At 71.2% G+C, this 55181-nt stretch carries 58 protein-coding genes (1 of these 58 running past the window's edge); 32 read left to right on the top strand and 26 right to left on the bottom strand.

Features of this window, described 5'->3' with window-relative positions:
* Positions 1–1337: the 3' portion of an FtsX-like permease family protein gene (locus D0D15_RS11795; RefSeq protein WP_094003235.1), read on the top strand. 880 nt of this gene lie to the left of the window's left edge; 1337 of the gene's 2217 nt are visible here — the last part of the coding sequence; its start codon lies off the left edge, out of view; its stop codon occupies positions 1335–1337.
* Between the two features lie 40 nt (positions 1338–1377).
* Here the strand turns inward: D0D15_RS11795 and trmB are convergent, their stop codons facing one another.
* From trmB to D0D15_RS11775, 4 genes are all read right to left on the bottom strand, one after another.
* Positions 1378–2076: a tRNA (guanosine(46)-N7)-methyltransferase TrmB gene (gene trmB / locus D0D15_RS11790; RefSeq protein WP_094003234.1), complete on the bottom strand. Its 699-nt coding sequence runs from the start codon at positions 2074–2076 to the stop codon at positions 1378–1380.
* A 105-nt stretch (positions 2077–2181) separates the two neighbouring features.
* On the bottom strand, positions 2182–2745 hold the full coding sequence (locus D0D15_RS11785) for a hypothetical protein (RefSeq protein ID WP_094003233.1): 564 nt from the start codon (positions 2743–2745) through the stop codon (positions 2182–2184).
* A 271-nt stretch (positions 2746–3016) separates the two neighbouring features.
* Entirely contained in the window at positions 3017–3790 is a 774-nt protein-coding gene (locus D0D15_RS11780) for an ABC transporter permease (RefSeq protein WP_094003232.1), read from the bottom strand.
* A 16-nt stretch (positions 3791–3806) separates the two neighbouring features.
* A complete protein-coding gene (locus D0D15_RS11775; RefSeq protein WP_094003231.1) occupies positions 3807–4739 on the bottom strand; it encodes an ABC transporter ATP-binding protein in 933 nt (310 codons plus the stop codon).
* Between the two features lie 215 nt (positions 4740–4954).
* Between D0D15_RS11775 and D0D15_RS11770 the strand changes: the two genes are divergently transcribed.
* A complete protein-coding gene (locus tag D0D15_RS11770; protein ID WP_115944428.1) occupies positions 4955–5863 on the top strand; it encodes an SDR family NAD(P)-dependent oxidoreductase in 909 nt (302 codons plus the stop codon).
* A 139-nt stretch (positions 5864–6002) separates the two neighbouring features.
* Here D0D15_RS11770 and D0D15_RS11765 read toward each other — a convergent pair whose 3' ends face one another.
* Both D0D15_RS11765 and D0D15_RS11760 read right to left on the bottom strand, forming a co-directional pair.
* A complete protein-coding gene (locus tag D0D15_RS11765; RefSeq protein ID WP_094003229.1) occupies positions 6003–6656 on the bottom strand; it encodes a response regulator in 654 nt (217 codons plus the stop codon).
* Positions 6653–7810 carry a sensor histidine kinase gene (locus tag D0D15_RS11760; protein WP_425266783.1) on the bottom strand — a complete coding sequence of 386 codons (1158 nt, stop codon included), beginning with the start codon at positions 7808–7810 and terminating at the stop codon, positions 6653–6655. The genes D0D15_RS11765 and D0D15_RS11760 overlap by 4 nt, the downstream gene beginning before the upstream one ends.
* Positions 7811–7957: 147 nt before the next feature.
* Here D0D15_RS11760 and D0D15_RS11755 point away from each other — a divergent pair, with 147 nt between their 5' ends.
* From D0D15_RS11755 to D0D15_RS11730, 6 genes are all read left to right on the top strand, one after another.
* On the top strand, positions 7958–9505 hold the full coding sequence (locus D0D15_RS11755) for a dynamin family protein (protein WP_115944427.1): 1548 nt from the start codon (positions 7958–7960) through the stop codon (positions 9503–9505).
* A gap of 7 nt (positions 9506–9512) precedes the next feature.
* Positions 9513–9989 carry a nucleotide exchange factor GrpE gene (grpE, locus tag D0D15_RS11750; protein ID WP_094003227.1) on the top strand — a complete coding sequence of 159 codons (477 nt, stop codon included), beginning with the start codon at positions 9513–9515 and terminating at the stop codon, positions 9987–9989.
* A 9-nt stretch (positions 9990–9998) separates the two neighbouring features.
* Positions 9999–11834, top strand: a complete 1836-nt coding sequence (locus D0D15_RS11745) for a dynamin family protein (protein WP_115944426.1) — start codon at positions 9999–10001, stop codon at positions 11832–11834.
* An 85-nt stretch (positions 11835–11919) separates the two neighbouring features.
* Complete coding sequence (locus tag D0D15_RS11740) at positions 11920–12612, top strand: DUF6802 family protein (protein ID WP_094003225.1); 693 nt, start codon at positions 11920–11922, stop codon at positions 12610–12612.
* A gap of 359 nt (positions 12613–12971) precedes the next feature.
* Positions 12972–14798, top strand: coding sequence for a phosphoenolpyruvate carboxykinase (GTP) (locus tag D0D15_RS11735; RefSeq protein ID WP_094003224.1), 1827 nt, complete (start codon positions 12972–12974; stop codon positions 14796–14798).
* A gap of 77 nt (positions 14799–14875) precedes the next feature.
* Positions 14876–15739: a TIGR03621 family F420-dependent LLM class oxidoreductase gene (locus tag D0D15_RS11730; RefSeq protein WP_115944425.1), complete on the top strand. Its 864-nt coding sequence runs from the start codon at positions 14876–14878 to the stop codon at positions 15737–15739.
* Positions 15740–16003: 264 nt separating this feature from the next.
* On the opposite strand, the gene D0D15_RS11720 is transcribed toward D0D15_RS11730, so the two are convergent.
* The gene (locus D0D15_RS11720; protein WP_094003222.1) at positions 16004–16258 is read right to left on the bottom strand and encodes a helix-turn-helix domain-containing protein; all 255 of its coding nucleotides are present in this window, start codon (positions 16256–16258) and stop codon (positions 16004–16006) included.
* A 155-nt stretch (positions 16259–16413) separates the two neighbouring features.
* Between D0D15_RS11720 and D0D15_RS36300 the strand changes: the two genes are divergently transcribed.
* Complete coding sequence (locus tag D0D15_RS36300; protein WP_167481496.1) at positions 16414–16560, top strand: hypothetical protein; 147 nt, start codon at positions 16414–16416, stop codon at positions 16558–16560.
* Here D0D15_RS36300 and D0D15_RS11715 read toward each other — a convergent pair.
* Positions 16557–18149, bottom strand: coding sequence for an alpha/beta hydrolase (locus D0D15_RS11715; protein ID WP_115944424.1), 1593 nt, complete (start codon positions 18147–18149; stop codon positions 16557–16559). The two genes, D0D15_RS36300 and D0D15_RS11715, sit on opposite strands and share 4 nt — an antisense overlap.
* 191 nt (positions 18150–18340) lie before the next feature.
* Here D0D15_RS11715 and D0D15_RS11710 point away from each other — a divergent pair, with 191 nt between their 5' ends.
* From D0D15_RS11710 to D0D15_RS11700, 3 genes are read left to right on the top strand one after another with little or no spacing between them, the layout of a single operon-like run.
* Complete coding sequence (locus D0D15_RS11710) at positions 18341–18616, top strand: DUF3311 domain-containing protein (RefSeq protein WP_094003220.1); 276 nt, start codon at positions 18341–18343, stop codon at positions 18614–18616.
* On the top strand, positions 18616–20295 hold the full coding sequence (gene mctP / locus D0D15_RS11705; RefSeq protein ID WP_115944423.1) for a monocarboxylate uptake permease MctP: 1680 nt from the start codon (positions 18616–18618) through the stop codon (positions 20293–20295). Before D0D15_RS11710 ends, mctP begins: the two co-directional genes overlap by 1 nt.
* A gap of 9 nt (positions 20296–20304) precedes the next feature.
* Positions 20305–20874, top strand: coding sequence for a peroxidase-related enzyme (locus D0D15_RS11700; protein ID WP_094003218.1), 570 nt, complete (start codon positions 20305–20307; stop codon positions 20872–20874).
* On the opposite strand, the gene D0D15_RS11695 is transcribed toward D0D15_RS11700, so the two are convergent.
* From D0D15_RS11695 to D0D15_RS11680, 5 genes are all read right to left on the bottom strand, one after another.
* Positions 20862–21170 carry a hypothetical protein gene (locus tag D0D15_RS11695; RefSeq protein WP_094003217.1) on the bottom strand — a complete coding sequence of 103 codons (309 nt, stop codon included), beginning with the start codon at positions 21168–21170 and terminating at the stop codon, positions 20862–20864. The two genes, D0D15_RS11700 and D0D15_RS11695, sit on opposite strands and share 13 nt — an antisense overlap.
* 4 nt (positions 21171–21174) lie before the next feature.
* Entirely contained in the window at positions 21175–22104 is a 930-nt protein-coding gene (locus D0D15_RS11690; protein WP_094003216.1) for a bifunctional helix-turn-helix transcriptional regulator/GNAT family N-acetyltransferase, read from the bottom strand.
* 290 nt (positions 22105–22394) lie between these two features.
* Positions 22395–22544: a hypothetical protein gene (locus D0D15_RS36295; RefSeq protein WP_017985832.1), complete on the bottom strand. Its 150-nt coding sequence runs from the start codon at positions 22542–22544 to the stop codon at positions 22395–22397.
* Positions 22545–22643: 99 nt separating this feature from the next.
* A complete protein-coding gene (locus D0D15_RS11685) occupies positions 22644–23186 on the bottom strand; it encodes a pyridoxamine 5'-phosphate oxidase family protein (RefSeq protein ID WP_094003215.1) in 543 nt (180 codons plus the stop codon).
* Positions 23183–24556 carry an MFS transporter gene (locus D0D15_RS11680; protein WP_233157020.1) on the bottom strand — a complete coding sequence of 458 codons (1374 nt, stop codon included), beginning with the start codon at positions 24554–24556 and terminating at the stop codon, positions 23183–23185. The genes D0D15_RS11685 and D0D15_RS11680 overlap by 4 nt, the downstream gene beginning before the upstream one ends.
* A gap of 60 nt (positions 24557–24616) precedes the next feature.
* On the opposite strand from D0D15_RS11680, the gene D0D15_RS11675 reads away from it, so the two are divergent.
* The gene (locus D0D15_RS11675; RefSeq protein WP_094003213.1) at positions 24617–25069 is read left to right on the top strand and encodes a winged helix-turn-helix transcriptional regulator; all 453 of its coding nucleotides are present in this window, start codon (positions 24617–24619) and stop codon (positions 25067–25069) included.
* On the opposite strand, the gene D0D15_RS11670 is transcribed toward D0D15_RS11675, so the two are convergent.
* Positions 25050–26246 (bottom strand): ATP-binding protein, encoded by a 1197-nt coding sequence (locus D0D15_RS11670; protein ID WP_094003212.1) that lies wholly within the window; start codon positions 26244–26246, stop codon positions 25050–25052. The two genes, D0D15_RS11675 and D0D15_RS11670, sit on opposite strands and share 20 nt — an antisense overlap.
* 180 nt (positions 26247–26426) lie before the next feature.
* Here D0D15_RS11670 and D0D15_RS11665 point away from each other — a divergent pair, with 180 nt between their 5' ends.
* The gene (locus tag D0D15_RS11665; RefSeq protein ID WP_233157019.1) at positions 26427–26984 is read left to right on the top strand and encodes a DoxX family protein; all 558 of its coding nucleotides are present in this window, start codon (positions 26427–26429) and stop codon (positions 26982–26984) included.
* Between the two features lie 39 nt (positions 26985–27023).
* Here D0D15_RS11665 and D0D15_RS11660 read toward each other — a convergent pair whose 3' ends face one another.
* Positions 27024–28295, bottom strand: coding sequence for an acetyl-CoA C-acetyltransferase (locus D0D15_RS11660; protein ID WP_094003210.1), 1272 nt, complete (start codon positions 28293–28295; stop codon positions 27024–27026).
* An 82-nt stretch (positions 28296–28377) separates the two neighbouring features.
* Between D0D15_RS11660 and D0D15_RS11655 the strand changes: the two genes are divergently transcribed.
* Both D0D15_RS11655 and D0D15_RS11650 read left to right on the top strand, forming a co-directional pair.
* Positions 28378–29724, top strand: coding sequence for a 3-oxoacyl-ACP reductase (locus D0D15_RS11655; RefSeq protein WP_094003209.1), 1347 nt, complete (start codon positions 28378–28380; stop codon positions 29722–29724).
* Positions 29724–30587, top strand: a complete 864-nt coding sequence (locus tag D0D15_RS11650; RefSeq protein ID WP_094003292.1) for a MaoC family dehydratase — start codon at positions 29724–29726, stop codon at positions 30585–30587. The genes D0D15_RS11655 and D0D15_RS11650 overlap by 1 nt, the downstream gene beginning before the upstream one ends.
* Here D0D15_RS11650 and D0D15_RS11645 read toward each other — a convergent pair.
* Positions 30553–31203 (bottom strand): TetR/AcrR family transcriptional regulator, encoded by a 651-nt coding sequence (locus D0D15_RS11645; RefSeq protein ID WP_094003208.1) that lies wholly within the window; start codon positions 31201–31203, stop codon positions 30553–30555. The two genes, D0D15_RS11650 and D0D15_RS11645, sit on opposite strands and share 35 nt — an antisense overlap.
* A gap of 46 nt (positions 31204–31249) precedes the next feature.
* On the opposite strand from D0D15_RS11645, the gene D0D15_RS11640 reads away from it, so the two are divergent.
* Positions 31250–31810: an SCP2 sterol-binding domain-containing protein gene (locus tag D0D15_RS11640; protein ID WP_094003207.1), complete on the top strand. Its 561-nt coding sequence runs from the start codon at positions 31250–31252 to the stop codon at positions 31808–31810.
* Between the two features lie 54 nt (positions 31811–31864).
* Here the strand turns inward: D0D15_RS11640 and D0D15_RS11635 are convergent, their stop codons facing one another.
* The 3 genes from D0D15_RS11635 to D0D15_RS11625 form a co-directional block, all read right to left on the bottom strand.
* Positions 31865–32287: an FxsA family protein gene (locus D0D15_RS11635; protein WP_094003206.1), complete on the bottom strand. Its 423-nt coding sequence runs from the start codon at positions 32285–32287 to the stop codon at positions 31865–31867.
* A 6-nt stretch (positions 32288–32293) separates the two neighbouring features.
* On the bottom strand, positions 32294–32785 hold the full coding sequence (locus D0D15_RS11630; RefSeq protein WP_198958106.1) for a P-loop NTPase family protein: 492 nt from the start codon (positions 32783–32785) through the stop codon (positions 32294–32296).
* Positions 32786–32860: 75 nt separating this feature from the next.
* Complete coding sequence (locus D0D15_RS11625; protein ID WP_094003205.1) at positions 32861–33694, bottom strand: SAM-dependent methyltransferase; 834 nt, start codon at positions 33692–33694, stop codon at positions 32861–32863.
* Between the two features lie 66 nt (positions 33695–33760).
* Here D0D15_RS11625 and D0D15_RS11620 point away from each other — a divergent pair, with 66 nt between their 5' ends.
* The 3 genes from D0D15_RS11620 (at position 33761) to D0D15_RS11610 (ending at position 36618) form a co-directional block, all read left to right on the top strand.
* Positions 33761–34405, top strand: coding sequence for an alpha/beta hydrolase (locus D0D15_RS11620; RefSeq protein ID WP_094003204.1), 645 nt, complete (start codon positions 33761–33763; stop codon positions 34403–34405).
* A gap of 43 nt (positions 34406–34448) precedes the next feature.
* The gene (locus D0D15_RS11615; RefSeq protein ID WP_094003203.1) at positions 34449–34739 is read left to right on the top strand and encodes a YiaA/YiaB family inner membrane protein; all 291 of its coding nucleotides are present in this window, start codon (positions 34449–34451) and stop codon (positions 34737–34739) included.
* 85 nt (positions 34740–34824) lie between these two features.
* The gene (locus tag D0D15_RS11610; protein ID WP_115944422.1) at positions 34825–36618 is read left to right on the top strand and encodes an NHL domain-containing thioredoxin family protein; all 1794 of its coding nucleotides are present in this window, start codon (positions 34825–34827) and stop codon (positions 36616–36618) included.
* Here D0D15_RS11610 and D0D15_RS11605 read toward each other — a convergent pair.
* A complete protein-coding gene (locus D0D15_RS11605; protein WP_094003201.1) occupies positions 36569–37192 on the bottom strand; it encodes a TetR/AcrR family transcriptional regulator in 624 nt (207 codons plus the stop codon). The two genes, D0D15_RS11610 and D0D15_RS11605, sit on opposite strands and share 50 nt — an antisense overlap.
* 55 nt (positions 37193–37247) lie before the next feature.
* Between D0D15_RS11605 and D0D15_RS11600 the strand changes: the two genes are divergently transcribed.
* The 4 genes from D0D15_RS11600 to D0D15_RS11585 all read left to right on the top strand — a co-directional run bounded on the left by D0D15_RS11600 (position 37248) and on the right by D0D15_RS11585 (position 41753).
* On the top strand, positions 37248–38594 hold the full coding sequence (locus tag D0D15_RS11600; protein ID WP_094003200.1) for a carboxypeptidase regulatory-like domain-containing protein: 1347 nt from the start codon (positions 37248–37250) through the stop codon (positions 38592–38594).
* Between the two features lie 71 nt (positions 38595–38665).
* Positions 38666–38959 carry a GroES family chaperonin gene (locus D0D15_RS11595; protein WP_094003291.1) on the top strand — a complete coding sequence of 98 codons (294 nt, stop codon included), beginning with the start codon at positions 38666–38668 and terminating at the stop codon, positions 38957–38959.
* A 17-nt stretch (positions 38960–38976) separates the two neighbouring features.
* Positions 38977–40899 (top strand): VanW family protein, encoded by a 1923-nt coding sequence (locus D0D15_RS11590; protein WP_115944421.1) that lies wholly within the window; start codon positions 38977–38979, stop codon positions 40897–40899.
* A 35-nt stretch (positions 40900–40934) separates the two neighbouring features.
* On the top strand, positions 40935–41753 hold the full coding sequence (locus D0D15_RS11585) for a maleylpyruvate isomerase family mycothiol-dependent enzyme (RefSeq protein WP_094003198.1): 819 nt from the start codon (positions 40935–40937) through the stop codon (positions 41751–41753).
* Position 41754: 1 nt separating this feature from the next.
* On the opposite strand, the gene D0D15_RS11580 is transcribed toward D0D15_RS11585, so the two are convergent.
* Entirely contained in the window at positions 41755–42444 is a 690-nt protein-coding gene (locus D0D15_RS11580) for a leucine-rich repeat domain-containing protein (RefSeq protein ID WP_094003197.1), read from the bottom strand.
* 79 nt (positions 42445–42523) lie between these two features.
* Between D0D15_RS11580 and D0D15_RS11575 the strand changes: the two genes are divergently transcribed.
* Complete coding sequence (locus D0D15_RS11575) at positions 42524–42889, top strand: hypothetical protein (protein WP_094003196.1); 366 nt, start codon at positions 42524–42526, stop codon at positions 42887–42889.
* A 53-nt stretch (positions 42890–42942) separates the two neighbouring features.
* On the opposite strand, the gene D0D15_RS11570 is transcribed toward D0D15_RS11575, so the two are convergent.
* Positions 42943–43218, bottom strand: a complete 276-nt coding sequence (locus D0D15_RS11570) for a GlsB/YeaQ/YmgE family stress response membrane protein (RefSeq protein ID WP_094003195.1) — start codon at positions 43216–43218, stop codon at positions 42943–42945.
* Positions 43219–43322: 104 nt separating this feature from the next.
* Here D0D15_RS11570 and D0D15_RS37790 point away from each other — a divergent pair, with 104 nt between their 5' ends.
* Positions 43323–43712: an ArsR/SmtB family transcription factor gene (locus D0D15_RS37790; protein ID WP_369806730.1), complete on the top strand. Its 390-nt coding sequence runs from the start codon at positions 43323–43325 to the stop codon at positions 43710–43712.
* 172 nt (positions 43713–43884) lie between these two features.
* Here the strand turns inward: D0D15_RS37790 and D0D15_RS11560 are convergent, their stop codons facing one another.
* The 3 genes from D0D15_RS11560 to mug form a co-directional block, all read right to left on the bottom strand.
* Positions 43885–45726 carry an acyl-CoA dehydrogenase gene (locus tag D0D15_RS11560; protein WP_094003194.1) on the bottom strand — a complete coding sequence of 614 codons (1842 nt, stop codon included), beginning with the start codon at positions 45724–45726 and terminating at the stop codon, positions 43885–43887.
* A 130-nt stretch (positions 45727–45856) separates the two neighbouring features.
* Positions 45857–46630, bottom strand: coding sequence for a response regulator transcription factor (locus D0D15_RS11555; protein ID WP_094003193.1), 774 nt, complete (start codon positions 46628–46630; stop codon positions 45857–45859).
* A gap of 198 nt (positions 46631–46828) precedes the next feature.
* Entirely contained in the window at positions 46829–47383 is a 555-nt protein-coding gene (mug, locus tag D0D15_RS11550; RefSeq protein ID WP_094003192.1) for a G/U mismatch-specific DNA glycosylase, read from the bottom strand.
* Here mug and D0D15_RS11545 point away from each other — a divergent pair.
* The 5 genes from D0D15_RS11545 (at position 47382) to D0D15_RS11520 (ending at position 51813) form a co-directional block, all read left to right on the top strand.
* The gene (locus D0D15_RS11545; protein WP_094003191.1) at positions 47382–47750 is read left to right on the top strand and encodes a VOC family protein; all 369 of its coding nucleotides are present in this window, start codon (positions 47382–47384) and stop codon (positions 47748–47750) included. The genes mug and D0D15_RS11545 overlap by 2 nt on opposite strands.
* Before the next feature lie 135 nt (positions 47751–47885).
* Positions 47886–48875: a methyltransferase gene (locus D0D15_RS11540; protein ID WP_115944420.1), complete on the top strand. Its 990-nt coding sequence runs from the start codon at positions 47886–47888 to the stop codon at positions 48873–48875.
* Positions 48876–48893: 18 nt separating this feature from the next.
* Complete coding sequence (locus D0D15_RS11535; protein WP_094003189.1) at positions 48894–49565, top strand: class I SAM-dependent methyltransferase; 672 nt, start codon at positions 48894–48896, stop codon at positions 49563–49565.
* Between the two features lie 34 nt (positions 49566–49599).
* The gene (locus D0D15_RS11530) at positions 49600–49782 is read left to right on the top strand and encodes a hypothetical protein (protein WP_020422222.1); all 183 of its coding nucleotides are present in this window, start codon (positions 49600–49602) and stop codon (positions 49780–49782) included.
* 330 nt (positions 49783–50112) lie between these two features.
* Positions 50113–51813 (top strand): bifunctional metallophosphatase/5'-nucleotidase, encoded by a 1701-nt coding sequence (locus D0D15_RS11520; RefSeq protein WP_094003188.1) that lies wholly within the window; start codon positions 50113–50115, stop codon positions 51811–51813.
* A gap of 40 nt (positions 51814–51853) precedes the next feature.
* Here D0D15_RS11520 and D0D15_RS11515 read toward each other — a convergent pair whose 3' ends face one another.
* Positions 51854–52531 carry a flavin reductase family protein gene (locus D0D15_RS11515; protein ID WP_233157018.1) on the bottom strand — a complete coding sequence of 226 codons (678 nt, stop codon included), beginning with the start codon at positions 52529–52531 and terminating at the stop codon, positions 51854–51856.
* A 176-nt stretch (positions 52532–52707) separates the two neighbouring features.
* Here D0D15_RS11515 and D0D15_RS11510 point away from each other — a divergent pair, with 176 nt between their 5' ends.
* Entirely contained in the window at positions 52708–53448 is a 741-nt protein-coding gene (locus tag D0D15_RS11510) for a GGDEF domain-containing protein (RefSeq protein ID WP_094003186.1), read from the top strand.
* The last annotated feature ends 1733 nt before the right edge of the window (positions 53449–55181 follow it).

Raw genomic sequence — 55181 nt, 5'->3', positions numbered from 1 at the left:
TGCTGGCCGCCGTGTTCGGGCTGCGGCGCGTGGTGAGCAACCCGGTGGGGGCGGTCGTGCAGCACACGCCGAAACCGCTGCGGTGGTGGCGCCTGCTCTCGCTGCCCGCGACGGCGTTGTTCTTCTTCTTCGCCATCGAGAAGGGCGACGACGTCAACCTGGTCCTGCTCGGGCTCGGGCTGATGATCGCCTCGGCGATGCTGGTCGGGCCGTACGTCACCGCGGTGATCGGCGGGTTCTTCGTGAGCCGGTGGCGCAGGCCGTCCGCGCTGCTGGCCGGGCGGCGGCTGCGCAACGACCCGCGCGGCGCCTACCGCGCCTCGGCCGGGGTCGTGCTCGCCGTGTTCACCGGGTCGATGGCGCTGACGCTGATGCCCAGCTTCGACGCGATGACCGGCGGCGGCGGGACGTTCCGGGACTCGGTGCTGTCGATGGACGCCTACGGTGAGCGGTCCGCCGCGATCACCGGCCAGGCCAACGCCACGCTCGCGCGCTACAACCTGCCGGCCCGCGCGGTGTCGATGCCCCAGGTGACGCTGAAGTCGGTGAACGGGTCCAGCTACTCGGGCGTGGTCGTGTCCTGCGCCGACGGCATCAAGCTCTACCGCCTCTCGGCCACCTGCACCGGGCCGGGGATCTACAGCACCCACGAGCTGGACCTGGGCGGCTTCCAGGTGTCCGGCACCTACGAAGCCCCTGGCGTGCCGTTCGCGCCGGGCACCACGGTCAAGCCGATGGTGCAGACCGACGACGACGGGTACGCGCCGGTGCTGATCGACCCGGCGGTGATGCCGGCCGGGATCGTGTCGGAGTACGCGCGGATCGCCGTCGACACCACCCCAGCCGACCGGGAGATGGTGCGGACCGCGCTGGTCGGCGCGGCCGGTGGGGAGAGCGTGTACAGCCGGGAGCTGTACCTGGACGAGCAGCGCAGCCAGCTGGACGACCTGCGCCGCGTCACGGTCATCGGGGTGACGGTCGCGGCGATCCTGGCCGGGTGCAGCGCGGCGATCGCGACCGCCGGGTCGGTGATGGACCGCCGCCGCACGTTCGGGGCGCTGATGGCGGCCGGCACGCCGACCCGGCTGCTGGCCAGGGCGCTGCGGATGGAGGCCGCACTGCCCGCGCTCGTCGCCACGATCGGATCCGGGGTGCTGGGAATGATCGCCGGGCTCGGGTTGTTCTCGATCATTCAGGAATCCCGGGCCGCCTCGGCGGTGATCAGCCCGTGGCTGGCCGCGCCGGTGGTGCTCGGGTTCGCCGTGGCCGTGCTCGCCGCGTCGGTCTGCACGCCGGCCCTGAACCGGGTGCGCGCGGAACCGCTGGCCGACGAATGAGCAAGTCCGGCCGCCCCTTCGTCGGGGGAGGGGCGGCCGGTCAGCCCACGCGTTCGAAGATCAGGTCCCGGCTGATCCGGCCCTCCTGGTCGGCCCGCTGCTCGAACTTCGTCACCGGACGCCAGCCCGGCCGCGGCGCCCAGTCGTCGAACCGGTTGCGCAACGCGGGCTCGGCCGAGCATACCTCGAGCATCTGCTCGGCGTAGTGCTCCCAGTCGGTGGCCAGGTGCAGGATCCCGCCCGGCGCGAGCCGCGACGCGACCAGCTTCACGAAGTCCGGCTGCACCAGGCGGCGCTTGTGGTGGCGCTTCTTCGGCCACGGGTCGGGGAAGAAGATCCGCACACCGGACAGCGAGTCCGGCGCGATGTGCTCGGTCAGCGCGACCACCGCGTCGCCGTGCAGCAGGCGCAGGTTCGCCAGGCCGAGCCGTTCGGCACGCAGCATCAGCTGCCCGAGACCCGCCTCGTACACCTCGACGGCGACGTAGTTGACCTCCGGCTCGGCGGCCGCGAGCTGCGCGGTGGTCTCCCCCATGCCGGATCCGATCTCCAGCAGTACCGGCGCCGGGCGGCCGAACCACTCGGCGAAGTCGATCGGACCGGGCGGCAGCTCGGCCACCTTGCGCCCGATGTCCGCCCACTGGCGTTCCCAGGCACGCTGCTGGCCGACCGTCATCCGGCCGCCACGCTGCACGTAGCTGACGACACTCCGCAGGCGGGGTTGGTGCTCGCTCTCCACCCGCCCAAGTTACTTGTCGCAGGGGGAACGGCTTGCTTGGCGGTGCGGGTAGCGGTGCCGGTTGCTCAGGTGGTGCAGGCGGCTCCGCCACTTGTGGAACCGCCGTCAGCGGACCGCCTCGAACTCCCCCAAGCGGGAACGCAGGCCACCGACCCCGGCGACCGCGATCGGCGACGGTGTGGTGCCCGTGTGCGCCGGCAGCACGTCGATCCACCCGTCGTGGCGGCTCGTGTTGAGGATCGTGGTGGGGATCTTGTGCCCGGAGCGGCCGTTCTCCGACGGCATGAACTCCCAGTAACCGGACTCGCCGTCGGCGGCCCACGGCACGTACTCCCAGCCCGGGCGGCGGGACAGCAGCTGTGCGATCCGGTCCTCGATGCGGAAACCGGTCGCCCGCGAGTCCAGCCTGCCCTCCGCCAGGGCCCGCAGCCACCACGGCGCCGGGATCATCCCGCCCCGGGCGCTCACCGCGCGGAACAACGCGAGCACTTCCCCCTCGGCGGCGCGATGGATCCACGCCCGCCGGATCTCGGCCGGTCTGGTCGCGGTGGCCGCGATCCGGGGCAGCTCCACGGCCTGCGACCACTCGAGCGCGTCGAGCGGTTCCAGAGCGGGCGGATACGCAGCGGTGCGCGGGGCGGCGATTTCGGCATCAACATCCACCGTCAAGGGTCACCTCCGTGGAGTCGCCTGACGTGGTAATTCCAGAGTGCCTGGTCAGAGGCGGTGCGTCCGCTTCCTGTGACCCCGACCACAGGCCCTTTACGCGCAATTAACCCAGCGGTCGTAACGGCCTCATCCGATTAATCGATTCGACCTTTCCCGCGGTCGCCGCGTGCGGTAACGGCGAAGGCCCGGGCCACCCTCCGAATTCGGTGGCCCGGGCCGTTCCTTCCCCGTGCTCCGGTCCCCACCGGAGCTTCCCCTGTGGTGGTCTTCGTCAGGCGTCGCGTCGCCGCGCGGTGCCGATCGCGATGGCGAGCAGCGCCACGGCGACCGCCGCGAAGTAGGCCAGCGACCCGCCCTGCGACAGCACGGCGGTGGACATCGGCGCGCCCGCATCGGTGTTGCGGCCCATGTTCGACAAGCCGTCGCCGGTGAGGAACTTGTTCGCCACGTTGAACGGCAGCCACTGGTAGATGTCGTCGCCGACGCCCGGGATCATCCGGATCAGGTCCTCGACGGCGAGCGCGTAGATCAGCAGCAGTGCGATCGCGCCGGCGCTGTGGCGGAGCAGGATGCCCACGGCCACCGCGATCACCGCGGCGAACGCGTAGACCACGCCGACCCCGGCCACGTTGATCCAGTCCGCGCCGGTGTCCAGCGCGAGCGGGGCGTTCGGCTTGAGCAGCAGCGCCAGCGCCCACGAGCCGAACGCGCTCAGCTCACCGATGACCAGGGCGACCAGCGCGACCACGGTCGCCTTCGCGGTCAGCGCGGCGGCGCGGTTGGGCACCGCCTGGAAGGTCGTGCGGATCGTGCCGAACCGGTACTCGGTGGTGACCGCGAGCGCGGCCAGCACCATGATCACGGCCATGCCGAAGCTGTAGCCGAACTGGGTCGAGGCGACGGTGGCGGTGAACTCGCCGCCGTCGTCGGCGTTGCCGACGATCAGGGCGGAGAACCCGATCGTGGTGGCCAGCGCCACCAGCGCGCACCACCACGGCGATCGGGTGGTGAACAGTTTCATCCGTTCCACGGCAAGCAAAGTCATGATGTTCGCGTCTCCCCTAGTTCGCCGGCTCGAGAGCGTGCCGGGGCTCGGTCGCCAGACCGGTGTGGTACTCCACGGAATCGCCCGTGATCTGCATGAACGCCTGCTCCAGCGAACCCGTCTGCGGGCTCAGCTCGTGCAGCACGATGCCGTTGCCCGCGGCCAGCTCGCCGATCTTCTCGCTGTCCAAACCGGACACCAGGATGCCGTCGTCGGTGTCGGTGGCGCTGTCGGCCGGCAGCAGCGAGCGCAGCTGGTCCAGCTGCGGGCTGCGCACCTTGACCGTGTTCTCGCTGGCCCGCGCGACGAATTCCGTCGTGGTGCTCTGCGAGATCAGCCTGCCCTTGCCGATGACCACGAGGTTGGAGGCGGTCAGCGCCATCTCCGACAGCAGGTGGCTGGAGACGAAGACGGTGCGGCCCTCGTCGGCCAGGCGGTGCATGAACTTGCGGATCCAGAGGATGCCCTCCGGGTCGAGGCCGTTGACCGGCTCGTCGAACAGCAGCACCTCCGGGTCGCCGAGCAGGGCCGCGGCGATCCCCAGCCGCTGCGACATGCCCAGCGAGAAGCCACCCGCGCGCTTGCCGGCCACGCTGGTCAGGCCGACGATTTCGAGCACCTCGTCCACGCGGCGCATCGGCAGGTGGTTGGACTTCGCCATCCAGGCCAGGTGCGCGCGGGCCGAGCGGTTCGGGTGCACCCACTTGGCGTCGAGCAGCGCGCCGACCGTCCGAAGTGGATTCTTCAGTTCCGTGTAACGTTTTCCGCCGATGGTCACCTGGCCGCTGGTCGGATTGTCCAGGCCCAGGATCATCCGCATGGTGGTCGATTTCCCGGCGCCGTTGGGACCGAGGAAACCGGTCACCTCGCCGGGGGCGACGTCGAATGACAGATCGTTGACGGCGAGTGTTTTGCCGTAGCGTTTCGTGAGGCCGCGTGCCTCGATCATGGTTGCTCCCCTGCTGGTCAAAGCCTGTGTTCCCCGTGCGGTTCTCATGCTGACCGATCGGGGTACGCGTGCGCGTCATCCTGTGGTTGCAACTTCCCACCCGACTGCGGTAGTAGCCTCCCGTGATTTCCGGGCGCGCGCGATCGGTGATGACCCTGAATCGCCCCTGAGCTTCGGCACCCGGTTTTGTCGGGGTCGGGCGTTATGGTCCCGGTATGACGGCGAAGACGGTGCTCGTGACGGGGGCGACCCGCGGATGTGGTCGCGCGATCGCGGTGGAGCTGGGGCGCGGCGGCGCGACGGTGTACGTCACGGGACGTACGACGCGCGAGTCGGCGTCGCCGATGAAGCGGTCGGAGACGATCGAGGAGACGGCCGAACTGGTCGACGCGGCGGGCGGCCGGGGCGTGCCGGTGCGGTGCGACTTCACGTCGGTGGCGGACGTGGACGCGCTGCGGTCCCGGGTCGAGGCGGAGGCGGGCGGGCTGGGCGTGCTGGTCGACGACGTGTGGGGCGGTGACCCGTTCGTCGACTTCGAGCGGCCGTACTGGGAGTCCAGCCTGGACGACGCGCTGACCCTGGTGCACAACGCGCTGGACACGCACCTGATCGCGCTGCACCGGCTGCTGCCGCTGGTCGTGCGGCGCCCCGGCGGGATCGTGATCGAGGTGACCGACGGCGACGACGACGAGTACGTGGGCGCGGGCATCCCGTACTACCTGGCGAAGTGCGGGGTGCGGGCGCTCGGCCGGGCGCTGGGCGCGGAGCTGGCCGGGAAGGGCTGCGTCGGCCTGTCGGTCACGCCCGGTTTCCTGCGCTCGGAGGCGATGCTGGACCTCTTCGGCGTCACGGAGTCCAACTGGCGCGACGCGGTGGCCGGTGCGGGCGGCCCGGACTTCGCGGTCTCGGAGACGCCGTACTACCTGGCCCGCGGCGTGGCCGCCCTGGTGGCCGACCCGGAGGTGGCGCGCTTCGCGGGGAAGACGCTCGCCTCGTGGACGCTCATGCACGAATACGGCGTGACCGACACGGACGGCACCCGCCCCGACTGGGGCCGCTGGTACGCCGAGGTGCACAAGGCGGGCAAGACCCCGGCGGAGGTGGACCCGGCGCCCTACCGCTGACGCGCTCGCCAAGCCCCCGGCGGCCCGCCCAGGGCCGATCGGTGGCCGGCGCAGGTGGGGGAAGCTGCCGTGGCCAAGCAGCTCACCGGCGCGCCGTGAGCAGCCAGTTCCCGCCCGCGATCGCTGCTCCGGCTCCGCCTCAGGCCTGGCCCGGCCGGATCAGGCCAGTCTCGTACGCCAGCACCACCGCCTGCACCCGGTCCCGCAGCCCGAGCTTCGCCAGGATCCGGCCCACGTGCGTCTTCACCGTCGCCTCCGAGAGGAACAGCTTGTCCGCGATCTCCACATTGGACAGGCCCTTCGCGATGAGCACCAGCACCTCGCGTTCCCGCTCGGTCAGCACGTTCAGCTCGGCCTCGTCGCGCGGGGGGCCGCCGCCGCTCATGAACCGGTCCAGCAGCCGCCGCGTCACCGACGGCGACACCACCGCGTCCCCGGACGCCACCGACCGCAACGCCGACACCAGGTGGTCCGGCGGCGTGTCCTTCAGCAGGAACCCGCTCGCCCCGTTCTGCAGCGCCGCGTACACGTACTCGTCCAGGTCGAACGTCGTCATCACCAGCACCCGCGACGTGCCGGCCTCGACGATCCGCTTCGTCGCCTCGACGCCGTCCATCACCGGCATCCGCACGTCCATCAGCACCACGTCGGGCCGCAGCGAACCGGCCAGCGACACCGCGTCCGACCCGTTCCCGGCCTCGCCGACCAGGTCGATGTCCTCCTGCGCGCCCAGCACCATGCGGAACCCGACCCGCATCAGCTCCTGGTCGTCGACCACCACCACGCGGATCACGGGTCGAGCCTCACCGGGAAGCTCGCGTGCACCCGCCAGCCGCCGCCGGGCCGCGGCCCCACCCGCAGGATCCCGCCGAACAGGTGCGCCCGCTCGCGCATCCCGATCACCCCGTTGCCTCCCGGCAGGTCCGGCTCGGGCACCAGCGCCCGTGCCTTGCCCGCCCCGTCGTCCACGATCTCCACGTCCACCAGGTTCTCAGTCCGCCGCACCCGCACCTGCGCCCGCGCCCCCGGCCCGGCGTGCTTGAGCGTGTTCGTCAGCGACTCCTGCACGATCCGGTACACCCCGAGCGACACCCCGGCCGGCAGTTCGGCCAGCTCGCCGTCGATCGACAGCTCCACCGGCACCCCTGCGGCCCGCACCCGCTCCGCCAGGTCCGCCAGCGACTCCGCCGTCGGCTGCGGGATCCGCGGCTCCCCGTCCACCTCTTCGTTGCGCAGCACCTGCAGCAGCCGCCGCAGCTCGGTCAGCGCCTGCCGGCCCGTCTCGGAAATCGTGCGGACCGCCCGCTCCGCCTGCTCCGGGTTCGACCGCAGCGCGTACGACGCCCCGTCGGCCTGCACCACGATCACGCTCACCGCGTGCGCCACCACGTCGTGCAGTTCCCGTGCGATCCGCCCGCGCTCCTCGGCCACCGCGATCCGCCCGGCCTGGTCGCGCTCGGTTTCCAGCAGGTGCAGCCGCGCCTCCATCTCCGCCTGGTAGGCCCGCCGCGCCCCGACGAACTCGCCGAGCACCCAGCACAGCGCGAAGACCAGGCTGATGAACACCAGCGGCGGCCAGCCGCCCGGTGACCAGCCCGCCCACACCTGCAGCAGGCTGACCACGGCCTGCGCGACCAGGTACACCGCGGCCTGCCGCCGCCCGACGTAGACGACCATCGTGTACAGCGCGACACAGCTCGCCGTCGCGCTGCCGAACCCCAGTAGCAGCGCGCTGTGCGGCACCGTCATCACCAGGATCACGTAGGCCATGACCTGCGGATACTTGCGCCGGAACGCCACCGGGGCCACCATCGCGACGTCCAGCGGGAGCGCGACGTACCACGCCGGCCCCGTGTACCGGTTCGCCTGCGCGACCAGTGTCAGCAGGTCCATGAGCAGCAGCAACAGCGCGAGCAGGACGTCCCCGACCATCGGGTGCGCCCGCATCCACAAGCTCAGTCGCCGCACACCGTTCACCCTAGGTCGGCGCCGGTCCACTCCGCGTCATCCCGGGGTATCACCGGACGTGGGACTTCGGACCGAGGTCATGGCAGGATTCGAGGGCACAACCGCAGGGCACCGGGAGGGGGCGACGTGACGGCGACGACGGATCAGGGCCGCCTGGCCGGTCCGCTGTCGGTGTCGGTGGCCAACCTCTGCCGCCGCCTGCAGCCGCAGGTCTCCGCCCGCACCGCCGCCGGGTTCGCCGAGGTGCTGCGCCGCCTGGGCGCGCCGCTGCAGGTCGCGGTCGCCGGGCGCATCAAATCCGGCAAGTCGACGCTGGTCAACGCGCTGATCGGGCGGCGGGTCGCGCCGACCGACGTGGGCGAGTGCACCCGCCTGGTGACCCGCTTCCAGTACGGCACGGTGGACCGCATCGAGGTCGTGTTCGCGGGCGGCCACAAGCAGGTGCTGCCGTTCGCGCCGGACGGGTCGATCCCGGCCGAGCTGGGCGTGGACATCAGCAAGGTCTCGCACATCGAGGCGTACCTGACCAGCGCGGTCCTGCAGGACATGACCGTGATCGACACCCCGGGCCTCGGTTCGCTGGACGCCGCGTCGGTCTCCCGCACCGAGCAGCTACTCGGCGCCGCCCAGGCCGTGGAGTCCGCGGACGGCGGCGACGAGCTGGACGAGACCTCACGCAACGCGGTCGCCGGCGCCGAGGCCGTCCTCTACGTCGTGACCCAGGGCGTGCGCGCCGACGACCAGCAGGCGCTCGCCGCGTTCACCGCCGCCACCGCCAGCCGCGAGGCGGGCCCGGTCAACGCGATCGCGGTGCTGAACAAGGCCGACACCATCCCGCCGGAGTCCGTCGAGGGGTCCGGCGGTGACGTGTGGCGGGCCGCGTCGATCCTCGCCGAGAAGCAGGGCCTGCTGCTCAAGCCGCGGGTCGCCGACGTGCTGCCGGTGATCGGGCTGATCGCCGAGTCCGCCGAGTCGGGCAACTTCACCTCCGCCGACGCCGACGCGGTGTCCGAGCTGGCCGCGCTGGACGACGCGACGCGGGAGACCATGCTGATGGCGGCCGACATCTTCACCAGCTGGGACTGCGAGGTCCCGGCCGGCACCCGGTTGCGGCTGCTGGAGAAGCTCGACCTGTACGGCATCCGCCGCGCCATCGACGCGATCCGCGCCGACGAGACGATCACCGCGGGCGCGCTGCGCAGGCTGCTGCTCGCCGCCTCCGGGCTGGACGCCGTCCGCGCCCGCCTGAACACGGTCTTCGCCGCCCGCGCCGACGGGATCAAGGCCGCGGCCGCGCTCGCGTCGGTCACCGCGCTGGCCCACGCCTCCGGCGATCCGGCCGAGCGGCAACGCGTGCACGACGCCATCGAGGTGCTGCTCGCCAAACCCGAGGCGCACCAGCTGCGGCTGCTGGAGGCGCTCACCCTGGTCGTGGCCGGCGCCGTCGACATGCCCGAGGACCTGGCCGAGGAGGTCCTGCGGGTGGGCAGCAACGCCGACATCGACGAGCAGCTGGGCCTGCCCGGCGCGTCCCGGCCGGAACTGGCCGCGCACGCGCTGGAACGCGCCGGCTGGTGGCGGTCGTTCGCGTCCTTCGGCGCGACGCCGGCGCAGAGCCGCGTCGCGCACGTCGTGCACCGGGCGTACTTCCTCATCTGGCAGCAGCTGAGATGACCGAGGGGTGACGAGCGTGGTTTCCTGGTTCCGGCGCCGGTCCGCGGACGACTCCCCGACCGGGCAGATCCCCGGCGCGCAACTGGCGAAAATCATCGACGAGGTCGAGGGAACCACAGCGGCGCAACCCCCGTCCAACACCGATGTGAACCGTGTATCCGATCTGGCCGCCGCCGGCCCGGAAGCGCTGGAACAGGCGCGGGCCGACCGGCAGGAGCTGATCCAGCTCTGCCTCTACGCCCTGGACCGGGCGCGCAGCGGAGGCGTGGTCGAGCGCCTCGAACAAGGGCTGGCCCGCGTCGGGGTGGAGGCGGTGCGGCCGGACGGGCAGCGGTTCGACCCGTCCGTGCACGAGGCCGGTGGCGCGATCAAGACCGACGACCCGGCGCTGGACGGCGTGGTCGCCGAGACCGAGGTGGTCGGGTTCACCGACGGCGGCCGCCTGCTGCGCGCGCCCGTCGTGACGGTCTACACGAAGCGCTAAGGTCCGCTCGTGACCGCTCCGCCGCTTTCGTCCCTGCCCACCCAGGTCAAGCAGGCCCGTGAAACGCTGCTGGCCCTGTTGCGCGAGAGCGATCCGAAAGCCGCGGGGTGGGTCGAGGAGGTCCGCCGTTCGCGGCCGAAGAAGCCGCAGGTCGTGGTGGTCGGCGAGACCAACCGCGGCAAGAGTTCCCTGGTCAACGCCCTGCTGGCGACCCCGGGCCTGTCCCCGGTGGACGCCGACGTCGCCACCGCCGGCTACCTCGTCTTCGACCACGCCCCGGAGTGGGGCGCGCAGGCCTGCTACCCCGGTCAGCTCGCGCCGGTCGCCGTGCCGCTGCCCGAGCTGGTCCGCTGGGTCTCGGCCACGCACGAGCTGCCCGACGGCCAGCTGCCGCCGCGGTACGTCGAGGTCACCGGCCCGGTCCCGATCCTGGAGCGGCTCTCGCTGGTCGACACCCCGGGCGTGGGCGGGCTCGACTCGATGCACGGTGAGCTGGCCGCCGAGGCCGCGGCCAACGCGACCGCGCTGTTGTTCGTCGTCGACGCCTCGGCCCCGTTCACCGCCGGTGAGCTGGAGTTCCTGCGCCGCGTCGGCGGCCGCGTGGAGACCGTCGTGTTCGCACTGTCCAAAACGGACGCCTTCCGCGGCTGGCGGGAGGTGCTGGAGGCCGACCGGCGGCTGCTGGCCGAGCACGCGCCCCGATTCGCCGACGCGGTGTTCCACCCGGTGTCGGCGCGCATGTTCGAGATGGCCGCGAAGGCGCCCAACGAGCAGGCCGCGGTGATGCTGCGCGAGCGGTCCGGCGTGATCGAACTGCAGGCCGCGCTGCAGGAACTCGTCGTCGGCCGGTCCGCGATGCTCGGCGAGGCCAACACGCTGCGGGCCCTGTCCAGCGCGCTCGGCGAGGTGCACGCCGGTCTGCTGGCCGAGCAGCGGGCCCTGTCCTCCGGCGAGGCCGAGGCCGAGCGGCTGCGCGAGCGCCGTGACGAGCTGGCGGCCGAGCGCAAGACGTCCACCCGCGGCTGGCAGCTCAAGCTGCGCGGCGAGATCCAGCGCGCCCGGGTCGACCTCGGCCACGAGACCAGCAGGCAGGTCCGCGACGCCCAGTCCTACTTCCGCGCCCAGATCGACAACGCCAAGCGCGACCAGCTGGCCCAGCTGCCGCAGCAGGTGGACGCGGCGCTGCAGATGATCTCCCAGCGCGTGTCGGCGACCATGGCGCAGCGGCTGAACCGGGTCACCGAGATCGCGCTCGCCGAGCTGTTCGCGCCCGAGGAGCTGGACGTGATCCGCGCCCAGTTCCTCCGCGCGGGCGGGCCGCAGGTGGTGCTGCGGCCGCCGGACCGCAAACCGTCCACACCCGAGGACAAGCTGCTGATCTTCATGGGCATCTCCGGCGGGGTCGGCGCCGGCGTGATCGCCGCGCTGCCGCTGGCCGGGGTCGCCCTGCTCAACCCGGTGGTGCTGCCCGCGACGATCGTCGTCGGCCTGGGCGCCGGCTGGTGGATGGCCCGCACCCGGCGGCACGCCGCGGACAAGCAGCACCTCAAGCAGTGGCTGGTCGAGTCGATCGCGGAGGCGCGCTCGATCCTCGACCAGCTGGTCGCCGAGCAGCTGATCGAGGCCGAGCAGCAGCTGTCGCTGGCGCTGGACGAGGCCCTGTCCCGCCGGATCGACGCGATCGAGGCCGAGCTCAAGCAGGTCGACAAGTCGATCAAGATGGGCGCGCAGGAGCGGGCGAAGAAGCTGGCCGCGGTGAGCCGGAGGCTCAAGGAGGTCGGCGACGGCCGGGATCGCGCCGAGACCCTGCTCGGGCGCATCCGGACGCTGCGTGAGCAGGGCTGACGTGCTCGGTTGTGCCGGGGAACCGAACGGGAATAACGTGAGTCCAACTGTGTGACCGTAGTGGTACGAGACTTGGGAGTTCGGCGTGTGGATCGATGAGACCGGCGGGGTTGAGCCCACCGACGCCACGACCTCCGACGGTGACCTGGAGATCACGGTCGACGGGCAGACCTACACGGCCGAAGAGAACATGGACCTCAACCACGACGGGGTCAACGAGACGGTCCGCCTCGACAACGCCGACGGCACGATCACCGCGTACGTCGACACCGACGACGACGGGCACGCCGACCAGTACGTGCACACCGACACCGAGGGCAACGTCGTGGACCTGGCCCGCTACGACGAGACCACCGGCGACTGGGTGGCCGACCACGACTCCGAGGCGGGCGAGCCGGACGCCACCGAGACCGGCCGCGCCGGCGAGATCACCGCGGACATGTCCGACGGCACGGTCGAGGTCGGCCCGGCGACGGTGGACAGCGACAACGACGGCACCGCCGACAGCGCGGTCGTGACCGACGACCAGGGCAACACCCGGGTCTTCACCGACGTCGACGGCGACGGCCGGGCCGACGTGCAGACGATCATCACGCCCGACGGCGAGACGACCACCTACCAGCACACCGGCCCCGGCGAGTGGACCGAGACCACGAGCGGGTTCACCGCCGAGGTGCCGCCGGACAGCGACCAGCTCTGGGGCGGCGGCGGCGCCCAGGCGGTCGAGGGGGTCGCCAAGATCGACTCCGGCACCGGTCAGTGGATCTCCCAGAACTGAACCTTCCGGAACCGGGCGGAAACGGGCCCCGGTCGTCCCCGCGGACGGCCGGGGCCCGACCGCGTTTTCGGGCAAATCACCCCGCCGCGGATATCAGCAAGATCACGCGCGAGCCGAAGAACTTTCGACGCTACGCCGGTTCAGCGATATCTGAATCGATTCCCTGATCGTTCTTGTGAGAGAACCGACAGGTCAGGCCTCGGTTACCTGCCGTCCATCCGGCTACCCTCGGGGAATCCCAGTATTTCCAGCACACCGGTAGGGCAGCCGGTGTGCGAAGCCATTCGGTCGCCGGCGACGGAGCGCTTCCCGGACCAGATTCCGGGCGGGCGTTCCTGCCGTCGAAGTCAGGAGAAGGAATGACTGCAGTAGCCATCCCGGGACTGGACAAGGCGCCGACGTCGCACAGCGGTGTGCTTGCGTGGGTACGGGAGGTCGCCGAGCTGACCACCCCTGACCGAGTGGTGTGGTGCGACGGCTCCGACGAGGAGGCCGAGCGCATCAACAACGAGCTGGTCGAGGCCGGCACGTTCGTCCCGTTGACGGCGAAGCCGAACTCCTTCTGGGCCGCTTCGGACCCCAGCGACGTCGCGCGGGTCGAGGAGCGGACCTTCATCTGCTCCGAAAAGGAAGAAGACGCCGGGCCGACCAACAACTGGATGCACCCGGACGAGATGCGGGCCACCATGACCGAGCTCTACCGGGGCTGCATGCGTGGTCGGACGATGTACGTCATCCCGTTCTGCATGGGCCCGCTCGGCGACGAGAACCCCAAGCTGGGCATCGAGGTCACCGACTTCGCCTACGTCGTGGCGTCGATGCGGGTGATGACCCGCATGGGCACCAAGGCGCTGGAGAAGTTTGTCAAGGAGGACGGCACCGAGCGCGAGTTCGTGCCCGCCCTGCACTCGGTCGGCAAGCCGCTGGAGCCGGGCGAGAAGGACGTGCCGTGGCCGTGCAACGACACGAAGTACATCTCGCACTTCCCGGAGAGCCGGACGATCTGGAGCTACGGCTCGGGCTACGGCGGCAACTCGCTGCTGGGCAAGAAGTGCTACTCGCTGCGGATCGCCTCCGTCATGGCCCGTGACGAAGGCTGGCTCGCCGAGCACATGCTGATCCTCAAGCTGATCTCGCCGGAGAACAAGGCCTACTACGTGGCGGCCGCGTTCCCGAGCGCGTGCGGCAAGACCAACCTCGCGATGCTGCAGCCGACCATCCCGGGCTGGCGCGCCGAGACCATCGGTGACGACATCGCGTGGATGCGGTTCGGCGAGGACGGCCGCCTGTACGCGATCAACCCCGAGTTCGGCCTGTTCGGCGTCGCGCCGGGCACCGGTGAGAAGACCAACCCGGTGGCGATGAAGACCATCGAGGCCGGCAACACCGTCTTCACCAACGTCGCGCTGACCGACGACGGCGACGTGTGGTGGGAGGGCATGACCAAGGAGCCGCCGGCGCACCTGACCGACTGGAAGGGTCGCGACTGGACGCCCGAGTCGGACGAGCCGGCCGCGCACCCGAACTCGCGGTTCTGCACCCCGATCGCGCAGGTCCCGACGCTGGCGCCGGAGTGGGACGACCCGAAGGGCGTGCCGATCTCGGCGATCCTGTTCGGCGGCCGCCGCGCCACCACGGTCCCGCTGGTGACCGAGGCCCGCGACTGGCAGCACGGCGTGTTCATGGGCGCCACCATGTCGTCGGAGAAGACCGCCGCCGCGGCCGGCAAGGTCGGCGAGGTGCGTCGCGACCCGATGGCGATGCTGCCGTTCCTCGGCTACCACGCCGGTGCGTACTTCCAGCACTGGCTGGACACCGGCAAGAACGCCGACGCCGGCAAGCTGCCGAAGATCTTCTACGTGAACTGGTTCCGCCGCGGCGACGACAAGCGGTTCCTGTGGCCGGGCTTCGGTGAGAACTCGCGGGTGCTCAAGTGGATCGTCGAGCGCCTCGAGGGTCGCGCCGGTGCGGTGGAGACCCCGGTCGGCCTGGTGCCGCGCGCCGAGGACCTCGACCTGGACGGCATCGCCGAGCCGCTCGAGGACGTCCAGGAGTCGCTCGCGGTCAAGCCCGAGGAGTGGCGCCAGGAGATCCCGCTGATCGAGGAGTGGTTCGCCAAGATCGGCGACCGGGTGCCCTCCAGCCTGCACGACGAGCTGGCGGCGCTGAAGCAGCGCCTGGGCTGAGTTTTCCCCGCGGAACGGCCATTCCCGGCTTCGGCCGGGGGTGGCCGTTTCGTCGTTTCCGGCCCTATGGTCGGACCATGCTGGGGATGCGATTCGGCGTGAACATGATGGAGCCCGGGACGCGGGCGGAGTTCGTGGACAAGGTCCGGCGGGCCGAGGATCTCGGGTTCGACGTCGTGACCGTGGCCGACCACCTCGGGATGCCCGCGCCGTTCCCGGCGCTGGCGCTCGCGGCGGAGACGACTTCCCGGGTGCGGCTGGGCACCTTCGTGCTCAACGCGCCCTTCTACCACCCCGCCGTGCTGGCGCGGGACGTCGCGACCACCGACCAGTTCTGCGACGGGCGGCTGGAACTCGGCCTCGGCGCGGGGTACGTGCGCGAGGAGTTCGAAGCGGCCGGACTGCCGTGGCCGGGGCGCCGGATCGACCACGTCGAGCGGACGGTCGTGGAGCTGCGCAGGCTGTTCGCGGACCCGGACTACCAGCCGCGGCCGGCGCAGGACGGCGGGCCGCCGCTGCTGCTGGGCGGCTGGGGCGACCGGATGCTGACGATGGCCGCCGAGCACGCCGACACGATCGCCCTGACCGGGGCGCCCACGGCGAAGGAGGGCGGGCTGGTCGGCCTCGCCGACGCGGACGCGTTCGCGGCGCGGGTGGCGTTCGTGCGCTCCCGGCTCGGCACGCGCGAGGCGGAGATCAACGTGCTGGTGCAGCTGGTCGTGGTGACCGACGACCGGCGCGCGGCGCTGGCGGACCTGCAGCGGTTCGCGCCGGACATGAGCGTCGAGGCGATCGGTGAGCTGCCGACGCTGCTGGTGGGCTCGGTGCCGGAGATCGTCGCCCAGCTCTCGGACATGCGGGAGAAGCTGGGGATCACCTACGTGTCGGTGCTGGAGCGGAGCATGGCTGACTTCGCTCAGGTGCTGGAGCACCTGACCTAACCGCGAGTCCCACGTTCAGCCGCGCGAGTCCCACACTCCGGCGGGCGAGTCCCACGCTCCGGCGGGCGAGTTCCACGCTCCGGCGGGCGAGTTCTGCGTTCTGGCGGGCGAGTCCCACGTTCGGGTGGGCGGGTTCTACATTCGGGTGGGCGGGTTCCGCGCTCCGGCGGGCGAGTCCCATGCTCGGGCGCGCGAGTCCCACACTCCCGCGCGCGAGTCGCACGTTCCGGCGGGTGAGTTCCGGGCTGCGTCGTGCGTGCTCGGCTACCCCGTCGGTACGCCGGTGATCGCGTCGCGGAGGGCGTCCAGTGGGAGTCCGACCGCGTCCGCGAGGGCGACCACCGTGAAGAACGCCGGCGTGGGAATCCGCCCGGTCTCGATCTTCCGCAGCGTCTCCACCGAGACGCCCGCCTCCAGAGCCACCTCGGCCATGCTGCGCGGACCCCGCGCGGCTCGCAGTGCGGCACCGAGACGCTCGCCGCGTTCGCGTTCGGCTTCGGTCAGCGGGACTCGCACCATGTCCACAGTCTATCCGCCCAGTTGTCCCCAGCCTGTGGACAACTCTGTGCACAGGCTGGGGACTACCAGAAGAACGGAGGCAAGAAAACCGCCGGACCGGCAACTCATCAGCTGTGTCGCACGTCTCAGTGGTACCTGGCCGAGAGGAGGTCGTCATGTTGCTGGCAGGCGGGCTGATGTTCCTGTTGACCCTGGTCTACCTGGTCCTGTGCACCTGCACGGGCCGGTTCCGGGAACTGACCCGAGAACCGGAGAACCCCGCCGGGAACGAGCCCGGCGGGGTCCTCGAGACCAAGAACTAGGCGGTCGGGTCGGGCAGCGGCATACCAGGCAGCGTCTGGTCCCGCGGCACCACCCCGTCCACGAGGAAATCTTCCACAACCTTGTCCACCGCCGCGTTACCGCCAGCGTAGATCCCGTGGTCACCCTCGTCGGTCACGGTGATCATCCGCGACCCCTGGAACGCGCGGTGCGCCCGCTCGGCGCCCTCGATCGGCGTCGCCGGGTCGTGCGTCGCCTGCACCATCAGCACCGGCGGGACACCCCGGCCGTCCAGGACCGGCAGCGGCTCCGGCTTGTTGTTCCAGAAGATGCACGGCTGGATCAGCCAGCCCCAGCCCAGCAGCGGGTACTTCGGCCCCAGCTGCGCGGACTGCCGCACCGCCGTGTTGCGGTTGCCGAACCACGGCCCCTCGTTGCAGGGGATCGTCCAGAAGCTCGCGTCGTAGGCGTCGTCGTAGTCGCTCGGCACCACCAGCGGCTGCGGGCCGACCGCGTCGGTCACGGTCTTCACCTGGTCCAGCAGCGCCGTCTGCTGCTGCGCCGACGCCGTGCCCTGGGTCAGGTTCCGCACGTTGACCAGGTAGTCGGCCAGCTCCGGGAAGAACCGCTTGTTGTACAGGTTCGAGGTGATGAACGAGTCCAGCGCGTTGGCCGACAGCTTGGTGCCGTCGACCTCCACGGGGTTCTGCGTCAGGGCGTAGCGCACCTGCTCGTACGTCTGCCGCGCCATCTCGGCGGTGGTGCCGAAGTGGTAGAGGCTGTCGTACTTCGCCATCCACGGCAGGAAGTCCTCGCGCCAGCGCCGCTCGAAGCCCAGCGGCTGCCAGTCGAACGACTTCTGCCAGGTGGTGGTGAACTCGGTGTTCGAGTCCAGCACGAACTTGCCGGTCCGGTTCGGGAAGGCCTGCGCGTAGTGCGCGCCCATCCAGGTGCCCGCCGAGTACCCGACCCAGTTGATCTTCTGCCGCTTCAGCAGCACGCGCAGCAGGTCGAGGTCGTTGATCGTCTGCCGGGTGTTGATGAACGGCCCGAGGTCGCCGGACTTCACCTGGCACGAGTCGGCCGCGTACTCGGTGGCGTCCAGGATCAGCTTCAGGTTCTCCCGGCTGCGGTCCCGCGGGTCGAGGTGGCCGCCGGTGCCGATCGCGCCGCCGCAGGTGATGTTCGTGCTCTTGCCGGTGCCGCGCGCATCGAACCCGATGATCTCCTGGTGCTCACGCACCCGGGTCTGGTTGCGCAGCCGCGCCGGGAACATCCGGCCCGGTGCGCCCGGCCCGCCCGGGTTGACGAACGTGCTCTCCGTCGCCTCGCCGGTCGCCTTGAGCCGGCTGACCGCGATCGTCACGTCGATGCCCTGGTTCGGCGACGACCAGTCGCGCGGTGCGGAGTAGGTCGCGCACTCGATGCCCTCGGCGCCGGCCGGCGGGGTCTGCCCCGACAGCTCGTCCGTGGTGCAGGTGTGCCAGTCCAGCGCCTGCTGGGCGTAGCGATCCGGGATGCCGGTCGAGTTCAGCGCGGGTCCGGCCGGTGCCGCGATCGCTGGTGTGCCCGCCGCCAGCAGGGTGCCGGCCAGAGCCGGGATCACCACCGCCCAGCGCGTCCGTGTCATGCTCGCCCCTTCGTCACTGCCCGCTACCGCCCGCGTACGCCGCGGCGGCCTCATTCATATCGGCCGCACCGGAGCCGGGCAACCTGCCTTCGTCGGGTGTTGCCCTGATCAAATCGATATCCGGGGAGCGTGACGACGGGTGGTTCAGCACTTAAGGTCAAGCCCGCCCTGTCCCGTCCAAGTGAGGTCACATGTCTGGCAAAGCCGCCGGGAAGGTCACCGGGCTCCAGATCAGCCCGTGGAACCTGCTCCTGCTGTTACCACTGCTGATGCTCGTCACGCCGTGGTTCAACTTCGACAAGCCGCGGGTCCTGGGACTGCCGTTCTTCTACTGGTACCAGTTCCTCTTCGTGCTCGTCGGGGTCGTCTCCGTGGCGATCGTCTACGTGATGACCAAGGGGAAGCCGGTGGTGAAGGGCAAGCCGGACCGGCTCGCCGTGGAAGAGCTGGACGAGGGTGAGAAGTGATGGCACTGGCACAGGCGCCCGGCAGTGGCCTGCAGTGGGTGGAGCTGAGCGTTTTCGTCCTGCTGTTCCTGGTGGTCAGCGTGATGGGTTTCGTCGCGTCCCGGTGGCGCGCGGCGGCGTCGCTGGACCACCTCGACGAGTGGGGGCTGGGCGGCCGCAAGTTCGGCTCGTGGATCACCTGGTTCCTCGTCGGCGGTGACCTCTACACCGCCTACACCTTCGTGGCCGTGCCCGCGCTCGTGTTCGGCGCCGGCGCGCTGGGTTTCTACGCCCTGCCCTACACCGTGATCCTGTACCCGATCGTCTTCCTGCCCGCGCTGCGGATGTGGTCGGTGTCCCGCTCGCGTGGTTACGTGACACCGGCCGACTTCGTGCGCGGCCGCTACGGTTCGCCGACGCTGGCGCTGCTGATCGCGATCACCGGCATCGTCGCGACCATGCCCTACATCGCGCTGCAGCTGGTCGGCCTGGAAGCGGTGCTGCGGACGATGGGTCTCAACGGCGCCGGCATCGCCGGTCACCTGCCGCTGCTGATCGCGTTCCTCGTGCTGGCGCTCTACACCTACCAGTCGGGCCTGCGCGCGCCGGCGCTGATCGCGTTCGTCAAGGACGGCCTGATCTACGTCGTCATCCTGGTCGCGGTGTTCTACCTGCCTGCCAAGCTCGGCGGCTGGTCGCACATCTTCGACGTGAGCCAGCAGAAGCTGCAGACGCCGGATCCGAAGACGGGCAACCCGTCCGGTTCGATCCTGCTGACCGCGAACAACCAGCTGCAGTACGTCACCCTGGCGCTCGGTTCGGCGCTGGCGCTGTTCCTGTACCCGCACTCGCTCACCGGTGTGCTCGCCTCGCGCGGCCGCAGCGTGATCAAGCGGAACATGATCGCGCTGCCGGCGTACTCGCTGCTGCTGGGCCTGCTCGCGCTGCTCTGCTACGTCGCGCTGACCGCGGGCGTCAAGCCGATCACCAACGCCGCCACGGGCAACCCCGACTCCAACACCGTGGTGCCGGTGCTGTTCGACACGCAGTTCCCGTCGTGGTTCGCGGGTGTGGCGTTCGCCGCGATCGGCATCGGCGCGCTGGTACCCGCCGCGATCATGTCGATCGCCGCGGCGAACCTGTGGACCCGCAACATCTACAAGGAGTACCTGAAGCGGGACGCCACCCCGGCGCAGGAGGCCAAGCAGGCCAAGCTCGCGTCGCTGGTCGTGAAGTTCGGCGCGGTCGCGTTCATCCTGTTCATCGACCCGCAGTTCTCGATCGACCTGCAGCTCATCGGTGGTGTGCTGATCCTGCAGACGCTGCCCGCGGTGGCGATCGCGCTCTACACGCGGTGGCTGCACCGGTGGGGCCTGATCGCCGGCTGGATCGTCGGCATGGTGTGGGGCATCATCATGCTCTACGGCATCCCGAACCCGAAGACGGGCAAGGCGCACTTCGGCGGTTCCGCGCTCGCGCTGGACAAGCTGTCGATCTTCGGCTGGCACCCGTTCTCGGGCTCGATGATCCAGATCTACCCCGGGTTCGTGGCGCTGATCGCGAACCTGGTGGTGGCGGTGATCGTCACGGTGATCGCCCGGAGCCTGAAGGTGTTCAACGGCACGGACGACACCGAGGGCACCGACTACCACGCCGACGAGCACGACAAGGACCTGCGCCCCATCGGCGCGGCCCACTAGGAGGATGACGTGGACAGCCGGTTCGGTGTCACGGAGCTGGAAGACCTGCCCGAGGACCTGCGGGAGCGCATCGGCGTGATCGCGGAGAAGTCGGGCTTCGTGCCGAACGTCTTCCGGGCGCTGGGGCACCGGCCGGCTGAACTGCGCGCCTTCCTCGACTACCACGACGCGCTCATGGAACGCACCGACGGCCTGACCAAGGCCGAGCGGGAGCTGGTCGTGGTGGCGACGTCGGGGGCGAACCACTGCACCTACTGCGTGGTCGCCCACGGCGCGATCCTGCGGATCCGCGCGAAGGACCCGCAGCTGGCCGACCGGGTCGCCACGAACCCGTGGCAGGTCGAACTGGACGAGCGGGGCCGCGCGATCGTCGACCTGGCGCTCGCGCTGGCCCGCAAGCCCGAAATGTTCGGCGAAGCCGACCTCGAAGCCGCGCGCAAGGCGGGGCTGACCGAGGACGAGATCTGGGACGTCGGCGCGATCACCGCGTTGTTCGCGATGTCCAACCGGCTGGCGCACCTGACCGCGCTGCGGCCCAACCCGGAGTTCTACACGATGGGCCGCGATCAGAAGCGGTAGAGCGCTTCGTGCAGGTCGCGCTGGATCTCGTACTTGCGGAGCAGGCGGCCGAGCAGCCGGGCCCACCACTTCGCGGGGTGCCGGTAGGCGCGCACCCACAGCGGCGGGATGCGGTCCGGGATGCGCGGATCGGCCTTCGGGCGGAACTTGTCGCCGGTGAGGACGACGGTCGGGTGCCCGCGCGGGCAGGCGGTGGTCACCGAGATGACGCCGGGCAGCAGGTTGTGCACCCACTCCACCTCGTCGATCCCCATCAGGGTCCGGGTGTCGCAGGTTTCGCAGTAGACGACGAACATCGGGTCACAGCTCCCGCCGCCACGTTTCGCCGACGAGGTCGTGTCCGAAGCTGTGGTGGGGTTGCGAGTCGACGAGTTCGAACCCCGCCCGCCGGTAGATGTGCCGCGCGGCGACCAGGACGCTGTTGGTCCACAGTTCCATCGCGGTGTAGCCGTGCGCCCGCGCGAAGGCCAGGCACTCGTCCACCAGGCGCTTGCCGACGCCGTGGCCGCGGGCGTGCGGTTCGACGAGCAGCAGGCGCAGTTTCGCGGTCTTGTCGTCCGAGCCGCGCACGCAGAACACGCAGCCGGCGCGTTCCCCGCCCAGCTCGGCGATCCACCCGGCCTCGCGGGCCGGGTCGTGGTGGTCGACGTAGTCGGCGATGATCCGCGCGACGAGGGCTTCGTAGGTGGTGTCCCAGCCGTACTCCTGGGCGTAGATCGCGCCGTTGCGCTGCACGACCCAGCCGAAGTCGCCGGGCCGGGGCGGGCGCAGCACGAGCGCCGGGGCGGGCTGGCGGTCGCCGACGAGGTGGCTGATCGTGCGCATGGACGTGACCAGGCGGTGCTGGTCGTCGTCGGTGAGGCGGCCCAGCAGCTCGCCGATCTGCGCGGTGGTGCGGTCCTCGAGGACCTGCTGCTCGGCGCGGCCGGCGTCGGTGAGCCGGACGAGCTGGCGGCGCCCGTCGGTCTCGTGGCGTTCCCGGACCAGCAGGCCGCGGCTTTCCAGACGGGCGAGCAGGCGGCTGGCGTACCCGGGGTCCAGATCGAGGCGGCGGCGCAGCTCGGCGACCTCGGTGACGCCCTCCTGGGCCAGCTCGTAGAGCACCCGGGCCTCGCCGAGGCTGTAGTCGCTGCCGACGAGCCCTTCTTCGAGGACCCCGATGAGACCGGTGTAGAGCCGGTTGAAGGCGCGGACCTGCGTGACGCGGTCCCGGAGTGCCTGGTCGCTCATTGACCACCTCAACAAACTCGTTGACTGGGTCAAACACTACTCCCGCCGGGATCGGGCGCAAGTGGTTTTTCGAGGTGGTTTTCAGCCAGAACGGCCACGGTGTCGCGACCGTCGGGCAGGGCGGTGCCCGTGGCATCTGCGGGGGGATGTTCGCCCGGTGGGGACCCGGAAATTGGAAACCCCGTGATGCTGCCAGGTCGGGGGTCCGCCAGCATCACGGGGTCATCTGGGGTATCGCCACTTCCCCTGGTGGCGTTACAACCTGATCTAGTTGTGGCCTAGCTCACGCTTCAGCGCAAGTTGGACTGACGCGCCTGGGCGATGGCGATCAGCTCCTGGCGGACCGTCACGGAGCCGGCGGTGTCGATCGCGCGGCTCAGCGCCCGGCGGGTGCGCGCCTCGGCGCGGCGGGCTCGGAGCTTGGCGGCGATGTTGCTCATCGGTGTTCGCATCCCTCGTGCATCTCGGTGGCTGTGCTTCCAGTATGCACCTTTTTTCACAAGGTCGCCAACGATTGTCCGGTGACCTAGGGCACTTGCCTACGAATCATCGGCCGAAGCTCGATCTTGCGGAAGATCGCCCTTTCTAGCGTGATCACTAGAAAGCGGTAGAGACTCCCAGATGCGGCTGCGGAGGTCGGCGCCGCGGATCACCTGGATCCGCCACGGCTCCAGGCGCAGGACGTGCAGCTTCGGATCCGACGGCGACCGCCAGAACGCGCCCAGGTCGTACCCGGCGCCGCGCGGGCTCGTGTTGCGGTAGAGCCGCCACACGTGCGACTTCACGTCCAGGTCGTCGACCCATTCGGCCACCGCCTCGACGGCCACCGAGTTGTTCCCCGGCTTCCAGTAGGAGAACGAGGTGTGCGGGTTGCGGGCCAGGTGGGCGGCCTTGACCGGGGTCCGGTAGGTGGCCAGCCACCCGCGCGGCTGCCCGTCCACGTTCTCCCAGACCGGGATGAGGATCCGCGTGCGCGGCCGGTTCCGCGAGTCGACGGTGACCATGGTGGCGTACCCGATCGAGCCGACGTAGGCGTTGAACTCGGCTTCGAGTTCGGCGAAGGAGCGCACGGTCCGGCTCATCGCGCCACCCGCAATCCGAACGCGCTGATCACGGCGGCCACCGCGGCGGCCGCGATCGGCACCACCAGCGCCGTCCGGTAGCCGTCCACGCCCACCGACGCCCCGGTGAGCACCGCCGTGCAGGCGGCGAGCCCGAGCGCCGCGCCGAACTGGAACGACGTGTACAGCAACCCGCCGGCCAGCCCCTGCTCGCGCTCGGCGACCCCGTCGGTGGCGACGATCGTCAGCGGACCGTAGGCCAGCGCGAACGCCACCCCGAGCACGATCATCGTCGGGAACATCGCGAGGTAGACGGTGTCCGTGCCGATCGGCAGGAACAACGCGTAGGACACCACGGCGAGCACCAGGCCGGCCACGATGACCTTCGCGTTGCCGAACCGCTCGACCAGCCGCGGGGTCAGGGCCGGGGCGAGGACGGCGTCCGCGCCGATCGCCAGCATCGCCAGGCTGGTCTGCAGCGAACTCCACCCGCGCAGTTCCTGCAGGTACAGCACGGCGATGAACTGGAACCCGAAGAAGGCCGCGGCGAACAGCAGACCGGCCAGGTTGGCGCGCACCAGCGCCCCGGACCGGAGCAGGCCGAGCCGCACCAGCGGGGCGGCGGACCGGCGCTCGACCAGGACGAAGACGGCGGCGAACGCGAGCCCGGCGGCGACCGTCGCGGTGGTCCAGCCCGCGGACACGTGCGTGGAGCGCTCGACGCCGAGCACCAGCAGCACGATGGCGGCCGTGATGGTCACCGCGCCGAGCACGTCGACCCGCCGGTCCGCAGTGCGCTCGCGGGGCGTGGCGGGGATGAACGCGACGCCCAGCACCAGGATGACCAGTGCCAGTACGGCGGGCGCGAACAGCACCAGCCGCCAGTCCACGGCGCTGAGCAGCCCGCCGAGCACCAGCCCGAGCGAGAAGCCGCCCGCGGCCGTGCCGGAGTAGACCAGCAACGCCCGGTTGCGCTGCGGGCCCTCCTCGAAGCTGGTGGTGATGATCGACAGGCCGGCCGGGGTCATCACCGCGGCGGCGACACCCGCGACGAACCGCGCGACGATGAGCAGCCAGCCCTCGCCGGCGAGCCCGCCGACGGCGGACACGACCAGGAACACGGCGAGCCAGACCAGGAACATGCGGCGCCTGCCGAACAGGTCGGCGGCCCGGCCACCGGCCAGCATGAACCCGCCGTAGCCGAGCACGTAGGCGCTGACCACCCACTGCAGCTCACCGGTGGACAGGCCGAGGTCGGCGCGGATGGCGGGCAGCGCGACGTTCAGCATCGCGACGTCGATGCCCTCCAGGAAGATCGCGCCGCAGAGGACGAACAGCATCCCCCAGGTTCGGGGCGTGAAGCGCGGTCGCGCTTCGACGGTGGTGGACACGAGATCCGCTCCCAAGGTTTCGATTGGTAACAGACGAATCTTGTGTGACCATTGACGACTGTGGAAGACGGCACTTCAAAGGCACTCGGTTACTGCACGGGAACCGAAGACGACGAGGTCAGGCAGTGGGACACCCGCGCGGACTGCGACGTCCGGCACATCCTCGACCGGGTGGCGGACAAGTGGTCCCTGCTCGTGATCGCGTTGCTCGACCGGCGCACGATGCGGTTCTCCGAGCTGCGGCGGGCGATCGACGGGGTCAGCCAGCGGATGCTCACCGTGACGCTGCGGCACCTGGAGCGGGACGGGATCATCAGCCGGACGGTCTACCCGGTGGTGCCACCGCGGGTGGACTACGAGCTGACCCCGCTGGGCATGTCGCTGCACCAGGTGATCAAGTCGCTGGTGACCTGGACCGAAGAGCACCAGCAGGAGATCGCCGCGGCGCACGCGGCCTACGACGAGCGGGTCGCCGCGGAGGAACCGGAGCTGGTCAGTCCACGGCTCGGCTGAGCAGGTAGTGCCCGAAGTGCGGCACGGTGAAGGCGATGTGCCCGCGCTCCGCGGAGTACACCAGCCCCTTCTTCATCAGCGAGTCCCGCGCCGGGGACAGTGACGAGGGCTTGCGGCCCAGGTAGACCGCCACGTCCGAGGTGCCCGCGCTCTCGTCGCGGCCCTGGGTCAGCTCCGCCATCGCGCGCAGGTACTCGCGCTCGGCCGGCGTGGCGCGTTCGTAGCGGGACCCGAAGAAGCCGACCGCGAGTTCCTGCTCGGCTTCGGGGGCGGCGACCTGCACGTCCTGCACGGTGATCGGGTCGTCCGGTGCCGCGTCCCAGGCGGCCTTCGCGTAGGCCTGGATGAAGTACGGGTAGCCGCCGGAGGCGTCGAACAACGCGTCCAGCGCCTCGGGCTCGATGCCGGCGTCCTCGCGTTCGATCGGCGCCAGCACCGCGCGGTCGGCCTCCGCGCGGTTGAGCCGGTCGATGCGCACGTACCGGAACAGCCGCTCGGAGTAGGACTTCGAGGCCGACAGCACCGCGGGCACGTGCGGCAGCCCGGCGCCGACCACCACCAGCGGCGCGCCGGACTGGGACAGCTCGTGGCACGCCGCGCACAGCGCCGACACGTCGTCGGGCTGCAGGTCCTGGATCTCGTCGATCAGCAGGGCCACGCCGGTGCCGACGTCCGCGGCCAGTTCGGCCACGTCGGTGAACAACTCGACCAGGTCGATCTCGATGTCCCCGGAGTCGGCCCGGCCCTGCGCGGCCGGCACGTCGATGCCCGGCTGCCACCGGTCCCGCAGCTTCGCGTCCGCCTTGTTGGAGCGCAGCGCAAACGCTTTCAGCACGCCGAGGACCTCTTCCACCCGGTCCGGCGCCCGGTGCCGCACCGCGAGGTCCCGGATCGCGCGGTGCAGGGCCGCCGACAGCGGCCGTCGCAGCTCCGCGTCCGGGCGCGCCTCGATCTTGCCCGCGCCCCACCGGTGTTTCACGGCCATCGACCGCAACTCGCCAAGCAGCACGGTCTTGCCGACGCCGCGCAGGCCGGTCAGCACGAGGCTGCGTTCCGGGCGGCCGCGGGCGACCCGCTGCAACACCACCTCGAACGCGGTCAGCTCGCGTTCACGGCCGGCCAGCTCCGGCGGCCGTTGCCCGGCGCCCGGTGCGAAGGGGTTGCGGATCGGGTCCACTCTGCCAACGTATCGGCGTGTCTAGGGCGACCCCGATATTTGCGGAGATTCCGGTATCGGCGTGTCGCTATCTCTTTCTAGCTTACTCTAGTGTGAGAGCTAGAAAAGCTTAGGGATGAACAGACGCGGGAATGGGTAGATCCTCGACGTGACATGTCGCATCCGAGGAAGGCGAGGATCGTGATCTTGCGTCGACTGGCCCGCCCCATGCTGGCGAGCATCTTCATCTACGGCGGTATCAACGCCCTGAGGCAGCCCGAGGGGCACGCCGAGGCGGTCAAGCCCGTGCTCGACAAGGTCGGCGAGCAGCGGGACAAGCTGCCCGAGGCCGTTCCCACCGACCCGGTGAGCCTGGTCAAGATCGACGCCGGGGTGAAGATCGCGGCCGGGACCCTGTTCGCGCTCGGCAAGTTCCCGCGGCTGTCCGCGCTGGCGCTGCTGGGCAGCCTGGTGCCGACGACCGTCGCCGGGCACCCGTTCTGGGAGGCCAAGGACCCGCAGGAGAAGCAGCAGCAGCTGATCCAGCTGCTCAAGAACGCCGGCCTGGCCGGCGGGCTGCTGATCGCGGCCGCCGACACCGAGGGCAAGCCGTCGCTGGGCTGGCGCGCCCGCCGCGCCGCCGACAAGGCGAGCAAGCGTGCCCACAAGGCCACGGAGAAGGCGAGCAAGAAGGCGCACAAGGCGACGAAGCAGATCCAGTCGACGGCCGCCTCCGCCCGCGACGTCCTGCCGGTGTGACGACGAAGGGCCACCCTCGCCGAGGGTGGCCCTTCGCGGTCACTTCTCCAGGATCGCCGTGATGCCCTGGCCGCCTGCCGCGCAGATCGAGATCAGGCCCCGGCCCGAGCCCTTCTCGTGCAGCAGCTTCGCCAGCGTCGCCACGATGCGGCCGCCCGTCGCGGCGAACGGGTGTCCCGCGGCCAGCGACGAGCCGTTCACGTTCAGCTTCGACCGGTCGATCGGCCCCAGCGGCTGGTCCAGCCCCAGCTTCTCCTTGGCGAAGGCCGGGCTTTCCCACGCCTTCAACGTCGCGAGCACCTGGGAGGCGAACGCCTCGTGGATCTCGTAGAAGTCGAAGTCCTGCAGCGTCAGCCCGGCCTTCGCCAGCATCCGCGGCACCGCGTACGCCGGGGCCATCAGCAGGCCCTCGCCGCCGTGCACGTAGTCCACCGCCGCGGTCTCCGAGAACGTCAGGTACGCCAGGACCGGCAGCTTCCGCTCGGCGGCCCACTCCTCGGTGGCCAGCAGGACCGTCGACGCGCCGTCGGTCAGCGGGGTCGAGTTGCCCGCGGTCATCGTGCCGTCGGGACCGCCGAACACCGGCTTGAGCTTGGCCAGCTTCTCCGCGGTCGAGTCCGGCCGCAGGTTCTGGTCGCGGGACAGGCCGAGGTACGGCGTCACCAGGTCGTCGAAGAACCCGCGCTCGTAGGCGGCGGCGAGGCGCTGGTGGCTGGTCGCGGCCAGGACGTCCTGCTCCTCGCGCGAGATCTCCCACTCCTTGGCCGTCAGCGACGCGTGCTCGCCCATCGACAGCCCGGTGCGCGGCTCGGCGTTGCGCGGGATCTCCGGCACGATCTGACCCGGACGAAGCTTGGTCAGCAGCTTGAGCCGCTGGCCGACCGTCTTCGCGGAGTTGAGCTGCACCAGGATGCGGCGCAGGTCGTCGTTCACCGCGAGCGGGGCGTCCGAGGTGGTGTCCACGCCACCGGCGATCGCCGAGTCGATCTGCCCGAGCGCGATCTTGTTGGCGACGTTGACGATCGCCTGCAGACCGGTGCCGCACGCCATCTGGACGTCCGCGGCCGGCGTCTCCGGCGACAGCTTGCTGCCCAGCACGCTCTCCCGGGCCAGGTTGAAGTCCCGCGCGTGCTTGAGCACGGCACCCGCGGCGACCTCGCCGATGCGCTCGCCCTGCAGCGCGAAGCGGCTCACCAGGCCGTCCAGGGCGGCGGTGAGCATGTCCTGGTTGGACGCGTTGGCGTAGCGGCCGTTCGACCGCGCGAACGGGATGCGGTTGCCGCCGACGATGGCGACGCGACGAACGTCCATCAATTCCTCCCACTGCGGTGGTGAGCCTCGGATGACAGTGTAACCTACTCGTGAGTAGGTAAGCTCGGTAAGGAGGCACGTCATGGCCGACCGGTATCAGCAGTTCACCAAGACGCCGATCGGGAAGTTCCTGGTGCCCAAGCTCGGGCTGCCCAACCCGCCGGTGCTGCGCCGGTACCGCCCCGGCCGGCCCCCGCTCGATGGTCCCGCACTTTTCGGCGCCGCGCCCGGCGGACGGCTCGAAAAGACCGTGCCGAACCAGCTCGCGGCGGCCGGCATCACGGTGCTGACCGAGCAGGCGGGCGGCGACCAGCGCTACGGCGGCCTGGTGTTCGACGCCACCGGCATCACCGACCCCGCGCAGCTGCGCGAGGTGTACCTGTTCTTCCACCCGGTGATCCGCAAGATCGGCTACTGCGGCCGGGTCGTCGTGCTCGGCACCCCGCCTGAGCTGGTCGACGGCCGGGAGCGGATCGCCCAGCGCGCGCTCGAAGGGTTCGTCCGCTCGGTCGGCAAGGAGCTCAAGCGCGGCGCGACCGCCCAGCTCGTCTACGTCGCGCCCGGCGCCGAGGAGGCCGCCGAGTCGACGCTGCGGTTCGTGCTGTCCGCCAAGTCCGCGTTCGTGGACGCCCAGGTGATCCGCGTCGGCGCCACCGGCACGCCCGCGGTGCCCGCGATCGAGAACTGGGACAAGCCCCTCGACGGCAAGGTCGCCCTGGTCACCGGCGCCTCGCGGGGTATCGGCGCGGCGATCGCCGAGGTGCTCGCCCGCGACGGCGCGCACGTCGTCGGCCTGGACATCCCGGCGCAGGGCGGCGACCTGTCCGCCGTCGCCAACAAGGTCGGCGGCTCCGCGCTGCAGCTGGACATCACCGCCGCGGACGCGCCGGACAAGCTCGCGTCCTACCTGAAGGAGCGGCACGGCGGCGTGGACATCGTCGTGCACAACGCCGGCATCACCCGCGACAAGACGCTCGGCAACCTCACCGAGGGCGCGTGGGACGCGGTGCTCACGGTCAACCTGGTCGCGCAGCTGGCCGTCAACGACAAGCTGCTGAGCGAGAAGGTGCTTCGCGAGAACGGCCGCATCATCGGCGTCTCGTCGATCGCCGGCATCGCGGGCAACGTGGGCCAGACCAACTACGGCACCAGCAAGGCCGGCGTGATCGGCATGGTCGCCGACGGCGCGCCGAAGCTCGCCGAGTACGGCGCCACCATCAACGCCGTCGCGCCCGGGTTCATCGAGACGCAGATGACCGCGGCGGTCCCGCTGTTCATCCGCGAGGCCGGGCGGCGGCTGTCCAGCCTGGGTCAGGGCGGGCTGCCGGTCGACGTCGCCGAGACGATCGCCTGGTACGCCAACCCGGCCTCGGCCGCGGTGAACGGCAACGTGGTCCGCGTGTGCGGCCAGGCACTGCTGGGGGCGTGATGACGGGCAGTGACGTTCGTGAACTCCGCGAGGCGCCGAAGCTGGCGCCGTTGTACGCCAAGGCGTTGCTGCCGCACAGCGGTGGCGGCGGCCTGCCGGACACCGAATACGTGCGCGCGGGGGTCGAGTTCGACCCGGCGCACGTCGCGGCCTACAACCAGGTCTGCGGGTTCCGGCTGGGCGACGAGCTGCCGGTGACCTATCCGCACATGCTCGCGTTTCCGCTGCAGATGGCGCTGATGACGCAACCGGACTTCCCGTTCCCGTTGCTGGGCATGGTCCACGTCGCCAACCGCATCACGCAGCACCGCCCGGTGCGGCTGACCGACACCGGCACGGTGCGGGTGCGCGCGGAGAACCTGCGCCCGCACGAAAAGGGCCGCCAGTTCGACGTGATCAGCGAGTACACCACCGCCGACGGTCCGATTTGGACAGAAGTGAGCACGTACCTGCGGCGCGGTGGCGGCGAAGGCGGCGGCAAGCGCGAGCAGCTCGCGGCGCCCACGCCCAAGGCGATCTGGCGCGTGCCCGGCGACATCGGGCGCCGCTACGCGGAGGTGTCCGGTGACCGCAACCCGATCCACCTGCACCCGTTGACCGCGAGGCTGTTCGGCTTCCCGTCGGCGATCGCGCACGGCATGTGGACCAAGGCGCGGGTGCTGGCCGCGTTCGAGGGCAGGCTGCCGGAGGCCTACACGGTCGACGTGAAGTTCAAGCTGCCCGTGCTGCTGCCGGCGAAGGTCGCGTTCACGTCGTGGCAGACCGGCGACGGGTGGGCCTTCGAGCTGTGGGCCGCGAAGAAACCGAAGCCGCACCTGGAGGGGACGATCACTCCTCCGGGCGCCACACCGAACCCTCGATGAGGTCGTTGAACCCCAGCCACACCAGGTTCATCAGCCACGACGCGAGCACTCCGTCCGACACCTCGGAGTGATCGAGCCACCAGTCGGCCAGCGACTCGGCGGCACCCACGAGCGCCACGGCGAGGGCCGGGCCGGAGAACTCGGCCCGGTCCCCCAGGCCCTTCTTCATGCCCGCGGTGACCACGAGCGCGGTGACCACCTCGATGGCCCGCGAGCGCAGCACGGTGATCTCGTCGGCGAAGCGGCCGCCGACGGTCAGCGCCTGGCGGTGCAGCACCGTCCACGAGTCCCGGTACTCGGCGACGAAGCGGTAGAACGAGCGCAGGCCGTGCCACAGCTGCATGTCCGGCGGCAGTTCCGAGCGCAGGCCGTCGCGGACCGCCTCCATCAGGCGACCGGCCTCGCGGCGGATGCACTTGGCGAACAGGTCCTCCTTGGCGCCCAGGTAGGAGTAGATCATCGGCTTGGAGACGCCGGCGACCTCGGAGATCTCGTCCATCGACGCGGAGTGGTAGCCGTGCCGTGAGAACACCTCGACGGCGGCGTCCAGGATCTGCCGTTCCCGCACGGCCCTGGGCAACCGCCGCGAGCGCGGGGCCTTCACGTCTTCCGTCACGCCGAAACGCTACCTCTTCACCCGTTCGCCGGTAGAATCTCCGCCTGTGTCCGGCACAGTGGTCGACGCGTTCGCCCGCCAGATCGATCTGAGCAGGTTGTCCGCGGAGCAGTTCATCCAGCTGCTCGAAACTCTGCACATGCTGGGCTCGGCCGAGACCGGGGTGCACCTGAGCGGGCTGTCCACCGAAACCCTCGCCGACGTCGTGCGCCGCGCGTCGAAGGAGCAGCTCCGGGCGATCGCCGAGCACCCCGAACTGCGGATGGTGTTCCTGGAGGAGATCTTCCGCCGGATGTCGGACCACTTCCTGGCGGAGAAGGCGCGGTACTCGAGTCTCGTGGTGTGCTGGCGGTTCCCGGGCGGTTCCGGCATCGGCGGCTACGACCGGTTCCAGACGGTGATCGAGGACGGCCGGTGCTACTCGGGGACGGACCTGGGGCGCGAGCCGGACACGACGATCACCATCGCGCCGGACGACTTCTTCCGCGTGGCGACGGGCAACGCCGCGGTGGCGGCGATGTTCGTGACCGGGAAGGTCAAGGTGAAGGGCGAGTACGCGCCCGCGGTACGGCTGTCGGGTTACTTCGATATTCCCCGAGTCGGGTAGAGCGGCGCGAAGCGCCTCCGTTGAGGGTGGTGGTGGGCTGGCGAGCGGGGCCGCCTAGCCCTCGATGATCGGGCGGTTGGTGGTCTCCTTGTCGACCACCTCGCCGTCGACGACGATCAACCGGTTCGGCATGCGGCGTTCGGCGCGCTTGAGCCACGCCCGGCGCACGACGCCGCGGGTCGGCGGCAGCAGCAGGGCCAGCCCGGCGAGGTCGGAGAGGAAACCCGGGATCATGATGAGCAACCCGCCGAAGGCGACGAGCATGCCGTCGGTGATCTCGGCGTGCGGGGAGCGCCCGGCCCGCGCGGTGGCGAGGAACGCCTGAGCGGCGCGCGCCCCTTCCCGCCGGGCGAGCCACGACCCGAGGAACGCCCCGACGACGAGCAGCCCCAGGGTGCCCAGGAAGCCGATGAGCGAACTGACCGCCCAGACGGCAGCCACCTCGGCGACGATGTACAACAGCAACACGACAGCCATACCCGGTCAACGTTCCGAACCGGCGGATTTCTCCCGGGCCAGGGCGGCGAGGAACAGTTCGGCCTCGCGCGGGGTGGTCAGCAGGAGCTGCCGGGCGCCGGTGGCGTGCTCGGCGATCTTGCGCAGGGCCAGGGGCCGCGAGCGGCGGCGGAAGCGCCAGATCCAGACCAGGAACTCGAACGACAGGCGCTCCGGACACCCCGGCGCCTGCTTGTCCCGGCCCCGGTCGCGCAGGGCGCGCAGGACGGCGCGGCGCAGGCACATCCGCCGCGGCGGATCGAGCACGATGACGGTGTCCGCGGCGGCGAGCCGGATCTCCAGGCTACCGCCGTAGTTCCCGTCCAGGAGCCACCGCTCGCCGGCGACCAGGGCCCGCTGCCGCGCGGCGAACTCCGCGGCGGGCAGGGCACCCCGCGTCGCCGGGTCGCGGTCGTGCACGTAGCGCGGCGCGAGGTCGGGGCGGCGCGCCGCGGGGTGAACCGCCACGGCCTCCCTCATCACCACACCGCGCACGAGCACCACCCACATGCCCCTGACCTGGCACGACCCGGAAGCCCCCGAAACCGGGTTCGCTCAGGGCTTGCGGGCCACGCCGCCGATGACGCGCGACTCCGACGGCGCCCGCCGGAACAGGGTGTCGCGGTCCGGGTGCCACGACGGCGCGTACACGAGCCCGGGTTCGAGCAGCTCCCAGTCGCCGAAGAAGCGGGCGAACTCGGCGCTCGTGCGCAGCTGGCCCGGGTTGGTGGTGCCCTCGTAGTACTCCACCAGGTCGGCCAGCGCCTGCCGCTCCTCGTCGCTGCGTGGGTTCTCGTTCGTCATCTGCGACAGGACCAGCAGCGAGCCCGGCGCGAGGCGGCCGCGGAAGTAGGCGACGCGGCTGTCCGGGTCGTCGGCGTCCTTGATGAAGTGCAGCACCGCGTTGATGACCAGCGCGACCGGCTGCCGCGCGTCGATCATGCCGGTGTCCAGCACCCGCTCCCACAGGTCTTCGGCGTGCATGAAGTCCGCCGCGATCGCCACGTGCCGCGCGGGGTCGGCGGTGTCGGCCAGCAGCAGCTGCGAGTGGGCGAGCGCGACCGGCTCGTTGTCCACGTACACGACCCGGCTGTCCCGCTGCGGGCGCGCCGCGTCGGCGACGTCGTGCACGTTCCCGGCCGTCGGCAGGCCCGATCCGATGTCGACGAACTGCCGGACCCCCAGCCGCGCGCACTCCCGCACCGCGCGAGCCAGGAACTGGCGGCTGGTCTTCATGTACTCGCCGATCAACGGCAGCCTGCGGCGGATCTTCTGCGCGAACTCCCGGTCGATCGCGTAGTTCGTCGTCCCGCCGATGAAGTAGTCGTAGACGCGCGCCGCGGACGGGCGGTCCAGACTGTTCTCGACCGCGCGCAACGCCTCGTCCATGCCTCTTATGGTAGTGATCAACGAAGTGTGGGAGCAGCTCGCAACGAATTGTCTGATTGGACCCTGATGAGTGATTTCGTCCTCGTGCACAGCCCGCTCGTCGGACCCGCGACCTGGCAGCGGGTCGCGGCCGAACTGCGGTCGCGCGGTCACCGGGTCACCACGCCGTCCCTGCTCGGCGCGCTGGACGGACCGGGCCCGTACTACCCGAAGCTCTTCGACGCGGCCGCCGGACCGGGAATCCTGGTCGCGCACAGCGGCGCCGGAGCGCTGCTGCCCGGCATCGCCGCGCGGACGCACGCCCCACGCGCGATCTTCGTCGACGCCCTGCTGCCGCACCCGGGCCGCGGCTGGTTCGACACCGCACCGCCCGAGCTGGCCGAGCGCCTGCGCGGACTGGCGACCGACGGACGGCTCCCGCCCTGGCACGAGTGGTTCCCCCCGGGCACGGTCGAGGACCTGCTGCCCGACCAGCGAACCCGCGACGAGTTCCTGGCCGAGCTGCCCCGCGTCCCGCTGGCCTACTTCACCGAACCCGCGCCCGAGGCCGCCCTCCCACCCAGCGCCTACCTCCAGCTCAGCGCCGCCTACGACGAGGAGGCCCGCGAAGCCGCCGCACGCGGCTGGCCCGTGCAGCGCCTGGACGCCCACCACCTCGCCCCGCTGACCGCCCCCGCCGAGATCGCGGCCGCACTGGAACGGTTTGAGTAGAAGCACTCAAGACTTCCGGATCGCCAACCGCGACCGTGGATCAATGACGACGAAAACCACCTCGCCGACCACGGGCGCGTTCTTCGCGCAGTCGGCGATCTCGTTCGGCATTTCGCTCGCCGCGGTCGCGGTGGGCGTCGCCTACCTGCCCGTTGACGGCTGGGTCCGCGCCTTCCTCGCGATCGCGATGCTCTACGCCATCACCTCGGCGTTCACGCTGGCGAAGGTCGTGCGCGACCGGCAGGAGAGCAGCTACCTGATGAGCCGGGTCGACCAGGCTCGGCTGGAGAAGCTGCTCGCCGAGCACGACCCGTACCGCGAGCCGGCCCTGTGAGATTCCACATCTCCGGCCCGGGGAACAACCGGATTCCCGCAGGTCGTTGAACCGTTGCGTGGCATCAGAGCAACGCCGGGCGCGGGTGCGCGCGCCCGAACTCGCCGGGGACGTGTGGCTGAACACCGGGGGCGAAACCGTCACCCTGGCGCAGCTGCGCGGCAAGATCGTGCTGCTCGACTTCTGGACCTCGGGCTGCATCAACTGCCTGCACGTCCTCGACGAGCTGCGCCCGCTGGAGGAGGAGTTCGCCGACGTGCTGGTCACGATCGGCGTGCACTCGCCGAAGTTCCTGCACGAGGGCGAGGCCGCGGCCATCGAGGCGGCCGTCCGCCGCTACGAGGTGCACCACCCGGTGCTCAACGACCCCGACCTGACCACCTGGTCGCAGTACGCCGTGAAGGCCTGGCCGACGCTGGTGATCGTCGACCCGCAGGGCTACGTCGTGCACACCGCCGCCGGTGAGGGGCACGCGGAGGCGCTGCGCCGGGTCATCGCCGAGCTGGTCGAGACCCACGACGCGCAGGGCACGCTGCGTCGCGGTGGCAGCCCGTACGTGCCGGTCGAGGAACAGCCCGCCGACCTGCGCTTTCCGAGCAAGGCCGTGGCCACCGCCGAGGGCCGCATCCTGGTCGCCGACACCGGCAACCACTCGATCGCCGAGTTCGCCTCCGACGGCGAGACCCTGATCCGCCGCTTCGGCAGCGGCGAGCGCGGCCGCGCCGACGGCGCCTTCGACGTCGCGAGCTTCGCCGAGCCGTCCGGCCTCGCGCTGCTGCCCGCCGAGGTCGGCGACCAGGCCGGGTACCACCTGCTCGTCGCCGACACGGCCAACCACCTGCTGCGGGGCGTCGACCTGGTCACCGGCGAGGTCACCACCGTCGCCGGCACCGGCACCCAGTGGCGCGACGGCGACACCGACGGCGACGCGCTGTCCATCGACCTCACCAGCCCGTGGGACGTGGTCTGGTGGGAGCCCGCGGGCGGCGCGGTCGTCGCGATGGCGGGCAACCACACGCTCGGCCTGTTCGACCCGCGCACCGGCCGCATCTCCCGCTTCGCCGGCACCACCGTCGAGGGCCTGCGCGACGGCAAGCTCGCCGAAGCCTTCTTCGCGCAGACCTCCGGCCTGGCCGTCCAGGGCGACCGGCTCTGGCTCGCCGACGCCGAGACCTCCGCGCTGCGCTACGTCGAAGACGGCGAAGTGCACACCGCGATCGGCACCGACCTGTTCTCCTTCGGCCACCGCGACGGCGACGCCGCGGACGCGTTGCTGCAGCACCCGCTGGGCGTCGCGGTCCTGGCCGACGGCACGATCGCGATCGCCGACACCTACAACGGCGCGGTCCGCCACTACGACCCGGCGAGCGGCGGGGTCGCCACGATCGCGGAGAACCTCGCCGAGCCGTCCGGCCTGCTGCTCACCGGCGAGGCGCTGCTGGTGGTCGAGTCGGCCGCGCACCGCCTGACCGCGCTGCCGCCGGCCGCGGACGGGCAGCGGGTCGCCGGTGACGTGCTCGCCGTGCGCCGCCCACCGACCGAGCTGGCCCCGGGCACCGTCGAGTTCTCCGTGGTCTTCACCCCGCCGCCGGGCGAGAAGCTCGACGACCGGTTCGGCCCGTCGACCCGCCTGCAGGTGACCGCCGCGCCGCCCGAGCTGCTGGCCGAGGGCGAGGGCACCGGCACCGAGCTGACCCGCACGCTGAAGATCGCCGAGGGGCACACCGAGGGCGTGCTGCAGGTGGTGGCGCAGGCCGCGAGCTGCGACTCCGAGGCCGAGCACCCGGTGTGCCGGGTGACCCGGCAGGACTGGGGCGTGCCGATCCGGATCACGCCGGACGGGCCGGACCGCCTCCAGCTGATCCTCGCGGGGGCGTGAAGGCGCCCGCCAGCACGTCCATGGCCTGGTGGAACAACGTGACCAGGTCCGGATCCGAACCGGGCTGCCAGCACCCGATGGCGGCCCGGTTCGCGCCGATCACGGCCGCGGCCGTGGCCCGCACGTAGAGGTCGTCCGCCGCCAGCCCGGTGCGGGTGGCCAGTGCCTGCGCCACGGCTTCTTCGAGCGCCCGGTTCGCCTGCGCCACCCGGGGCATCAGCTCCGGGTGCTCGCGCAGCAGCAGCGTCCGCTCGCTCCACACCTCGGTGGCGGCCAGCTCGGCAAACCGCCCGGCGAACACCTCCCGCAACGCCGTCAGCGGCGGCTCGTCCGCGGGCCGGTCGACGATGCGTTGTCCCAGCGTGGTGGCCGCGATGTCCAGCGACAACACGGCTTCGTCCTTGGTCGCGAAGTAGTTGAAGAACGTCCGCGGTGACACCCCGGCGGCCGCGCAGATGTCCTCGACCGTCACCCCGTCCGGCCCGTGCCGGCGGTACAGCGTGACGGCCGCGTGGCGCAGCGCTTCGCGCGTGGCTTCCTTCTTGCGCTCGCGCAGACCGGTGGGCGGGCTCACGATTCTTACAGTACTGCATTTTTGCAGCGCCTGCAAAAAGTGATAAGCTGACAGCATGGCGGAACATGTCGACACCCAGGAACAAGAACCCGGAAAGCTCCGCACCCTGGCCGAAAGCCTGTGGTTCCCGGTCTTCTTCGCCCTCGGCTTCGTCTTCTGCTACCTGCTCGCGTTCCACTCGCCGTCCCCGCACCACATCGAGGTCGCCGTCGCCGACCAGACCGCCGCAGCGCGCATCGAGGCCGCGCTGAACCAGGCGAGCCCGGGCGCCTTCGACGTCCAGCCGGTCGCCACCGCCGAGCAGGCCCGCCAGGCGGTGCTCGACCGCGACGCCACCGCCGCCTACTCCGCCGACCCGGTCCACCCGACCCTGTTCGTCGCCAAGGCCGACGGCTACATGCTCGAATCGGTCCTCAACCAGGCCTTCGCCCCGATCGCCGCGCAGACCGGGCACGCGCTCACGGTCACCGACCTCGCGCCCACCGAGTCCGGCGACACGATGGGCACCGGCATGTTCTACCTGGTGCTGATCTGGAACATCCCCAGCTACATCGTCGTGATGATGCTGCTGCGGGCGGTCACGCTGAGCCGCCGCGCGAAGGTCGCCACGCTGGTCGGCTTCGGCGCCCTGCTCACCCTCATCGGTTACACCGGCGGCGTCGCGATGGACGTCATCCCGAACGACCCGGTCGCGATCCCGGTGGCGTTCCTGCTCACGCAGGCGGTCTCGCTCACCTCGTTCGGCCTGGTGCCGCTGGTCAAGCAGTGGTTCCCGGGGGTGGCGATGGGCCTGTTCGTGCTGCTGTCGATGCCCTCCAGCGGTGGCGCGGTGCCGATCCAGATGGTGCCCGGGTTCTTCCGCGCGCTGCACCCGTTCTTCCCGATGGGCAACCTCATCGAGGCCCTGCGCGGCATCTTCTACTTCGACGGCAAGGGTGTGTTGCGGCCCATCCTGGTGCTGTGCGCGTGGGTGCTGCTCGGCGTCGTCCTGATCGCCGGGCACAGCCTCCTGCAGCGCCGCCGGGCCGGCGTGGTCGAGGAGCCACCGGTGGAGGACCCGGCCCTGGAGATGCCCCGCCCGACCGCGGTCCCGGTGCACGACCGGCACTTCGGCGAGCCGGTGCCCACGCTGACCGGCGCGGTCCACGCGGACGACGGGCGGCCGGTGCCGGGCGCCGCGGTGACGGTGATGGACGGCCGCGGGCACCAGCTCGTCCGCACGACAGCCAACGACGAGGGCCGCTACGCGGTCGCCGGACTGCCCGAGCAGTTCGTCGATCTGGTGGTGTCCGCGCCCGGTTTCGAGGCGACCGCGAGCCGCGTGCTCGTGCGCGAGGGCGGGACCGCGCACCGGGACTTCACCCTGCGTGGACGGCAACCGCTGATCTCCGCGGCCCGCTGAGGGCACGTAGCATTACCGGCGTGTCGGAAGCCAAGAACTTGCCGGACGACGCGGCGAAGCTGGAAATCCAGATGCTGCACGACCGCGTCCTCGTCCGGGTCTCCGCGGAGGAGGGTGAGCGCCGCAGCAGCGGTGGCATCGTGATTCCGGCGACGGCCCAGGTGGCGCGCCGTCTCGCGTGGGGCGACGTACTGGGGGTAGGCAGTAATGTGCGTAACGTGAAGGTCGGCGACCGCGTGCTGTTCAACCCCGAGGACCAGCTCGAGGTCGAGGTCCAGGGCGAGGCGTACCTGGTGATGCGGGAGCGCGACATTCACGCCGTGGCCACCGAGCGCACGGACCACGGGACGGGCCTGTACTTGTAACGCGTCCGGGAGGAAGCGTGGGGCGGGAGGACCAGTACTGGCCGGAGCGGGACCCCGATTCCCTCCGGGACGCCGAAACCGCGGTCGGCCCGCGTCCGCCCGCCGAGTTCCTGCTGGACGAACCGCTCGACGCGACCGAGGACGCCCTGGTCGGGGAGCTGCTCGAGGTCGGTGACGCGCCTGCCGCGTCGCCGTCGCCGGGCAAGCGCTTCCTGGCGCGCGCGTTCATGGTCGCGGGCTGCCTGCTGGGCGTCGGGGTCATCCTCTACGCCGCGGACCTGATCGTCAGCGCCGGTGACGTGCCGCGCGGGGTCACGGTCGCCGGGGTCGAGGTCGGCGGGCTGAGCCGCGACGACGCCGAGACGAAGCTGCGCCGCGAGCTGGGCCCGCGCCTGATGGCGCCGGTGCCGGTCGAAGCCGGCGACGTGCGCACCACGCTCGACCCGGCGCAGTCCGGGCTGTCCGTCGACTGGTCCTCGACCGTCGCGCAGGCCGGGCGCCAGCCGCTCGACCCGGTGGACCGGATCACCTCGTTCTTCCGCACCCGCGAGGTCGGGGTGGTCACCGCGACCGATCCGGACGAGCTGCACTCCGCGATCGCGCGCCTGGCCGCCGAGCGCATCAACCACCCGCCGACCGAGGGCAGCATCGGGTTCGTCACGCTCCCCGGCACCGACGGCGGCGTGCACCCGTACCCGATCGAGCCGCGCAACGGGCAGGACCTGGCCGACGTCAAGGGCGCCGGGGACATCCTGCGCGCGACCTGGCTGGACAAGAGCGGCGTCCGGCTGCCGGTCGTGCTCACGCCGGTCAAGGTCACCTCGGCCGGCGTGCACTCGGCGCTGGAACGGCTGGTCGTGCCCGCGGTCGCCATGCCGGTCACGCTGCACGGCGAGGGCGCCGACGCGGTGCTCAAGCCGAGCGCGATCGCCGCCGCCCTGAAGTTCAGCCCGGCCGACGGCGGCGCCCTCCGGGTCGAGGCCGATCCGGTGAAGCTGCAGCAGGCGGTGCGCGATCCGCTGGCGACCACGGAGAAGCGCGGCAAGGACGCGCAGATCGTGTTCGCCGGTGGCGCGCCCGTGGTCCAGCCGTCCGAGGACACGCGCAAGATCGACTGGAACCGGACGTTCCACCCGCTGATGGACGTCCTCGCCAAACCGGACGGCCGGGACCTGGCGGTGCGCTACCAGACGACCCGCCCGCGGACGACGACCGAGGACGCGAACGCGCTGGGCATCAAGGAGGTCATCGGCGAGTTCAGCACCGGCGGCCTGTCCGGCCCGGCCGCGACGAACGCGCGGGTCATGGCGGAGAAGGTGCACGGCACGATCCTCCGGCCCGGCGAGACGTTCAGCCTCAACGCCCGGGTGGGCGCCCGCAGCCAGTCGCAGGGGTACGTGCCGGCGCCGGTGAACGAGGACGGGTTCGGCCCGGAGGTGATCGGCGGCGGCTCGTCGCAGTTCACCACTACCCTGTACAACGCGGCGTACCTCGCCGGCCTGACCGACGCCGGGCACACCGAGCACACCTACTACCTGGACCGCTACCCCGCCGGACGGGACGCGATCGCGATCGCCGCCGACGGGTCCGCGGTGGACCTGAAGTTCACCGACTCCCTGCGCAGCGGGGTGGCGATCCAGGCGTCGGTGTCCGGCGGCAGCGTGACGGTGAAGATCTGGGGCACCAAGCAGTACCGCGTGGAGTCCTCGACCGGCGCGTACTCGGACTTCCGGCCGCCGCCGCTGCAGCCCGGCGGCCCGGACTGCAGCCCGTCCAGCGGCCGTCCCGGCTTCACCACGAGCGACACCCGGGTGCTCTACGACGTGACCACGGGGGCCGAGGTCCGCCGCGACACCCGGACGGTCACCTACGCGCCGAAACCGGCCGTGGTGTGCGGGTTCGGGGTGAGTTCCGAGCCGGGGGACGCGACAACTCGGTAGCGGTGACGCCGGGTGCGATGACACCATCCGGCGGCATGGAGATCTTCGGTCCGGTGCTGGACGTGCGGCCGCTGTTCGGCCGCGAGCGTCACGAGTTGCTGACGTTGCTGGGTTCGCTGAGCGCCGAGGAGTGGTCGGCGCCCACGGTGTGTCCCGGCTGGACCGTGCACGACGTCGCCGGGCACATCCTCAACGACTACATGCGGCGGCTGTCCGGCGGCCGGGACCACTTCCCGGGGGCCGAGTTCGCCAACGACGAGACCCTGCCCGCCTACCTCGCCCGGGTCAACGACGAGTTCGTCCGGGCGATGCGGCAGTGCAGCCCCCAGCTGATCGTCCAGCTGCTCACCGCCCTCGGCCCGGACCTGGACCGGCTGTGGGAGACCTACGACCTGACCGCTTCCGCGGCCCTGGACGTGTCGTGGGCCGGGGACGGCCCGAGCCCGGCGTGGCTGGACATCGCGCGCGAGTACACCGAGTTCTGGGTGCACCAGCAGCAGATCCGGGACGCGGTGGGACGCCCCGGCGCCGATCAGCCGGAGCTGGTCGGTCCCGTGCTCGATGCGTTCATGCGCGCGCTGCCCCACACGCTGCGGGACGTGGTGCGACCGGAGGGCACGGTGGTGCGGGTGGTCCTCGACGGTGGCGGGACCTGGCACGCCCGGTCGGACGGACAGCGGTGGCGGATGGCCGACGGGGGCGACCCCGCGGCCACGGTCACCATGCGCCCTGGCGACTTCTGGCGCCTGGCCACGCGCGGCATCTCCGTCGAGGAGGCCCGCCGGCGAGCGGACACCGCCGGCGACCCCGACCTCGCCGGGGCCGTGACCACCCTCCTGGCCGTGATCGCCTGACCTAGCGCAGCACGAGGCAGTCGTCGAGGTCGTCGAGCCAGGGCGGGGTCTCCAGCCACCGGTTCCAGCGCAGGTCGAGCTTGACCAGCGGCAGCTCGGCGAGTCCGTCCGGCAGGGTGCGCAGCTCGTTCTCCCGCAGGTCCAGGTACCGCAGGTCGCGCAGCTTCCCGATCGAGGCGGGCAGCTCGGTGAGGTGGTTGCCGCGCAGGTGCAGCTCCCGCAGCGCGCTCAGCTCGCCGATGCTGTCCGGCAACTCGCGCAGGTCGTTGCGGTACAGCCGCAGCTCCCGCAGCTCGCGCAGGCCGGAGAGGTCCGAGGGCAGCGACTCCAGCCCGTTGTCCGTCGCGCTCAGGTATCGCAGGCGGCCGAGGCGGGTCAGCTCGTCCGGCAGTCTGGTCAGGCGGTTGTCCGAGAGGTACAGGTACTCGGTCAGGTTCGGCAGGTCGCCCAGCTCGGCGGGCAGTTCGGTGAGCTGGTTGTGGCCGAGGTCGAGCGTGTGCAACGCGGTCAGCCGCGCGATGGCGGCCGGGATCTTGGTCAGCCGGTTCGCGGCGAGGTTCAGCACGGCCAGCCGGTCCAGGTCCCACAGCTCGTCCGGCAGTTCGCTGAGCTCGTTGTCGTAGGCGCTCAGGTACTCCAGGCCCGCGGGCAGTTCCGGCAGCCGGGTGAGGCCCTGGTGGTCGAGGTCCATCGGGGGAACATACCGGCGCGATCACTGCGCGTACGTTCCGATACGCTCCGTCACCGTTTGCGAGAGAGGGAGGATCTTGATGAAGAAGTCCCTGGCCGTGTTGGTGGCGGCCACGGCGGTGGTGGTGCTGCCCGGGACGGTCGCGGCCGCGGAGGGCGAGCCGGCGCTGGTGCACGCCTCGACGCAGAACAGCTGCAAGCTGAACATCCGGGCGGGCGCGGACGTCGGCTCGGCGCTGCTGCACACGCTGACCTGCACGAACTACACGACGTGCGTGCACTCGCCGGAGCGGGACCTGCCGTGCGGGCAGGTGGTCAAGGGCGGCACGTACACCTGCGTCGGGTCCGACGGCAAGCAGCTGACCGACAACCGGTGGGCCGAGGTGCTGTGGCGCTCACCGCAGCAGTCGTTCGTGGCCGTGGGCTGCGCCGCGTTCCGGTCCTGACACACGAACGTGCCCCGGGAGGGCGGACCTTCCCGGGGCACGTTCGTGTGCGGTTACCTACTCAGTTTCCGCCGGCCGTACAAGCCGCTGACCAGCGAGACCCCGATCGCCGCGATGACCACCTGGGTGATCAGCTCGAGCCAGTCGAAGCCCTTGGTGTCGGCATAGCCGATGCCCCGCGCGATCGCGGTGCCGATGAACGCGGCGACGATACCGACGATGATCGTGAGCCAGATCGGGATGCCCTGCTTGCCGGGTGCAATCAGCCGACCCAGCGCGCCGATGATCAGACCCACGACGATCGCGCTGATGATTCCACCGATTGTCATCGCAACTCCTTCAGCTTCGGTGTGCTCACGGAGTACCTTCCCGCGCCGCTTTCAAACCCGCATATTTGCGGACGCTTATATACGCTTGGTGTGATACCCCGCAGGTGGACGTCTTCGCCGCGGTGGCCGAGCCCAGCCGGCGTACGCTGCTGGACCTGCTGGCCGAGGGTGAGCTGGCCGCGGGCGCTCTGGTCGCGGCGCTGCCCGGCCTGACCCAGCCCGCGGTGTCCCGCCACCGGCGCATCCTGCGGGAGTCCGGCCTGGTCGAAGTTCGCCCGGACGGGCAACGCCGGATCTACGCGCTGCGCCCGGAGGGCCTGCCCCGAGATCGACAAGTGGCTCGGCCTCCACCGCCGCCACCGGACGCGCCAGCTGCGGGCGCGGCCAGGAAGGGGCGCACCTCGAGCCGCTCGTGGATCGGCTTCCGGACCGTCCCCGGCGGGCGCCGCTCACTGTCGTACGGCACCCACCCCCTCCGGGGGGGCGGCGCCTGACCATCGACGAACTCGCCGTTCCCCTCCAGCCGGTCCGCGAAAGCCCGCAGGTACTTCCCCATCGTGGTCTCCTCGCCGATTTCGGCACCACCCGCCGAAAACCTTGGCGCGAACACGCGAAAGGCCCCCTCGCTCGGAGCGAGAGGGCCTTTCGCAGGGGATTACGGGGAGATCAGAACGCCGCCTCCGGGACCTCCATGAGGTCGTTGTCGGCGGCCTCGACGACCGCGCGGCGCGCGGTCAGCTCGGGCAGCACCTGCTTGGCGAAGAACGACGCCACCGCGATCTTGCCCTGGTAGAACGCCTGGTCCCGGGCCGAGGCGCCGTCCAGCTTGGTCAGCGCGACCTCGGCCTGGCGCAGCAGCTGCCAGCCCACCAGCAGGTCACCGGCCGACATCAGGAAGCGGACGGTGTGCTGGCCGACCTTGTACAGGTTCTTGACGTCCTCCTGCGACGAGGTCAGGTAACCGATCATCGCGCCGAGCATGCCCTGCACGTCCTCCAGGGCGCGCTTGAGCAGCTCACGCTCGTTCTTCAGCCGGCCGTTGCCCGCCTCCGACTCGATGAACTTGGTGATCTCGTTCGCGATGTAGCCCAGCGCCTGGCCCTTGTCGCGGACGATCTTCCGGAAGAAGAAGTCCTGCGACTGGATCGCCGTGGTGCCCTCGTACAGCGAGTCGATCTTCGCGTCGCGGATGTACTGCTCGATCGGGTAGTCCTGCAGGAAGCCGGACCCGCCCAGGGTCTGCAGCGACTGCACGAGCTGCTCGGTGGCGCGCTCGGAGCCCACCCCCTTGACGATCGGCAGCAGCAGGTCGTTGACCCGCTCGGCCAGCTTCAGCGAGTTCTCATCGCCCTCATTGGTCCACACCTGGTCCTGGAAGGACGCGGTGTAGAGGTACACGGCACGCAGGCCCTCGGCGTAGGCCTTCTGCAGCATCAGCGACCGGCGCACGTCCGGGTGGTGCGTGATGGTGACCCGCGGCGCGGTCTTGTCGGTCATCTGGGTCAGGTCCGCGCCCTGCACGCGCTCCTTGGCGTACTCCAGCGCGTTCAGGTAGCCGGTGGACAGCGTGGCGATCGCCTTGGTGCCGACCATCATCCGGGCGTACTCGATGACCTGGAACATCTGCGCGATGCCGTCGTGCACCTCGCCCAGCAGCCAGCCCTTGGCCGGGGTGCCGTGCTGGCCGAAGGTCAGCTCGCAGGTGGTGGAGACCTTGAGGCCCATCTTGTGCTCGACGTTGGTGACGAACACGCCGTTGCGCTCACCGAGCTCACCGGTCTCGGTGTCGAAGTGGAACTTCGGCACCAGGAACAGCGACAGGCCCTTGGTGCCCGGCTTGGCCTCGATGCCCGGGCCCTCGGGGCGGGCCAGCACCAGGTGCATGATGTTCTCGGTCATGTCCTGGTCGGCGGAGGTGATGAACCGCTTCACGCCGTCCAGGTGCCAGCTGCCGTCCTCCTGCAGCACGGCCTTGGTGCGGCCGGCGCCGACGTCCGAACCGGCGTCCGGCTCGGTGAGGACCATCGTGGCGCCCCACGCGCGGTCGATCATGATCCGCGCCCAGCGCTTCTGCTCCTCGGTGCCGTTGCGGTCGAGGATCATCGCGAAGTTCGGGCCCGCCATGTACATGAACAGGGCCGGGTTGGCGCCGAGGATCAGCTCGGCGGCCGCCCACTGCACGGTCGGGGGCAGGCCGAGGCCGCCCAGGTCGTTGGTGAGGCCCAGCCGCCACCACTCGCCGTCCCAGAGCTGCTGGTAGCTCTTCTTGAACGACTCCGGCAGCTTGGCCGAGAACGTCTTGGGGTCGTACACCGGCGGGTTGCGGTCGGCGTCGGCGAAGGACTCGGCCAGCGGGCCGACCGCCAGGTTGTTGAGTTCCTGCAGCGCGCCGCGCGCGGTCTCCTCGTCGGAGTCCGCGAGGACCCCCTTGCCGAGGCGCTCCTGCACGTTCAGCACCTCGAACAGGTTGAACTCGAGGTCTCGCACGTTGGACTTGTAGTGGCCCATGTCGTCGCTCCGTTGTCGATCGGGTTTCCGGCTGGGCGCATGCTGGTCCCCTACTGGCCGGTAACATCAGGATATTACCTGTGGGTAACCGCGGCAAGCGAATCCAGCCGGTTGTGACGCACGGATCGCGCTACCGGGAGCGGTACTCGACCACCCCGGGAGCCGACGAACCGGGCGTGAGCCGCTGCTCGGGGCCGTCGTCGGGCTGAGCCACGAGGATCCCGGCGCGGAAGGCGATCGTCACGGCGTGTGTCCGGTCGCGAGCGGACAGCTTGCGCAGGATGCTCTTCACGTGCGTGCGCACGGTCTCCACGGACAGGTAGAGGACCTTCGCGATCCCCGCGTTCTCCAGCCCTTCCGCCACGAGCTGCAGCACCTGGTACTCGCGGCGGGACAGCGGCATCTGCGCGCGGCGCACCGCGGCGGCGCTGGCGGACTGGCGGGCCGCGGAGACCAGCGTCGCCAGCGACGGGTCGACGTAGCGGCGGTCCAGGTAGGCGCGGCGGATGCCCTCGACGAGGCGCCGCGACTCGGCCGAGCGCGGGATCGCGGCGTGCACGCCGGCCGCGATGGCGTCGTGCAGGAAGGCGGGCGTGCGGTTGGCCTCGCGCACCAGCGCGATGACGATGAGCGCCGGATCACCGGCGATGAGCAGCTTGCTGAGGTGACCGTGCGGGTCGAGCCCGGAGTCGACGAGGATGACGTCGGGGTGGATCTGCTCGGCCAGCTGCAGCGCCCCGTGCGGGTTGATGGCCTGTCCGGCCCAATGCATCCCCGGCGTGCGCTGCACGAGCCCCGAGAGACCCTCGCGGTAGATGGGCACCGGGTCGACCGCCGCGACACCCACACTGCGGCCGGCCGATGGTCCCTGCGGCACCCGCGTGGGGTCGTTACTGCGCGTCATCACAAAACTCCGTCTCGGCAAGGCCGGTCGTGGGAGCACGCACAGCCCGGGCGGCCCGCCCCCCTCGACGTCCGCCCGGGCTACTGTGGCGTCTCGACCCGATCCTCCCTGCTGGAACCGGCCACGACCGACACCCGTCAATTGTGTGACCCGCCAGGGCCGTCCGCGTGACGCGGGTTCACCCGCTTGTGTCGTGAACTACTCTGAGTAAACCGCGTGGCGCAGGTGGGCGAAGGCTTCTGCGAGTGTCGTCGGCGTCCAGTGTGCGTTGAGACCACTCGGATTGGGCAGCACCCACACGCGTGTTTCACCCAGCGAATGCGACTGGCGCCCCACCGTCGCCGCCGGGCGGCCGAACGCCGTCCGGTAGGCGGTGATCCCGACGACCGCGAGCCAGCGCGGCCGGTACTCCGCGGCCTTCTCGGCGAGCCGCACGCCGCCGGCGCGGAGTTCGTCGGCGGTCAGCTCGTCGGCGCGCGCGGTGGCCCGGTTGACGACGTTGGTGATGCCGAGGCCCAGTGCGAGCAGTTCGTCCTGCTCGCTCGGGTCGAAGCGGCGTGGCGTGAAGCCGGACGCGTGCAGCGCCGGCCAGAAGCGGTTTCCGGGACGGGCGAAGTGGTACCCGGTGGCGCCGGAGTAGAGGCCGGGGTTGATCCCGCAGAACAGCACGTCGAGGCCGGGTGCGAGCACGTCCGGGATCGTCGTCCCCGCTGCTGCGGCGAGCTGTTCTCTGGTGGGCCGGGAGGAAACCATGCGAAGCCGGATACTAGCCGTCGCCGTGGACTGCCACGACGCCGAATCGCTCGCGCGGTTCTGGTCCCGCGCGCTGGGCTACGACGAGATCCGGCGCTGGCAGGACGACAAGGGCGTGGAATACGTCGACATCGGGACCGACGACCAGTGCATGCTGGTGTTCCAGCCGGTCGGCGAGGACAAGGTCGTGAAGAACCGGCTGCACCTGGACCTGGCGCCGGTGGCGGGCACCCAGGCCGACGAGGTGGCGCGGCTGACGGAGCTGGGCGCACGCGTGCTGTCGGACGATCCGGACCTGCCGTGGGTGGTGCTGGCCGACCCCGAGGGCAACGAATTCTGCGTGCTCCCGCCGCGGGAGGCGGGCTAGGCTGCGGGCGTGTTCTGCGTATGCGTGGCCCTGGACTGGTGGGCGTCGTCCGAGTGACGGCCGTCGTGACCCCCACTTCGAGCCGTCTCCGGACGGCCGTGCGTTCGAAGACGGCTCCCAGCACTGGAGCCTCTCGTGGAACCCCCGATCGAAGCCGGCGCCGATCTGCGCCCTGAAGTTGCCGTCCGGCTCGCCTCGCAAGGCGTCCGCCTGTTGTGGCGCGACGATTTCGTGGCCGCCCGCCGCCTGCTCGCCGCGATGGGCAAGCGGTTGCCCGCGCGCTCGCCGGATTTCTACCGCTACCGCCAGTCGCGCCGGAACCGGGCGCGCGTGCTGGGCATGCTGCTGGTCGAGGTCGGCCCGGACCTGCGCGTCGACCTGCCCCGCGCGCCGGACGTGCGGGCCGCCGTCCGCGCCGCCGGTGGTGAGCCGGGCCTGGAGCCGCTGACCGAGCTGCTCGGGATGCTCAGCGCGTACGAGTGGCGGGTGAAGGGCGTGCCGGTGGCGGCGCTGGGCGCGCGGATCCACCCGCACTACGGCGTGTTCTCCCCGACCCGGCAGGACTACGTGTCGCTGGTGGCCCGCGCGCCGCTGTCCGGCGTCCGGACGGCCTTCGACATCGGGACGGGCACCGGGGTCCTGGCCGCGGTCCTGGCGCGCCGCGGGGTGCCGGAGGTGGTGGCGACGGACATCGCCCCGGCCGCGGTCGCGTGTGCCAGGGAGAACGTGCGGCACCTCGGTTTGCCGCAGGTCAGGGTGGTGGCGGCGGACCTGTTCCCGCCGGGCCGCGCGGACCTGGTGGTGTGCAACCCACCGTGGCTCCCCGGCGCGGCGCGGTCGGCGTTGGACGCCGCCGTGTTCGACCCGGGCTCGCGGATGCTGGCGGGTTTCCTCGCCGGAGCGGCCGCGCACCTGACTCCCGGCGGCGAGGCGTGGCTGGTCTTGTCCGACCTGGCGGAGCTGGTCGGCCTGCGTACCCGCGCGGAGCTGCTGACCCGCTTCGAGGCGGCCGGGCTGACGGTGGCGGACCGCCTGGACGCACCCCGCCGGCGGCATCCAGGGGCGGACCCGCTCGCGAAGGCGCGATCCCAGGAGGTGGTGTCCCTCTGGCGCCTGCACCCCTGACCGGCGAACACTCGTCGCATGGACACCACTGCCGACGGCTGCCCGGTCGAGGTCTACCGCCTGCTGCCTCCGGCGGGGGAGGCGGAGATCGTGCACCGGGTGGCCCCGGCCGGCGCCGCGGTGCTCGACCTGGGCAGCGGCACCGGCCGCATCGCCCACCGGCTGATCGAGCTGGGCCACCCCGTCACCGCGGTCGACGATTCCGCCGAGATGCTGGCGCACGTGCGTGGCGCCGAGACGGTCCGCGCCCGCATCGAGGACCTTGACCTCCGGCGGCGCTTCCCGGTCGTGCTGCTGGCCAGCCACCTGGTCAACCAGCCGGACAGCCACGCCCTGCTGGCGACCGTGGCGCGGCACCTCGCTGACGACGGTGTCGCGGTCATCGAGTGGCACCCGCCGTCCTGGTTCGACACGGTCGCCGAGGGCGGCGGTCACCTCGGCGAGGTGCTGGTCAGCCTGACCGGCGTGGTCCGCGACGGGCCGCTGCTCAGCGCCACCGTCCGCTACCAGGCGCGCGGCCGGTCGTGGGAGCAGCCGTTCACCACCCGCCGGCTGAGCGAACCGGAGCTGCGCGCCCGCCTCGTCGAGGCGGGCCTGCGCTTCTCCCGCTGGTGCACCCCGGACCACCGCTGGTTCGCGGCCAATCGGGCGAAGGTGGCGCATTCACCACAACCCGGGTACGGTATGTGATCTGCCACACAAGCACGACGCCAAAGGAGGCGGCGTGGAGTTCGCGATCGTCCTCGGGCTCGTAGTCCTGGTCTTCCTGGCCGCCGGCGTGGTCGTCACCTGGGAGGACCGCAGGGCGGCCAGGCGCAAGGCCCACCAGCGGGCCGCGGCTCTGGCGCGCCTGGGTGAGGTGGACCCGCTCGCGCCGCGCCGGCTCGCGGACCGGCTGGACGGCTGACCGCAGCACGAGGAACAGCGTCGCGGCGATCCAGCCGAGCGCACCGCGCCGGTGAACCCGCGCTTCCACAGCAGCCGCGCGAACAACCCCAGCGGCACGAACGTCACGGCCAGCGCGAACATCGCCCGGATCCGCCCGAACCGGGCGTGCGGTAGCTGGGGAGGAACCACCGGGTCCGCCGAATCGGGCGAGAAGCCCGCCCGCGCTCACCGTCCCGGTCGAATGGCCGACCGCGTGCCCGACTTTTCACCGGGCTTCCACCTTTCGGGCCTGGTGATCGTTGCTCAGCGAAGGTTAGATCGCGCCGGTATGCCCCTTACCGGAGGAACGATGTCCCCTTCATCTCGCGTGCTGCGACGCTGCGTAGCGGTCACCGCCGCGACGCTGGCCGCCGTCACGGTCACGGCCGCGCCCGCGTCCGCCGCCCAGCCGCCCGGCACCACCGACGTCCGGCTGATCACCTTCAACGACTTCCACGGCAACCTCGAACCGCCGTCCGGCTCGTCGGGGCGCGTCACCCTGCCCGACGGCTCGACGGTGAACGCCGGCGGCGCCGCCTACCTGGCCACGCACGTCAAGCAGCTGGAGAGCGAGGTCAAGAACTCGGTCCTGCTGTCCGCGGGTGACAACGTCGGCGCTTCGCCGGTGGCCTCGGCGCTGTTCCACGACGAGCCGACCATCGAGTTCCTCAACGAGATGGGCGTGCGGGCCTCCGTCGTCGGCAACCACGAGTTCGACGAGGGCTACCAGGAGCTGCAGCGCATGCAGTTCGGCGGCTGCCACCCCACCGACGGCTGCCAGTTCCGGGACGAGTTCCGGGGCGCGGACTTCCCGTTCCTCGGCGCCAACGTGTACTTCGACAACGGCGCGCCCGCGCTGCTGCCGTTCACCGTGGAGTTCTCCGGCGGCCAGCCGATCGGCGTCATCGGCGCCACGCTGGAGGACCTGCCCACGGTCGTCCCGGCCGAGGCGATCAAGGGCCTGGAGTTCGGCGACGAGGTCGAGGCCATCAACCGCACCGCCGGCTGGCTCGACCGCCTCGGCATCAAGGCCCAGGTCGTGCTCCTGCACCAGGGCGACAACACGCGGGGCGGCGGCCCGGACTCGTGCACGGTCAACCCCGGCCCGGCCAGCCAGATCGCGAAGGGCGTGTCGGCGAGCGTCGACGCCATCTTCACCGGCCACAGCCACCAGCAGTACAACTGCTCGATCGCGGACCCGGCGGGCAACCCGCGCCCGGTGATCCAGGGCCTGTCGTTCGGCCGTCTGCTGTCGGTCGTCGATCTCAAGATCGACAAGCGGACGCGGGACGTGGTCCGCAGCGCCACCGTCGCGCACAACGAGATCGTCACCCGCGACGTCACGCCCGACCCCGCCGTGGCCAAGCTGGTCGACGAGGCCGTGACCAAGGCCGCGCCGATCGCCAACGAGCGGATCGGCACCATCACCGGCGACCTGAAGGCGGCCGGCGCCCCGTCCGGTGAGTCCACCCTGGGCGAAGTCATCGCCGACGCCCAGCTCGAGGCGACCGCCGCCAACGGCGCGCAGATCGCCATCACCAACCCGGGCGGCATCCGCGCCGACCTCAACTTCGCGTCCTCGCCCGCCGGCGAGGGTGACGGCGTGGTCACCTACGGCGAAGCGTTCGCCGTGCAGCCGTTCGGCAACATCATGCAGACGATCACGTTGACCGGCGCGAACCTGAAGAACGTGCTCGAGCAGCAGTGGACCGCCGGCGGCACGCGGATCCTGCAGATCTCCTCGACGCTGCGCTACACGTACTCGGCGTCCGCGCCGATCGGGTCGAAGGTGCAGAACATCACGGTCGGCGGCGTCCCGGTCGACCCGGCGGCGAGCTACCGGGTGTCGGTGAACAACTTCCTCGCCGGCGGCGGGGACGGCTTCACCGAGTTCACCAAGGGCACCGACCTGGCCGGCGGCCCGGTGGACCTGGACGCGCTGATCGCGTACTTCGGCGCGCACTCGCCGGTCGCGCCGCCCGCGGCCGACCGGATCACCGTCGTCGCGTAGTTCTCCGGTGTGCGGCCCGGTTTTCCCGGGCCGCACACCGTCACGCGCCGCGGACGGATTCCAGCCGGGCGCGGTCGATGTCCGGGCTGCGGTAGAAGCTTTCCGGGATCTGAGCCAGTTCCGAGCGGCGCAGTTTCCCGCCGAGGCCGTAGAACTCCTGGAAGCTCATGATCAGCGGCCGCCACCGGTCCGGGTCGATGCGGTCGGTGGTGCCGGGCATGCGGATTTCGTCGTGCACGTGGACTTTCTGCACCCGCAGCTCGAAGCACAGGATGTTGCCGCACTGCTGTTCGTCGTCGGCCGCGACCGGGTGGATTGCCTCCACCACGGCCTCCATGGCGACCGGGCACTCCGCGACGCGCGGGGGCGCCACCGTCGCCGACGGCGCCGGGGTCAGCCCGGAGACGCCGAACTTGTCCGGCTCGTAGCGGTAACCGCGCCGCAGCTTGGATTCCGGCACCTCGGCGGTCCCGGTGGTGCGGGCGAGCCGGTCCACCGCGTCGACCTCGTGGACGGACGGCAGGTTCAGCACGCATTCCCCGGTGCGGCGCAGGTTCCGCGCGGTCTGCGAGCGGGCGCCGACGCCGATGATCGCGCGCCAGCCGAGCCAGAAGGCCGACGAGATCGGGGCGAGGTTCACGGTGTCGCCGGTTGTGCTGACGAGCACCACCGGAGTGCCGAAGTACAGGATGTTCGGCTCGATTTCCACGTGTGTCACACGTTCAGCTTCACGATCAGCCGACGGTGCCGCTGGCGGAAAACGGACGCGTCGTTCGGCCGCCCGGACGACGCGTCCGCCACGGAGAGCGATCCCCGGTCGTCCCATTGAGCGATATTCGTGTTGGCCCGTATCGATTGCTCAAGGCGCGCGTCTTACCGGACGACAAGACTTGAATGACGGAGGTGGAACGGGTGACCTCGGAGCGGGCGCGGCCGGACGAGACCGACCTGCTGAGCCTGCACGAGGCTATCGCGGAACTGCACGCCTCGCAGGGCGACTTCCGCACGGCCTACGAGCACCTGAGGACCGCGCTGGGCATCGCGCGCACCGCCCGTCCGCCGATCCCGGAGCAGTTGCGCCGCGAATTCGACCGGCTCCGCCGCGAACGCGCCCAGGCCCGCGAGGAGAGCCTGCGCGACGCGCTGACCGCGGTCTACAACCGCCGTTACCTGGACAGCAGGCTCGCCGACCTGCTCGGCGACGCGCGTACGCCGCTGGCGGTGGCGTTGATCGACATCGATCTGTTCAAACGCGTCAACGACACGTTCGGTCACCTCATCGGCGACCAGGTGCTGCGGCGGGTGGCCGAGTTGTTGCGCGAGGGCGTGCCGGCGCCGGGTTTCTGCGCGCGGTACGGCGGTGAGGAGTTCATGCTCGTGTTGCCGGAGGTCCAGCCGGGGACGGCGCTGCGGATCGCCGAGCACGCCCGGCGGCGGGTGGCCGAACACGCCTGGTCAGAGATCTGCCCGGGGCTGGGCGTGACGATCAGCGTCGGGCTGTCGCACGAGCCGGTGAGCGGGCCGGAGCAGCTGCGGATGGCCGACGACCTCCTTTACGCCGCGAAGCACGCCGGACGCAACCGGGTCGCGTACCGGGAACGCGATGGTGTCCGCGTGCTTGAGCACTGTCAGTAATTGCGAGGGGGCGATTCCCCGTTTTGCCGGTGTGCGGCGTCACCCCGTTTGTCGCACTCGGCCCGCTTTGGCGCACGCTATGTAAAAAAATCAGCAGGAGGGTGTCGTCAGGACCGGCGAGTATCTCTACGATAACGATGCTCGCCGTCCCGGCGATCATCACTGAGACGGTCCCCTCCCGGCGGGCCGGCGTGACCGAGAGAGGAGACCGGGTGCCAGACGACCACGCCGCAGGCCCCGGTCACAGAGCCGACGACGGCTCAACCTCGAACGGCCGGCGACGCCGACGCTCACTGGACACGCACGGCGGCATCAACGTTTCGGACCTGGTCGCGCAGCACACCGGGTACCGCCCCCGGTTCGATGGTGGCCGGTCGAACGCGCACACGGCCCCGCCGGAGCAGGTCCCGCCGGTATCGCGGCGCACGGCACCCCCGGCGCGTCCGGAGCCCCGCGCGCCCGAGCCGCCGCCCCAACGCCGCTCCCCGGCCACCGGACGCACGCCCGCGGCGCCGGTCCCGCCGACGCAGCAACCCCGCCGAGCCGCCCCCTCACGACGCGCCGCGGCACCGGAGCCTCCGAACGGCTTCGCGAGCCCGCCACGCCCGGAGCCCCGCCCCGCGGGTGGTTTCGGAGAGACCCCGGAACTGTCGAACGGCGCCGCACACCCGAACGGCAGCCGCGGCGAGTCGCGCCACGCGAGTGGCTTCGCGGCGGCCCCGGAGGTGTCGAACGGTGCCGCGCACCCCAGCGGCAGCCGCGGCGAGTCGCGCCACGCGAGTGGCTTCGCGGCGGCCCCGGAGGTGTCGAACGGTGCCGCGCACCCCAGCGGCAGCCGCGGCGAGTCGCGCCACGCGAGTGGCTTCGCGGCGGCCCCGGAGGTGTCGAACGGTGCCGCGCACCCGAACGGCAACCGTGGCGAGTCGCGCCACGCGAGTGGCTTCGCGGCGGCCCCGGAGGTGTCGAACGGTGCCGCGCACCCGAACGGCAACCGTGGCGAGTCGCGCCACGCGAGTGGCTTCGCGGCCCCGGAGACCTCCAGCCGAGCCGCTGCACCGGGGCGCCACGCGACCGGTTTCGCGGAAGCGCAACCCGCCAACGGAGCAACCGCGCCGAGCCGCCACCCCGATGCCGCCCTCCACGTCAACGGCACCGGGGCCCCCGCTCGCCCCGGGGGCGCCCCACAACCACCAACCCGCACGGAGGCCCGCCAACCGAGCAGCTTCGCGGAAGCGCCGCAGCCCTCCGCCCGCGCCGAAGCCCCGCGGCACCCGAGCGGTTTCACGGAGGCACCGCAGCCCTCGTCTCGGGCCGAGGCCCCGCGGCACGGGACTGGTTCCACCGCGGCGCCGAACGGCGCCGAAGCTCCTGCCCGCCGCCCCGGCGCGCCGCAGCCATCCAGCCGCACCGAAGCGCCGGCCCACCCGAGTGGCTTCGCATCAGCGCAGCCTTCGGGCCGCGCCGAGGCGCCCCGCCACCCCAGCGGTTTCGCGGAGGCGCCGCAGCCTTCGGGCCGCGCCGAGACGCCGCAGCCTTCCGGCCGCGCCGAGGCCCCTCGCCACCCCAGCGGCTTCGCCGAGCTTCCGCCGCTGAACGGCGCCGACGCGCCCGCCCGTCGCGGCGGCAATCCGTTGGAGACCTCCCAGCCTTCCGGCCGCGCCGACGCGCCCCGCCACCCCAGCGGCTTCGCCGAGGCGCCGCAGCCGAACGCTGCCGAGGTGCCTCCCCGGCCC

The organism is Amycolatopsis thermalba, from assembly GCF_003385215.1.
In the GTDB taxonomy this organism is placed as follows: Bacteria; Actinomycetota; Actinomycetes; order Mycobacteriales; family Pseudonocardiaceae; genus Amycolatopsis_E; species Amycolatopsis_E thermalba.
Note: the sequence above shows the minus strand (reverse complement) of the source record. Positions and strands in the feature narration are given on the sequence as shown.

Excerpts from the sequence above, each read along its gene's own strand:
- D0D15_RS11780 (WP_094003232.1), bottom strand. The coding sequence starts at position 3,790 with ATGACTTTGCTTGCCGTGGAACGGATGAAACTGTTCACCACCCGATCG.
- D0D15_RS11775 (WP_094003231.1), bottom strand. The coding sequence starts at position 4,739 with ATGATCGAGGCACGCGGCCTCACGAAACGCTACGGCAAAACACTCGCC.
- D0D15_RS11770 (WP_115944428.1), top strand. The coding sequence starts at position 4,955 with ATGACGGCGAAGACGGTGCTCGTGACGGGGGCGACCCGCGGATGTGGT.
- D0D15_RS11760 (WP_425266783.1), bottom strand. The coding sequence starts at position 7,810 with ATGCGGGCGCACCCGATGGTCGGGGACGTCCTGCTCGCGCTGTTGCTG.
- D0D15_RS11735 (WP_094003224.1), top strand. The coding sequence starts at position 12,972 with ATGACTGCAGTAGCCATCCCGGGACTGGACAAGGCGCCGACGTCGCAC.
- D0D15_RS11730 (WP_115944425.1), top strand. The coding sequence starts at position 14,876 with ATGCTGGGGATGCGATTCGGCGTGAACATGATGGAGCCCGGGACGCGG.
- D0D15_RS11720 (WP_094003222.1), bottom strand. The coding sequence starts at position 16,258 with ATGGTGCGAGTCCCGCTGACCGAAGCCGAACGCGAACGCGGCGAGCGT.
- D0D15_RS36300 (WP_167481496.1), top strand. The coding sequence starts at position 16,414 with ATGTTGCTGGCAGGCGGGCTGATGTTCCTGTTGACCCTGGTCTACCTG.
- D0D15_RS11715 (WP_115944424.1), bottom strand. The coding sequence starts at position 18,149 with ATGACACGGACGCGCTGGGCGGTGGTGATCCCGGCTCTGGCCGGCACC.
- D0D15_RS11710 (WP_094003220.1), top strand. The coding sequence starts at position 18,341 with ATGTCTGGCAAAGCCGCCGGGAAGGTCACCGGGCTCCAGATCAGCCCG.
- mctP (WP_115944423.1), top strand. The coding sequence starts at position 18,616 with ATGGCACTGGCACAGGCGCCCGGCAGTGGCCTGCAGTGGGTGGAGCTG.
- D0D15_RS11695 (WP_094003217.1), bottom strand. The coding sequence starts at position 21,170 with ATGTTCGTCGTCTACTGCGAAACCTGCGACACCCGGACCCTGATGGGG.
- D0D15_RS11690 (WP_094003216.1), bottom strand. The coding sequence starts at position 22,104 with ATGAGCGACCAGGCACTCCGGGACCGCGTCACGCAGGTCCGCGCCTTC.
- D0D15_RS36295 (WP_017985832.1), bottom strand. The coding sequence starts at position 22,544 with ATGAGCAACATCGCCGCCAAGCTCCGAGCCCGCCGCGCCGAGGCGCGC.
- D0D15_RS11685 (WP_094003215.1), bottom strand. The coding sequence starts at position 23,186 with ATGAGCCGGACCGTGCGCTCCTTCGCCGAACTCGAAGCCGAGTTCAAC.
- D0D15_RS11660 (WP_094003210.1), bottom strand. The coding sequence starts at position 28,295 with ATGGACGTTCGTCGCGTCGCCATCGTCGGCGGCAACCGCATCCCGTTC.
- D0D15_RS11655 (WP_094003209.1), top strand. The coding sequence starts at position 28,378 with ATGGCCGACCGGTATCAGCAGTTCACCAAGACGCCGATCGGGAAGTTC.
- D0D15_RS11650 (WP_094003292.1), top strand. The coding sequence starts at position 29,724 with ATGACGGGCAGTGACGTTCGTGAACTCCGCGAGGCGCCGAAGCTGGCG.
- D0D15_RS11635 (WP_094003206.1), bottom strand. The coding sequence starts at position 32,287 with ATGGCTGTCGTGTTGCTGTTGTACATCGTCGCCGAGGTGGCTGCCGTC.
- D0D15_RS11630 (WP_198958106.1), bottom strand. The coding sequence starts at position 32,785 with ATGAGGGAGGCCGTGGCGGTTCACCCCGCGGCGCGCCGCCCCGACCTC.
- D0D15_RS11625 (WP_094003205.1), bottom strand. The coding sequence starts at position 33,694 with ATGGACGAGGCGTTGCGCGCGGTCGAGAACAGTCTGGACCGCCCGTCC.
- D0D15_RS11620 (WP_094003204.1), top strand. The coding sequence starts at position 33,761 with ATGAGTGATTTCGTCCTCGTGCACAGCCCGCTCGTCGGACCCGCGACC.
- D0D15_RS11615 (WP_094003203.1), top strand. The coding sequence starts at position 34,449 with ATGACGACGAAAACCACCTCGCCGACCACGGGCGCGTTCTTCGCGCAG.
- D0D15_RS11600 (WP_094003200.1), top strand. The coding sequence starts at position 37,248 with ATGGCGGAACATGTCGACACCCAGGAACAAGAACCCGGAAAGCTCCGC.
- D0D15_RS11595 (WP_094003291.1), top strand. The coding sequence starts at position 38,666 with ATGCTGCACGACCGCGTCCTCGTCCGGGTCTCCGCGGAGGAGGGTGAG.
- D0D15_RS11585 (WP_094003198.1), top strand. The coding sequence starts at position 40,935 with ATGGAGATCTTCGGTCCGGTGCTGGACGTGCGGCCGCTGTTCGGCCGC.
- D0D15_RS11580 (WP_094003197.1), bottom strand. The coding sequence starts at position 42,444 with ATGGACCTCGACCACCAGGGCCTCACCCGGCTGCCGGAACTGCCCGCG.
- D0D15_RS11575 (WP_094003196.1), top strand. The coding sequence starts at position 42,524 with ATGAAGAAGTCCCTGGCCGTGTTGGTGGCGGCCACGGCGGTGGTGGTG.
- D0D15_RS11570 (WP_094003195.1), bottom strand. The coding sequence starts at position 43,218 with ATGACAATCGGTGGAATCATCAGCGCGATCGTCGTGGGTCTGATCATC.
- D0D15_RS11560 (WP_094003194.1), bottom strand. The coding sequence starts at position 45,726 with ATGGGCCACTACAAGTCCAACGTGCGAGACCTCGAGTTCAACCTGTTC.
- D0D15_RS11555 (WP_094003193.1), bottom strand. The coding sequence starts at position 46,630 with ATGACGCGCAGTAACGACCCCACGCGGGTGCCGCAGGGACCATCGGCC.
- D0D15_RS11545 (WP_094003191.1), top strand. The coding sequence starts at position 47,382 with ATGCGAAGCCGGATACTAGCCGTCGCCGTGGACTGCCACGACGCCGAA.
- mug (WP_094003192.1), bottom strand. The coding sequence starts at position 47,383 with ATGGTTTCCTCCCGGCCCACCAGAGAACAGCTCGCCGCAGCAGCGGGG.
- D0D15_RS11535 (WP_094003189.1), top strand. The coding sequence starts at position 48,894 with ATGGACACCACTGCCGACGGCTGCCCGGTCGAGGTCTACCGCCTGCTG.
- D0D15_RS11520 (WP_094003188.1), top strand. The coding sequence starts at position 50,113 with ATGTCCCCTTCATCTCGCGTGCTGCGACGCTGCGTAGCGGTCACCGCC.
- D0D15_RS11510 (WP_094003186.1), top strand. The coding sequence starts at position 52,708 with ATGACGGAGGTGGAACGGGTGACCTCGGAGCGGGCGCGGCCGGACGAG.